This window comes from Micromonospora sp. M71_S20 (assembly GCF_003664255.1).
GTDB lineage: Bacteria > Actinomycetota > Actinomycetes > Mycobacteriales > Micromonosporaceae > Micromonospora.
Map to the genome: position 1 here is coordinate 113,708 of NZ_RCCV01000001.1, position 57,297 is coordinate 171,004.

53 protein-coding genes (1 of these 53 running past the window's edge) are annotated in these 57,297 nt (G+C 73.0%); 20 read left to right on the forward strand and 33 right to left on the reverse strand.

Going from position 1 to position 57,297, the window contains the following annotated elements:
- Both DER29_RS00540 and DER29_RS00545 read left to right on the forward strand, forming a co-directional pair.
- Positions 1-601: the 3' portion of a peptidylprolyl isomerase gene (locus DER29_RS00540; RefSeq protein ID WP_121395319.1), read on the forward strand. Its footprint begins 287 nt before the window's first position; the window shows 601 of its 888 coding nt (coding positions 288-888); its start codon lies beyond the left edge, outside the window; its stop codon occupies positions 599-601.
- Between the two features lie 65 nt (positions 602-666).
- Complete coding sequence (locus DER29_RS00545) at positions 667-1,503, forward strand: peptidylprolyl isomerase (RefSeq protein ID WP_121395321.1); 837 nt, start codon at positions 667-669, stop codon at positions 1,501-1,503.
- Between the two features lie 290 nt (positions 1,504-1,793).
- On the opposite strand, the gene DER29_RS00550 is transcribed toward DER29_RS00545, so the two are convergent.
- The 8 genes from DER29_RS00550 to ruvC all read right to left on the reverse strand — a co-directional run bounded on the left by DER29_RS00550 (position 1,794) and on the right by ruvC (position 11,183).
- Positions 1,794-4,307 carry a bifunctional (p)ppGpp synthetase/guanosine-3',5'-bis(diphosphate) 3'-pyrophosphohydrolase gene (locus DER29_RS00550; RefSeq protein ID WP_121395323.1) on the reverse strand — a complete coding sequence of 838 codons (2,514 nt, stop codon included), beginning with the start codon at positions 4,305-4,307 and terminating at the stop codon, positions 1,794-1,796.
- 170 nt (positions 4,308-4,477) lie between these two features.
- Entirely contained in the window at positions 4,478-5,044 is a 567-nt protein-coding gene (locus DER29_RS00555; protein WP_121395325.1) for an adenine phosphoribosyltransferase, read from the reverse strand.
- A 101-nt stretch (positions 5,045-5,145) separates the two neighbouring features.
- Positions 5,146-6,339 (reverse strand): protein translocase subunit SecF, encoded by a 1,194-nt coding sequence (secF, locus tag DER29_RS00560; RefSeq protein ID WP_121395327.1) that lies wholly within the window; start codon positions 6,337-6,339, stop codon positions 5,146-5,148.
- Between the two features lies 1 nt (position 6,340).
- Positions 6,341-8,248, reverse strand: coding sequence for a protein translocase subunit SecD (gene secD, locus DER29_RS00565; protein WP_199729060.1), 1,908 nt, complete (start codon positions 8,246-8,248; stop codon positions 6,341-6,343).
- A 258-nt stretch (positions 8,249-8,506) separates the two neighbouring features.
- Complete coding sequence (gene yajC / locus DER29_RS00570) at positions 8,507-8,851, reverse strand: preprotein translocase subunit YajC (protein ID WP_172896543.1); 345 nt, start codon at positions 8,849-8,851, stop codon at positions 8,507-8,509.
- Between the two features lie 138 nt (positions 8,852-8,989).
- Positions 8,990-10,060, reverse strand: a complete 1,071-nt coding sequence (ruvB, locus tag DER29_RS00575) for a Holliday junction branch migration DNA helicase RuvB (protein ID WP_121395331.1) — start codon at positions 10,058-10,060, stop codon at positions 8,990-8,992.
- Positions 10,057-10,659, reverse strand: coding sequence for a Holliday junction branch migration protein RuvA (gene ruvA, locus DER29_RS00580; RefSeq protein ID WP_121395333.1), 603 nt, complete (start codon positions 10,657-10,659; stop codon positions 10,057-10,059). Before ruvA ends, ruvB begins: the two co-directional genes overlap by 4 nt.
- Positions 10,656-11,183, reverse strand: a complete 528-nt coding sequence (gene ruvC / locus DER29_RS00585; RefSeq protein WP_121395335.1) for a crossover junction endodeoxyribonuclease RuvC — start codon at positions 11,181-11,183, stop codon at positions 10,656-10,658. Before ruvC ends, ruvA begins: the two co-directional genes overlap by 4 nt.
- A 192-nt stretch (positions 11,184-11,375) precedes the next feature.
- Here ruvC and DER29_RS00590 point away from each other — a divergent pair, with 192 nt between their 5' ends.
- Both DER29_RS00590 and DER29_RS00595 read left to right on the forward strand, forming a co-directional pair.
- A complete protein-coding gene (locus DER29_RS00590; protein ID WP_121395337.1) occupies positions 11,376-12,158 on the forward strand; it encodes a 3-hydroxybutyrate dehydrogenase in 783 nt (260 codons plus the stop codon).
- 14 nt (positions 12,159-12,172) lie between these two features.
- Complete coding sequence (locus DER29_RS00595; protein ID WP_121395339.1) at positions 12,173-14,092, forward strand: helix-turn-helix domain-containing protein; 1,920 nt, start codon at positions 12,173-12,175, stop codon at positions 14,090-14,092.
- Positions 14,093-14,145: 53 nt separating this feature from the next.
- Here DER29_RS00595 and DER29_RS00600 read toward each other — a convergent pair whose 3' ends face one another.
- Both DER29_RS00600 and DER29_RS00605 read right to left on the reverse strand, forming a co-directional pair.
- Positions 14,146-14,754, reverse strand: coding sequence for a TetR/AcrR family transcriptional regulator (locus DER29_RS00600; protein WP_121395341.1), 609 nt, complete (start codon positions 14,752-14,754; stop codon positions 14,146-14,148).
- Positions 14,755-14,765: 11 nt separating this feature from the next.
- Entirely contained in the window at positions 14,766-16,334 is a 1,569-nt protein-coding gene (locus tag DER29_RS00605; RefSeq protein ID WP_121395343.1) for an MFS transporter, read from the reverse strand.
- Positions 16,335-17,457: 1,123 nt separating this feature from the next.
- Here DER29_RS00605 and DER29_RS00610 point away from each other — a divergent pair.
- The 3 genes from DER29_RS00610 to DER29_RS00620 all read left to right on the forward strand — a co-directional run bounded on the left by DER29_RS00610 (position 17,458) and on the right by DER29_RS00620 (position 19,351).
- Positions 17,458-18,054, forward strand: a complete 597-nt coding sequence (locus DER29_RS00610; RefSeq protein ID WP_121395345.1) for a hypothetical protein — start codon at positions 17,458-17,460, stop codon at positions 18,052-18,054.
- Between the two features lie 193 nt (positions 18,055-18,247).
- On the forward strand, positions 18,248-18,610 hold the full coding sequence (locus DER29_RS00615) for an antibiotic biosynthesis monooxygenase (RefSeq protein ID WP_121395347.1): 363 nt from the start codon (positions 18,248-18,250) through the stop codon (positions 18,608-18,610).
- Between the two features lie 108 nt (positions 18,611-18,718).
- Positions 18,719-19,351, forward strand: coding sequence for a DsbA family protein (locus tag DER29_RS00620; RefSeq protein WP_121395349.1), 633 nt, complete (start codon positions 18,719-18,721; stop codon positions 19,349-19,351).
- On the opposite strand, the gene DER29_RS00625 is transcribed toward DER29_RS00620, so the two are convergent.
- Genes DER29_RS00625 through DER29_RS00650 form a run of 6 tightly spaced genes read right to left on the reverse strand, consistent with a single transcriptional unit; the run spans position 19,320 to position 24,672 of the window.
- Positions 19,320-19,991, reverse strand: coding sequence for a transcriptional regulator (locus tag DER29_RS00625; RefSeq protein ID WP_233599597.1), 672 nt, complete (start codon positions 19,989-19,991; stop codon positions 19,320-19,322). The two genes, DER29_RS00620 and DER29_RS00625, sit on opposite strands and share 32 nt — an antisense overlap.
- Before the next feature lie 49 nt (positions 19,992-20,040).
- Positions 20,041-21,057, reverse strand: coding sequence for a branched-chain amino acid ABC transporter permease (locus DER29_RS00630; RefSeq protein ID WP_121395353.1), 1,017 nt, complete (start codon positions 21,055-21,057; stop codon positions 20,041-20,043).
- Entirely contained in the window at positions 21,054-21,935 is an 882-nt protein-coding gene (locus DER29_RS00635; RefSeq protein WP_121395354.1) for a branched-chain amino acid ABC transporter permease, read from the reverse strand. The genes DER29_RS00630 and DER29_RS00635 overlap by 4 nt, the downstream gene beginning before the upstream one ends.
- Positions 21,932-23,191, reverse strand: a complete 1,260-nt coding sequence (locus DER29_RS00640) for an ABC transporter substrate-binding protein (protein WP_121395357.1) — start codon at positions 23,189-23,191, stop codon at positions 21,932-21,934. Before DER29_RS00640 ends, DER29_RS00635 begins: the two co-directional genes overlap by 4 nt.
- 40 nt (positions 23,192-23,231) lie before the next feature.
- Positions 23,232-23,924: an ABC transporter ATP-binding protein gene (locus DER29_RS00645; RefSeq protein ID WP_121395359.1), complete on the reverse strand. Its 693-nt coding sequence runs from the start codon at positions 23,922-23,924 to the stop codon at positions 23,232-23,234.
- Entirely contained in the window at positions 23,911-24,672 is a 762-nt protein-coding gene (locus tag DER29_RS00650; RefSeq protein WP_121395361.1) for an ABC transporter ATP-binding protein, read from the reverse strand. Before DER29_RS00650 ends, DER29_RS00645 begins: the two co-directional genes overlap by 14 nt.
- Positions 24,673-24,981: 309 nt before the next feature.
- Between DER29_RS00650 and DER29_RS00655 the strand changes: the two genes are divergently transcribed.
- On the forward strand, positions 24,982-25,842 hold the full coding sequence (locus DER29_RS00655) for an SPFH domain-containing protein (protein ID WP_121395363.1): 861 nt from the start codon (positions 24,982-24,984) through the stop codon (positions 25,840-25,842).
- Positions 25,843-25,884: 42 nt separating this feature from the next.
- On the opposite strand, the gene DER29_RS00660 is transcribed toward DER29_RS00655, so the two are convergent.
- The 3 genes from DER29_RS00660 to dnaE all read right to left on the reverse strand — a co-directional run bounded on the left by DER29_RS00660 (position 25,885) and on the right by dnaE (position 31,151).
- Positions 25,885-26,922, reverse strand: a complete 1,038-nt coding sequence (locus DER29_RS00660) for an aminotransferase class V-fold PLP-dependent enzyme (RefSeq protein ID WP_121395365.1) — start codon at positions 26,920-26,922, stop codon at positions 25,885-25,887.
- A gap of 72 nt (positions 26,923-26,994) precedes the next feature.
- Positions 26,995-27,426, reverse strand: coding sequence for a hypothetical protein (locus tag DER29_RS00665; protein WP_148709956.1), 432 nt, complete (start codon positions 27,424-27,426; stop codon positions 26,995-26,997).
- Positions 27,427-27,620: 194 nt separating this feature from the next.
- Positions 27,621-31,151 carry a DNA polymerase III subunit alpha gene (gene dnaE, locus DER29_RS00670; protein WP_121395369.1) on the reverse strand — a complete coding sequence of 1,177 codons (3,531 nt, stop codon included), beginning with the start codon at positions 31,149-31,151 and terminating at the stop codon, positions 27,621-27,623.
- Positions 31,152-31,420: 269 nt separating this feature from the next.
- Between dnaE and DER29_RS00675 the strand changes: the two genes are divergently transcribed.
- Together DER29_RS00675 and DER29_RS00680 are read left to right on the forward strand one after the other, a co-directional pair.
- Positions 31,421-31,987, forward strand: coding sequence for an RNA polymerase sigma factor (locus DER29_RS00675; protein ID WP_121398861.1), 567 nt, complete (start codon positions 31,421-31,423; stop codon positions 31,985-31,987).
- Positions 31,984-32,712: a hypothetical protein gene (locus tag DER29_RS00680; RefSeq protein ID WP_148709957.1), complete on the forward strand. Its 729-nt coding sequence runs from the start codon at positions 31,984-31,986 to the stop codon at positions 32,710-32,712. The genes DER29_RS00675 and DER29_RS00680 overlap by 4 nt, the downstream gene beginning before the upstream one ends.
- A gap of 9 nt (positions 32,713-32,721) precedes the next feature.
- Here DER29_RS00680 and DER29_RS00685 read toward each other — a convergent pair whose 3' ends face one another.
- Positions 32,722-34,128 (reverse strand): serine/threonine-protein kinase, encoded by a 1,407-nt coding sequence (locus DER29_RS00685; protein ID WP_121395373.1) that lies wholly within the window; start codon positions 34,126-34,128, stop codon positions 32,722-32,724.
- Between the two features lie 194 nt (positions 34,129-34,322).
- Between DER29_RS00685 and DER29_RS00690 the strand changes: the two genes are divergently transcribed.
- The 7 genes from DER29_RS00690 to DER29_RS00720 all read left to right on the forward strand — a co-directional run bounded on the left by DER29_RS00690 (position 34,323) and on the right by DER29_RS00720 (position 40,551).
- The gene (locus tag DER29_RS00690) at positions 34,323-34,934 is read left to right on the forward strand and encodes a hypothetical protein (protein WP_121395375.1); all 612 of its coding nucleotides are present in this window, start codon (positions 34,323-34,325) and stop codon (positions 34,932-34,934) included.
- Positions 34,935-35,066: 132 nt separating this feature from the next.
- Entirely contained in the window at positions 35,067-35,408 is a 342-nt protein-coding gene (locus tag DER29_RS00695) for a PadR family transcriptional regulator (RefSeq protein ID WP_089001033.1), read from the forward strand.
- The gene (locus DER29_RS00700; RefSeq protein WP_121395376.1) at positions 35,405-36,352 is read left to right on the forward strand and encodes a permease prefix domain 1-containing protein; all 948 of its coding nucleotides are present in this window, start codon (positions 35,405-35,407) and stop codon (positions 36,350-36,352) included. The genes DER29_RS00695 and DER29_RS00700 overlap by 4 nt, the downstream gene beginning before the upstream one ends.
- Positions 36,353-36,512: 160 nt before the next feature.
- The gene (locus tag DER29_RS00705; protein ID WP_121398863.1) at positions 36,513-37,799 is read left to right on the forward strand and encodes a sensor histidine kinase; all 1,287 of its coding nucleotides are present in this window, start codon (positions 36,513-36,515) and stop codon (positions 37,797-37,799) included.
- A gap of 14 nt (positions 37,800-37,813) precedes the next feature.
- Complete coding sequence (locus tag DER29_RS00710) at positions 37,814-38,515, forward strand: response regulator transcription factor (protein WP_121398866.1); 702 nt, start codon at positions 37,814-37,816, stop codon at positions 38,513-38,515.
- A gap of 81 nt (positions 38,516-38,596) precedes the next feature.
- Positions 38,597-39,490 carry an ABC transporter ATP-binding protein gene (locus DER29_RS00715; protein WP_121398868.1) on the forward strand — a complete coding sequence of 298 codons (894 nt, stop codon included), beginning with the start codon at positions 38,597-38,599 and terminating at the stop codon, positions 39,488-39,490.
- Entirely contained in the window at positions 39,487-40,551 is a 1,065-nt protein-coding gene (locus DER29_RS00720; protein WP_121395378.1) for an ABC transporter permease, read from the forward strand. Before DER29_RS00715 ends, DER29_RS00720 begins: the two co-directional genes overlap by 4 nt.
- Before the next feature lie 132 nt (positions 40,552-40,683).
- Here the strand turns inward: DER29_RS00720 and DER29_RS00725 are convergent, their stop codons facing one another.
- The 4 genes from DER29_RS00725 to DER29_RS00740 form a co-directional block, all read right to left on the reverse strand.
- Positions 40,684-41,370 (reverse strand): DUF402 domain-containing protein, encoded by a 687-nt coding sequence (locus DER29_RS00725; protein WP_199729062.1) that lies wholly within the window; start codon positions 41,368-41,370, stop codon positions 40,684-40,686.
- Positions 41,371-41,570: 200 nt separating this feature from the next.
- Positions 41,571-42,320 carry a YebC/PmpR family DNA-binding transcriptional regulator gene (locus tag DER29_RS00730; RefSeq protein WP_121395380.1) on the reverse strand — a complete coding sequence of 250 codons (750 nt, stop codon included), beginning with the start codon at positions 42,318-42,320 and terminating at the stop codon, positions 41,571-41,573.
- A 233-nt stretch (positions 42,321-42,553) separates the two neighbouring features.
- The gene (locus DER29_RS00735) at positions 42,554-42,850 is read right to left on the reverse strand and encodes a hypothetical protein (RefSeq protein ID WP_121395382.1); all 297 of its coding nucleotides are present in this window, start codon (positions 42,848-42,850) and stop codon (positions 42,554-42,556) included.
- 2 nt (positions 42,851-42,852) lie between these two features.
- Positions 42,853-43,512 (reverse strand): NADPH-dependent FMN reductase, encoded by a 660-nt coding sequence (locus DER29_RS00740; protein ID WP_121395384.1) that lies wholly within the window; start codon positions 43,510-43,512, stop codon positions 42,853-42,855.
- Positions 43,513-43,616: 104 nt separating this feature from the next.
- Here DER29_RS00740 and DER29_RS00745 point away from each other — a divergent pair, with 104 nt between their 5' ends.
- Entirely contained in the window at positions 43,617-44,468 is an 852-nt protein-coding gene (locus DER29_RS00745) for a helix-turn-helix transcriptional regulator (protein ID WP_233599598.1), read from the forward strand.
- 41 nt (positions 44,469-44,509) lie between these two features.
- Here DER29_RS00745 and pdxT read toward each other — a convergent pair whose 3' ends face one another.
- From pdxT to pgsA, 6 genes are all read right to left on the reverse strand, one after another.
- Positions 44,510-45,118, reverse strand: a complete 609-nt coding sequence (gene pdxT, locus DER29_RS00750) for a pyridoxal 5'-phosphate synthase glutaminase subunit PdxT (RefSeq protein ID WP_121395388.1) — start codon at positions 45,116-45,118, stop codon at positions 44,510-44,512.
- Between the two features lie 70 nt (positions 45,119-45,188).
- A complete protein-coding gene (gene pdxS / locus DER29_RS00755) occupies positions 45,189-46,106 on the reverse strand; it encodes a pyridoxal 5'-phosphate synthase lyase subunit PdxS (protein ID WP_121395389.1) in 918 nt (305 codons plus the stop codon).
- Positions 46,107-46,439: 333 nt separating this feature from the next.
- Positions 46,440-46,934, reverse strand: coding sequence for a hypothetical protein (locus DER29_RS00760; RefSeq protein ID WP_121395391.1), 495 nt, complete (start codon positions 46,932-46,934; stop codon positions 46,440-46,442).
- A 12-nt stretch (positions 46,935-46,946) separates the two neighbouring features.
- A complete protein-coding gene (locus tag DER29_RS00765) occupies positions 46,947-48,107 on the reverse strand; it encodes a glycosyltransferase family 4 protein (RefSeq protein WP_121395392.1) in 1,161 nt (386 codons plus the stop codon).
- 15 nt (positions 48,108-48,122) lie between these two features.
- Positions 48,123-49,055 (reverse strand): phosphatidylinositol mannoside acyltransferase, encoded by a 933-nt coding sequence (locus tag DER29_RS00770; RefSeq protein ID WP_121395394.1) that lies wholly within the window; start codon positions 49,053-49,055, stop codon positions 48,123-48,125.
- A gap of 43 nt (positions 49,056-49,098) precedes the next feature.
- A complete protein-coding gene (gene pgsA, locus DER29_RS00775; RefSeq protein ID WP_121395396.1) occupies positions 49,099-49,731 on the reverse strand; it encodes a phosphatidylinositol phosphate synthase in 633 nt (210 codons plus the stop codon).
- A gap of 252 nt (positions 49,732-49,983) precedes the next feature.
- Between pgsA and DER29_RS00780 the strand changes: the two genes are divergently transcribed.
- Positions 49,984-52,146, forward strand: coding sequence for an elongation factor G-like protein EF-G2 (locus DER29_RS00780; RefSeq protein WP_121395398.1), 2,163 nt, complete (start codon positions 49,984-49,986; stop codon positions 52,144-52,146).
- Between the two features lie 208 nt (positions 52,147-52,354).
- On the opposite strand, the gene DER29_RS00785 is transcribed toward DER29_RS00780, so the two are convergent.
- The gene (locus tag DER29_RS00785; protein WP_121395400.1) at positions 52,355-53,413 is read right to left on the reverse strand and encodes an aldo/keto reductase; all 1,059 of its coding nucleotides are present in this window, start codon (positions 53,411-53,413) and stop codon (positions 52,355-52,357) included.
- A 171-nt stretch (positions 53,414-53,584) separates the two neighbouring features.
- Positions 53,585-54,097, reverse strand: a complete 513-nt coding sequence (locus tag DER29_RS00790; protein ID WP_199729380.1) for an HIT domain-containing protein — start codon at positions 54,095-54,097, stop codon at positions 53,585-53,587.
- A 223-nt stretch (positions 54,098-54,320) separates the two neighbouring features.
- On the opposite strand from DER29_RS00790, the gene DER29_RS00795 reads away from it, so the two are divergent.
- Positions 54,321-55,058 (forward strand): D-Ala-D-Ala carboxypeptidase family metallohydrolase, encoded by a 738-nt coding sequence (locus DER29_RS00795; RefSeq protein WP_233599599.1) that lies wholly within the window; start codon positions 54,321-54,323, stop codon positions 55,056-55,058.
- Between the two features lie 61 nt (positions 55,059-55,119).
- On the opposite strand, the gene thrS is transcribed toward DER29_RS00795, so the two are convergent.
- A complete protein-coding gene (gene thrS, locus DER29_RS00800; protein WP_121395405.1) occupies positions 55,120-57,120 on the reverse strand; it encodes a threonine--tRNA ligase in 2,001 nt (666 codons plus the stop codon).
- Between the last annotated feature and the right edge of the window lie 177 nt (positions 57,121-57,297).

A 57,297-nucleotide genomic window follows, 5' to 3' on the forward strand; every position in this document is an offset into this window, starting at 1 on the left:
CACCGACGGCGTACGCCCGATGACGGTCACCACCAACCAGGGTGCGCCGATCACCGTCGAGCTGGACCTGGCGGGCGCCCCGTGCGCGGCGGCGAGCATCACCCACCTGGCCAGCCGGTCGTTCTACGACAACACCAAGTGCCACGAGATCACCGCCGAGGGCGCGGTGCGCTGCGGCGACCCGAGCGGCACCGGGCTCGGCGGCCCCACCTACTCGTTCTACGACGAGAACCTCCCCACCGCGCCGTCGCCGTCGGCGAGCCCTGCGGCCGGCCAGCCCGCGACCTACCCGAAGGGCACGGTCGCGATGATCGCCAACCCGCCGGGCGCCAACGGCAGCCAGTTCCTGATGTTCTTCAAGGACTTCACGACGGCCGACCCGAAGTACCCGATCATCGGCCGGGTCACCGGTGGGATCGACGTGGTGGCGAAGATCGGTGCCAAGCCGACCGTGGACAATGGGACGGGGGCCAAGGTCAAGCCCAAGGACGACGACGTGGTCGTGCAGAGCCTGACCGTCGGTGAGCCCGTGGCACAGGGGACCTCGGCGCCGGCGCCGTCCGCTTCGGGCGCTCCGGCGGCCAGCCCGAGCGCCGGCTGACCCGGCCGCCCCACCAATCTCAGCGGCACCGACCGCGCCACCCGACAGCCCAGGAGGATCCAGGCGTGACGTCCACCAGAGAGCGGCAGCGCGCGGCGGCGCGCGCCCGGCTCGAGAAGGAGATGGCCGAGCGCGCGGCCAGGGCCCGCAAGCGCCGGCAGACCCAGGCGATCGTGGGGGCCGCTTCGGTCCTGGTCCTCGTCGTCGCCGGCACGGTCTGGCTCGTCACCACCCTCGGCGACGACGACAAGACCGACACCGCCGGCCCGGCGGCCGGCAACGTGCAGTGCGCCTGGACCGAGGTCCCCACCGACCAGCGGTCCCCGCAGATCAAGGACGTCGGGCTGCCGGCCGTGCAGCAGTCGAACACCGGCACCCAGACGATGACGATCGACACCAACCTGGGCCCGATCACCGCCACGATCGACCGTACTGCGGTGCCCTGCACCGCTGGCAGCTTCACCCACCTGGCGGAGAAGAACTTCTTCGACAACAGCAAGTGCCACCGGCTCGTGACCGAGGGCATCAAGGTGCTCCAGTGCGGCGACCCGAGCGCGACGGGCAAGGGCTGGCGGGAGACCGACGGCACCGGCGGCCCGAGCTACCGGCTCGCCGAGGAGAATCTGCCCACCGACAAGCGGCCCCCCTACCCGGAGGGCGTGATCGCGATGGCCAACTCGGGCCAGCCGGGCAGCACGGGCAGCCAGTTCTTCATCGTCTACGGCGACTCGCCGCTGGACCCGAACTACACCGTCCTGGGCACCATCACTGGCGGCATGGACCTCGTGAAGCAGGTCGCGGCGGCGGGCGACGACAAGGCGTTCGCGAAGCAGGCCGGTGGCGGCCACCCGAAGAAGGAAGTCGTCATCAACAAGCTCACCATGAGCGCCCCCCAGGGCTGACCCACACCCCAGCCGTACGACGAGCGCCCGCCGGCCCCGCCGGCGGGCGCTCCCCTGTCCCCGCCCTCCCCGGCCCGCTCGCGGCGATCATGGGGTTGACGGCGATCTCGATCTACCTGGCTGCCGCCAACCTCATGATCGCCGGGGTGCAGGGGTGACGGGGTCGAGGCGGTGGGTGCAGGGGTGGTGGGGTGCAGGGCCGGGTGGTGGGAGGGTGGCACGGCGGCAGAGCGGGGCGCCCCGGCTCGGTTGGGGCCGGGGCGCGCCGTTGTGCGGAGGATCGGGCGGGGTCAGGCGCCCGAGGTGACGCGGTAGGCGTCGAAGACGCCGTCGACCTTGCGGACCGCCGCCAGCAGGTGGCCCAGGTGCTTCGGGTCCGCCATCTCGAAGCTGAACCGGCTCACCGCCACCCGGTCGCGGGTGGTGGTGACCGTCGCGGAGAGGATGTTCACCCGCTCCTCGGAGAGCACCCGGGTCACGTCGGCGAGCAGCTTGTGCCGGTCCAGCGCCTCGACCTGGATGGCGACCAGGAAGGTCGACGCCGAGGTGAGCTTCCAGCTGACCTCGACCACCCGCTCGGCCTGCGCCCGCAGGTCCTCGGCGTTGGCGCAGTCGTCGCGGTGCACGCTGACCCCGCCGGAGCGGGTGACGAAGCCGAAGACCGAGTCCGGCGGCACCGGCGTGCAGCAGCGCGCCAGCTTGATCCACACGTCGCTGACCCCGCGTACGACCACACCGGGGTCGGCGCTGCTCTGCCGGCTGCGGGGCGGACGGGTGGCGACGGCGGTCTCGGCGATGTCCTCCGCCGCGCCCTCCTCGCCGCCGTACGCGGCCATCAGCTTCTGCACCACCGACTGGGCGGAGACCTGGCTGTCGCCAACCGCCGCGTAGAGCGAGGCCACGTCGGCCAGGTGCAGGTCCCGGGCGATCGCCATCAGCGCGTCGGAAGTGAGCATCCGCTGCAACGGCATGCCCTGCTTGCGCATCGCCTTGACGATCGCGTCCTTGCCGGCCTCGATCGCCTCCTCGCGCCGCTCCTTGTTGAAGTACTGCCGGATCTTCGTACGCGCGCGCGGGCTCTTGACGAAGCCCAGCCAGTCCTGCGTCGGGCCGGCCGTGTCGGACTTCGACGTGAAGATCTCGATCACGTCGCCGTTGGACAGCGTCGACTCCAGCGGCACCAGCTTGCCGTTGACCCGCGCCCCGATGCACTTGTGCCCCACCTCGGTGTGCACCGCGTACGCGAAGTCCACGGGCGTCGAGCCGGTCGGCAGCGGGATGACGTCCCCCTTGGGGGTGAAGACGTACACCTCCTGGCTGGACAGGTCGAAGCGCAGCGCGTCGAGGAACTCGCTCGGGTCGGCCGCCTCCCGCTGCCAGTCCAGCAGCTGGCGCAGCCAGGTCATCTCGTCGATGTGGGCGGGCGGGCCGACGATCTGGGTGCCCTTGTGCTCCTTGTACTTCCAGTGCGCGGCGATGCCGAACTCGGCGGTGCGGTGCATCGCGTACGTGCGGATCTGCATCTCCACCGGCTTGCCGGTGGGCCCGATGACCGTCGTGTGCAACGACTGGTACATGTTGAACTTGGGCATCGCGATGTAGTCCTTGAACCGGCCCGGCACCGGCTGCCAGTTGGCGTGGATCACGCCCAGCGCCGCGTAGCAGTCCCGCACCGTGTCGACCAGGATCCGCACCCCGACCAGGTCGTAGATGTCGTTGAAGTCGCGACCCCGCACGATCATCTTCTGGTAGATCGAGTAGAGGTGCTTCGGCCGCCCCGTGGTCTCCGCCTTGATCTTGGCGGCCTTCAGGTCGGTCTGCACCTTCTGGGTGACCTGGCGCAGCAGCGCCTCGCGCTGCGGCTGGTGCTCCCCGATGAGGCGGTTGATCTCCTCGTAGCGCTTCGGGAAGAGCGTGCCGAAGGCCAGGTCCTCCAGCTCCCACTTGATCGTGTTCATACCCAGCCGGTGGGCCAGCGGGGCCAGGATCTCCAGCGTCTCCTTCGCCTTCTGCTCCTGCTTCGGGCGGGGCAGGAAGGTGAGGGTACGCATGTTGTGCAGCCGGTCGGCCAGCTTGATCACCAGCACCCGCGGGTCCTTGGCCATCGCGACGACCATCTTGCGGATCGTCTCGGCCTTGGCCGCGTCGCCCAGCTTGACCTTGTCGAGCTTGGTCACCCCGTCGACCAGCAGCGCCACCTCGCCGCCGAAGTCGGCCCGCATCTGGTCGAGGGTGTATTCCGTGTCCTCGATGGTGTCGTGCAGGAGCGCCGCGACCAGGGTCGTGGTGTCCATGCCCAGGTTGGCCAGAATCGTGGCGACCGCGAGCGGGTGGGTGATGTAGGGGTCGCCGGACTTGCGGTACTGCCCGGAGTGCCAGCGGGCCGCCGTGTCGAAGGCGCGCTGGAGCAGCCGCGCGTCCGCCTTGGGGTGGGCGTCCCGGTGGGTCGAGATCAGCGGCTCCAGCACCTCGCTTACCTGCGAGGACTGCCATGGCGCGTTGAACCGCGCCAGCCGCGCCCGGACCCTGCGGCCGGTGGGCGCGGTGGAGAGCGCGAACCCGGCGCTCGGCATGTGGTCGCCGACGACGTCGGAGGGGAAGGGAAGCACGACCCCCTCGGTCGCCGCGCCCGCGCCGCCGGCCGTCGCGGCCGGCGTGTCGGGGCGTACGGGCTCGGCAGGGACGGTCACACCGGGGCCCGCCTCCGGGGCCTGCGCGTCACCGTTCCGTGCGGTCACCGAGCCGTCCGCGTCGCCTGTCGGGTACACCGTGCCCTCCACCGGAGGGGCGACATCGTGGGACACCGGCCTCCTCACCGCTCGCCGGGAAGTCACCGACCGTGCGCCGGCCGGCCTGGTCTCGCGCCGCCCGGACGGGTTCCGCCCGGTCAGCAAAGGGCAATGCTACCCGCACGCACGGTGCCCCGCCGCTCCGCCGGACGGTCCGCACCGGGTCCGCCCGACGGTCGGCCGGCTCAAACGGTCAACAGGGCATGCACCGGACGCGGGGCCAGCCGCTCCCGGCCGCCGAGCACGGCGAGCTCCAGCAGTACGGTGAAGCCGGCCACGGTCCCGCCGGCCCGCTCCACCAGGTCCAGCGTCGCCTCGGCGGTGCCGCCGGTGGCCAGCACGTCGTCGACCACCAGCACCCGGTGCCCGGCCGTGAAGGCGTCCTCGTGCACCTCCAGCGTGGCCTCGCCGTACTCCAGGGCGTAGGAGGCCGAGTAGGCCGGACGGGGCAGCTTGCCGGCCTTGCGTACGGGCACGACGCCGACCCCGGTCGCGTACGCGATGGCCGCCGCGACCACGAACCCGCGCGCCTCGATGCCGACGACGACGTCGAACGAGGCCCGCCCGTGGTACGCGACGATCCCGTCGATCACCTCGCGGAACACGTCGCCGTCCGCGAACAGCGGCATCAGGTCCTTGAACATGACGCCGGGCTTCGGGAAATCGGGCACGTCGAGCACCCGGCTGGCGACCAGCGCGGCGGCGTCCGGGCCGCTGTCTCCCCGTACCACGGTGCTGTGGGTCTCCGTCACGGCAGTTCCGCTTCCCTTCACGACGACGGCGTCCTGCATGCTGCTCGCACAGAATGCAGGACGCCGTCGGTTCGGTTCCTACCAGGTCTGCCCGGCCGGGCTCACCGCCGCTTGCCGCCACCCGGCCGGTTGCCACCGCCGCCGGCCGGCCGGCCGCCGCGGGCGCCGGTCGGCCGCTTCCCGGCCGGTCGGGCGCCGACCCGCGGCGCCGCGCCGGCCAGCGCGGCCGACTCCGAGTCGACCGGCTCGCCGTCGGACTCGTCGGTAGGGGGAGCGGCACCCTTCGGGGTGACCTCGCCGCGGGCGATCGCGCCCCGGCGGGCCAGTACCCGCTTGTTGTGCGCCTGGATGCGCGGGTCGTAGTTCTTGAGCACCACCAGCAGCGGGGTGGCCAGCAGGATCGAGGTCAGGAACGCCACCGCCATACCGACGAAGAGCACCAGACCGAGGTCCTTCAGGGTGCCCGCGCCGAGCAGGCCGGCACCGATGAAGAGCAGGCCACCGACCGGCAGCAGCGCGACCACCGAGGTGTTGAGCGACCGCATGAGGCTCTGGTTGATCGCCAGGTTGGCGGCCTCGCCGTACGTCTGGTTGTTGTTGGCGGTGATGCCGCGCGTGTTCTCCTGCACCTTGTCGAAGACCACCACCACGTCGTAGAGCGCGAAGCCCAGGATCGTGAGGAAGCCGATGACCGTCGACGGGGTGACCTCGAAGCCGACCAGCGAGTAGATGCCGGCGGTGAGGATCAGATTCATGATCAGCGAGGAGACGGCCGCGACCGCCATCCGCCACTCGAAGCGCAGGACCAGGTAGATCGTCACCACCAGGATGAAGATGACCAGACCGAGCAGCGCCCGGGAGGTGACCTGGCTGCCCCACGCCTCGCTGACCTGGTTGCCGCTGATGGCGGCGGCGTCGATGCCGAACTCCTCGGCGATCTCGGTCTTGACGGCGTTGGACTGCTCGGTGTCGAGCTGGGTGGTGCGCACCTCGTAGAAGTCGCCGCCGGTCCCGCCGACCTTCTGGGTGGTGACCACCTTGGCGTCGTCGCCGGCCGTGGTCAGGGCGTCCTTGACCTTCAGCTCGGTCTGCTCCAGCGTGCCGACGCTGGCCGGGATCTGGAACGAGTTGCCGCCGGCGAACTCGATGCCGAGGCTGAAGCCGCGCAGCCCGAAGCTGAGCAGCGACAGCAGGATCAGCGCGAGCGCGACGCCGAACCAGAGCTTGCGCCGGCCGATGATGTCGAGGCCGGCCTCGCCGCGGTAGAGGCGGCTCGCGAGACCACTCTTTGCCATCTCAGGCCTCCTTGACGCGCGGGTTGCGGGGCTTGGCCGGCTCGGCCGTCCGCGGCGGGAGCGCCCGGCCGAGACCGCTGACCCGCGGGGACAGGAACGCGGAGGTGCGGGCGAACATCGTCATGATCGGGTGCCGGAAGAGGAAGACCACGACCAGGTCCAGCACCGTGGCCAGGCCGAGGGCGAAGGCGAAGCCCTTCACCGTGCCGACCGAGACCACGTAGAGCACCACCGCCGACATCAGCGTGATGGCGTTGGCCGAGATGATCGTGCGGCGGGCCCGGATCCAGGCGCGCGGCACCGCGCTGCGCGGGCTGCGCCCCTCGCGGATCTCGTCCTTGAGCCGCTCGAAGTAGATGACGAACGAGTCCGCCGCCACACCTAGTGACACGATCATGCCGGCGATGCCGGCGAGGGTGAGGGTGAAGCCGATCTGCCGGCCGAGCACCACCAGCGCGCCGAAGACCAGCAGCGCCGACAGGACCAGGCTCAGGAAGATCACCGAGCCGAGCAGGCGGTAGTAGAAGAACGAGTAGATGATGACCAGCAGCATGCCGATGCCCGCCGCGAGGAGACCGGCCCGCAGGTGGCTGGCGCCCAGGGTGGCGGTGACGTTCTGCTGCTCCTGCGCCTCGAAGGTCACCGGCAGTGCGCCGTAGCGCAGCTGGCCGGCCAGGGCGCTGGCGTCCTTCTGGGTGAAGTTGCCGGTGATCTGCGAGTTGCCCGTCAGCACGCCCTGGATCTCGGGCGAGGAGACGATCTCGTTGTCGAGCACGACGGCGACGCGGCACTTGCCGTCCTGGCCGAGGGCGGTGGCGTCGCAGGCCTGGCCCTCGTTGTTGAACGCCTCGCGGGTCAGGTTGGTCCACTTCGTCTGGCCGTCGCCGGTGAAGTCGAGGCTCACCACCCACTGGCTGGTCTGGTCCAGCACCGCGCTGGCGCCCTTGACGTCGGTGCCCAGCACCTTCGCCTGGTCGAGCAGGTACTTCGCGGCACCGTCCTCGCAGGCGACCGCCTGCTGGTCGGGGGTGGAGATCGACGCCGGCGGGCGCTTGTCGAGCTGGGCGCAGCTGATCTGCGGCACGTTGAACTGCATCGTCGCCGGCAGCACCGCGACCTCGCGCGGGTCCAGGGCGGCGAACGGCTTGAGCTTCTCGGCAAGCGACGGGTCGGCGGCCAGGTCGGCCGGGGCCTGCAGGCCGCTCGCGGCGGCCCAGGCGGCGGCGCCGACCTTCTGCTCGACGGCCTTGCGCTGCTCCTCGACGCTCTGCGGCACGGGCTCGCCGCTGGCGCTCGGCGTCGGGGTGGCGGCGCCGGCCGAGGGGGTGGCGGTCGGGGCCGGGGCCATGCCGCCCTGACCGCCGCTCGGCGACGCGGTCGCCTTCGGCGCGGCGCTACCCGTGGGGGCGGCACTGCCCGAGGGCTTCGCGCTGCCCGACGGGGCCGGGGCCGCGCTGCCCGAGGGGGCCGGGGTGGCGGCGGGCGGCGGGGCGGCGGCCGCGCCGCTGCCGTCGGCGGCCTTGAGCACCTTGCGGAAGCGCAGCTCGGCGGCGTCGCCCACCTCGGTCAGGTCGCGGTTCTCGCCGGGCAGGGAGATCACGATGTTGCGGTTACCCTCGGTGACCACCTCTGCCTCGGCGACGCCGAAGGCGTTGACCCGGCTCTCGATGATCTGGCGGGCCTCTTCGAGGTTCTCCGCCGTCGGGGCCTGGCCGCCGATGCTGTTGGTCGCCTCCAGCGTCAGCCGGGTGCCGCCGACGAGGTCCAGGCCGAGCTTGGGCTCGAGCCTGTCCTTCAAGCCGCCGCTGGCGCCGCCCGCGAAGAACACCAAAAGATAGAGGACGACGAAGATGAGCCCGAGCACGGCCAGTTGCCGTCCGGGCCGCATCTGTCCCTGAGGTGGTGCCACGGCTGTCCTGTCTCCCTGTACGGTCGCGCCGCTGCTGCGGCGGGTGTCGGCCGGTCCGGCCGGCGGTTCCGACGGGCCGGCGTCGGAGGCCGGCATCCGGCTCCGAGGCTCGGCGCGGGGGCGCCGAGCGGAACGGGACGAGCCGACTTCCGGCGTCGGGCCCAACTATCCAGTTTTCACGTCGCCTCCGCTGCCCCGTCGGGAGAAGTCGTCACCGGAGTCCGGCGACCACCACCCCGCGCGGGGCGGGAGCGACCGTCACTCCTTGACGACGTCCGCGTCCTCGGTGACCGGCTCGTCGGCCGGGCGCTCGGCCTGGCTGACGACCCGGGCGATGGCCGGGCGGGCGTAGCGGGTCTGCACACCGGGCGCGACCTCGAGCAGGACGGTGTCGTCGTCCACGCCGGTGACCGTGCCGTAGAGCCCACCGATGGTGACCACCTCGTCGCCGGGGGCGAGGGCGGACTGCATGGACTCCGCCTCACGGCGGCGCTTCTGCTGGGGGCGGATCATCATGAAGTACATGACGCCGAAGAGCAGAGCGATCATGAGGATCGGCGTCAGGCTGCCGGCACCCCCGCCGCCCTCTGCTGCGTAAAGCACGGTGAAAGACCTTCCCATTGGCCCCCGTCCCGGCGCGGGCGCGCCGGAGCGGAAGCGGATTCTCACGTCCTGTACAGACCGGCGCGAGTCTAATCCCTGCACCTGGGAACGCCGAATGCGGCACAGATCACGTTCACATCACGGCTGATCGGCATCCGTCGAGAACAGATCGGGCACCGCAGGAGCATTCGTGCCGAATGTACCATTCGGGGGCGTGCGACCCAGATGCCGCCAGGCGGCCTCCGTGGCGACCCGGCCGCGCGGCGTACGGGCCAGCAGGCCGGCCCGGACCAGGAACGGCTCGCAGACCTCCTCCACCGTGTCCGGCTGCTCGCCCACCGCCACGGCCAGCGTGGACAGCCCGACCGGCCCGCCCCGGAAGGAGTCGACCAGCGCGGTCAGCACCGCCCGGTCCAGCCGGTCCAGGCCCAGCGCGTCGACGTCGTACACCGTGAGGGCGGCCCGGGCGGTCTCCAGGGTGACCACCCCGTCGGCCCGGACCTCGGCGAAGTCGCGGACCCGGCGCAGCAGCCGGTTGGCGATCCGGGGCGTGCCCCGGGAGCGGCCGGCGACCTCGGCGGCGCCGTCGTCGGTGATCGGCACCCCGAGGATGCGCGCCGAGCGGCGCAGCAGCACCTCCAGGTCGGCCGGCGAGTAGAAGTCGAGGTGCGCGACGAAACCGAACCGGTCGCGCATCGGCCCGGTGAGCAGGCCGGAGCGGGTGGTCGCGCCGACCAGGGTGAACGGCTCGACGTCCAGCGGGATCGCCGTCGCGCCCGGGCCCTTGCCGACGATCACGTCGACCCGGAAGTCCTCCATCGCGCTGTAGAGCAGCTCCTCGGCCGGCTTGGCGATCCGGTGGATCTCGTCGATGAAGAGCACGTCGCCCTCGGCGAGGCTGGTCAGGATCGCCGCCAGGTCGCCCGAGCGCTCGATCGCCGGGCCGCTGGTCACCCGGATGCCCGAGCCCAGCTCGGCGGCGACGATGTTGGCCAGGGTCGTCTTACCCAAGCCAGGGGGCCCCGAGAGGAGGATGTGGTCGGGCGGGGAGCCGCGCCGCATCGCGCCCTGGAGCAGCAGGTCGAGCTGGTCGCGGACCCGGTGCTGGGCGATGAACTCCTCCAGCCGCTTCGGCCGGACGGTGGCCTCCGCGTCCAGGTCGGCGTCGTGCACGTAGGCGGAGACCAACCCGCCGTCGGGCCCCGTCACCGGGTGCGACCAAGCAGCCGGATGGCGTGCTTGAGCAGGACCGGCACCGGCGGGACGGCACCGTCGATCGTCTCCGCCACCGCGGCCACCGCCTGGTCGGCCTGACCGGCCGTCCAGCCGAGCCCGACCAGCGCCTGCCGGACCTGCTCGGGCCAGGCCCCGCCGGTGACCCCGGCCGCGCCGTCGGCGCCGACCGGCACCGGGCCGACGCGGTCGCGCAGCTCGAGGACCAGGCGCTCCGCGCCCTTCTTGCCGATGCCGGGCACCCGGGTCAGCGCGGCGGTGTCGGCGTTGGCGATCGCCTTGCGCACCGCGTCGGGGGTGTGCACGGCGAGCACGGCCTGGGCCAGCCGGGGGCCGACGCCGCTGGCGGTCTGGAGCAGCTCGAACAGCTGCTTGGCGTCGTCGTCGGCGAAGCCGTAGAGGGTGAGCGAGTCCTCCCGGACGACCAAACTGGTGGCCAGCCGGGCGGGCTGGCCGATCCGCAGGTCGGCGAGGGTGCCCGGGGCGCACTGCACCGCCAGGCCCACCCCGCCGACCTCCACCACGGCGTGGTCCGGACCGGTCGCGGTCACCACCCCGCGCACGCTGGCGATCATCTGGCTCCTCCTCGTCGTACCCGGTCGGCCGCAACGGCCAGCTTGGAGCGCGTCCCGCCCCGCCACACGTGACAGATGGCCAGGGCCAGGGCGTCGGCGGCGTCGGCCGGTCGCGGCGGCTCGGCCAGCCGCAGCAGCCGGGTGACCATGGCGGTCATCTGCGCCTTGTCGGCCTGGCCGGAACCGGTCACGGCCGCCTTCACCTCGCTGGGCGTGTAGGTCTGCACGGGCAACCCGGCGCGGGCGCCGGCGAGCACGGCGATCCCGCTGGCCTGGGCGGTGCCCATCACGGTGCGGACGTTGTGCTGGCTGAAGACCCGCTCGACGGCGACGCTGTCCGGCCGGTGCTCGGCGACCAGGTCGGTGAGCGAGCGGTCCAGGTGCAGCAGGCGCAGCGCCAGATCGTCGCCCGGATCGGTGTGGACGACGTAGTAGGCGATCAGCGTGCAGGGCCGCCCCGGCACGCCCTCGACCACGCCGACCCCGCACCGGGTCAGCCCCGGGTCGACGCCCAGCACCCGCACGCCGCCTCCTCCCCCAGCCGCCAGCAGTACGTGTGTTCGACACCCTACCGAGCCGGGCGACACCCCGCCGCCGGGGACACGCCGGGCGCGCCGACACGCGGCCGGGGCGCGCGGCGGCCACACACTCCGGCCGTCGAGTATGTGTCGCCGGCCCATGTGCGCCCGGACACACAGCTCGTAACTTCATGCGCCATGACGGCAGAACCCGTGGCGGTCCCCCACGTCGTACACGTCGACCTCGCTGGTCGTACCGCCCTGGTGACCGGGGGCGGCAGCGGCATCGGCCGGGCCTGCGCCCTGCGGCTGGGCGCCGCCGGCGCCAAGGTCCTGGTGGTGGACCGCAACATCGAGGCGGCCAAGGCGGTGGCGGTGGAGGCCGGCGGGCGGGCCGAGGGCGTGGACCTGGCCGACCCGGACGCGGTGGACCGGCTCGACGCCGACGTGGACATCGTGGTGAACAACGCGGGCCTGCAACACGTGGCACCGGTGCAGGAGTTCTCCCCGGAACGCTTCGCCCACCTGCACCGGGTGATGGTGGAGGCGCCGTTCCTGATCATCCGCCGGGCGCTGCCGCACATGTACGCCAAGGGCTGGGGGCGGATCGTGAACATCTCCTCGGTGCACGGGCTGCGCGCCTCGCCGTACAAGTCGGCGTACGTCTCCGCCAAGCACGCGCTGGAGGGGCTGTCGAAGGTGGTCGCGCTGGAGGGCGCCCCGCACGGCGTCACCGCCAACTGCATCAACCCGGCGTACGTGCGGACGGCGCTGGTGGAGAGCCAGATCGCCGACCAGGCCGCCAGCCACGGCATCCCGGAGAGCGAGGTGGTCGAGAAGATCATGTTGGCGCGGGCGGCGATCAAGCGGCTGATCGAGCCGGAGGAGGTGTCCGAACTCGTGGCCTACCTCTGCTCCCCGCCGGCGGCGTTCATCACGGGCGCGTCCATCGCGCTCGACGGGGGCTGGACGGCGAACTAGTGGCAAGCCGCACAATGTCGGTCATGTCGTCACCGGTGGAGTTCCTGGAGCTGCTCGCCCGCGAGGCCGCCGCGGTGGAGTTCGAGGGGCCGCTCGTCGCCGCGCGCGCCGCCGGGCTGCCGCCCGCGCGGCTCGCCGAGCTGGAGCAGGCCAAGACGGTGGCGCTGCGGGTGCGCGCGCTGCTGGAACGCCGCCGCCGCCGGGAGGTCGAGCTCTCCGGGCTGTACGACACGGTGAGCGACCTGGCCGGGCTGCGCGACCTGGACGACGTGCTGCGCGCGATCGTGCACCGGGCACGCAACCTGCTCGGCGCGGACGTGGCCTACATGACCCTCGACGACGAGGAGCGCGGCGACACGTACATGCGGGTCACCGACGGTTCGGTCTCCGCCCGCTTCCAGCAGCTGCGGCTGCCGATGGGCGCCGGCCTCGGCGGCCTGGTGGCCCAGTCTGGCGCCCCGTACGTCACCGCGAACTACCCGGAGGACGACCGCTTCCACCACACCGGCGAGATCGACGCCGGCGTGGGCGAGGAGGGCCTGGTGGCCATCCTCGGGGTGCCGCTGCGGCTCGGCTCGACCTCGATCGGGGTGCTCTACGCGGCCAACCGCTCGGCCCGGCCGTTCGTGCGGGAGGAGGTGGCGCTGCTGGTCTCCCTCGCCGCGCACGCGGCGGTGGCGATCGACACCGCGCGGCTGCTCGCCGAGACGCGGGCCGCGCTGGAGGAGCTGTCGTTCGCGAACACCACCATCCGGGCGCACAGCAGCTCCGTGGAGCGGGCCGCGGCGGCACACGACCGGATGACGGCGCTGGTGCTGCGCGGCGGCGGCGTGGAGGACGTCGCCGCGGCGGTCACCGACGTGCTCGGCGGCGCGCTGCTCGCGCTCGACGCGGAGGGCCGGCTGCTGGCCCGGGTCGGCGAGATCGAGGAGCCCGACCGGGCGGACATGGTGGAGGCGGTGGCCGCGTCGCGCACGGAGGGCCGCAGCGTGCGCCGGGGCCGGCTCTGGTACGCCGCCGTGGTGGCCGGGGCGGAGAACATGGGCGCGCTGGTGCTGCGCCCCGACGACGAGCTGGTCGACGCCGACCAGCGGATCCTGGAGCGGGCGTCGCTGGTGACGGCGCTGCTGCTGCTGTTCCGGCGTACCGTCGCCGAGGCGGAGGGGCGGGTCCGGGGCGAGCTGCTCGACGACCTGATCGCCCGGCCGCTGCGGGACACCGACGCGCTGCGCAGCCGGGCCCGCCGGCTCGGCGTGGACCTGGACGCCCCGCACGTGCTCGTGGCGGTCGGCGACGACGCCATCGCCGCCACCGGCTCGGCCCGACAGCGGGTGCTCTCCTGGGCCACCACGTACGCCTCGACCCGGGGCGGTCTGGCGGCGGCCCGCGACGGTCGGGTGGTGCTGATGCTGCCGGGCCGGGACGCGGGCGGCAGCGCCCGGGCGGTGGCCCGGGACCTTTCGCGGGTGACCGGCCGGCCGGTGACCGCCGGGTCGAGCGGCCCGTCGACGGGGCCGGCGTCGCTGGCCGCGACGTTCGCCGAGGCGGAGCGGTGCCTGACCGCGCTGGGTGCGCTGGGCCGCTCGGGGCAGGGGGCGAGCACGGCCGAGCTGGGCTTCGTGGGGCTGCTGCTGGGCGCCGTCGGCGACGGGGGCGACAAGGACGTGAACCGGTTCCTGACCGCCACCGTCGGGCCGGTCGTCGACTACGACGCCCGGCGGGGCACCGCGCTGGTCAAGACCCTGGAGGCGTACTTCGGGGTGGGCGGCAGCCTGGCCCGGGCCGCCGAGCAGCTGCACGTGCACGTCAACACGGTCACCCAGCGGCTGGAACGGGTCGGGCAGCTGCTCGGCGCCGACTGGCAGAAGCCGGAGCGGGCGCTGGAGGTGCAGCTGGCCCTGCGCCTGCACCGCCTGCGTACGCCGGCCGCCTGAGCCGCAGTTCGATTACCCGCCGCCTGGCCGCCGGCCCCCGCCCGGCGGGGCGGTCAGCGGGCGCGGATGCCGTCCAGGACGCCGTCGACGATGCGCTGCGGCAGCGTCGTCTCGTCGAGGTCGGGGTGCCAGCGCATGACGCGCTGCACCAGCATCGGGCCGGTCAGCATCGCCATGACCACCTCGACGTCGAGATCCGCGCGCAGCTCGCCGGAGCGCATCCCGCGCCGCAGCACCTCGCGCATCATCTCCCGCCGGGGCTCGATGATGTTCTGGTAGAGCTGGTACTGCTCGGGGCTGCGGTTGACCTCCGGCACCAGGCAGGGCATGATCCGCGCCGCCCGCGGGTCGATGTGGTGACCGACCGCGCCGACCAGCAGGATCAGGTCGTCGCGGACCGAGTGGCCGGCGGGCTCGGGCGGGGTCCCCTTGAGCGTACGCAGGGCGTCGCGCAGCAGCGCGTCCTTGCCGGACCAGCGGCGGTAGATGGTGGCCTTGCCGACGCCGGCGCGGGCGGCGATCGCCTCGATCGAGATCGCCTCGATGGTGCTGCCGTCGGCGAGCAGGTCGAGGGCGGCCTCGACGATCGCCTCGTCCGCGCGGACGCTCCTCGGCCGCCCGGGCGGCCGAGGAGCGTCGGCGGTGGAAGTCATGTCGGACATTGTTCCCGAAGCTAGGCGGTCCCGGCCAACTCGGGTTCCCCCACCGGCGCCGGCTTCCCCGCCGGGGCGGCGGGGCGGCCGGGCATCCACCGCAGCACCACGACGATGCCGAGCGCGGCGATCGCGGCGGCGAGGCCCGCCGCCCAGTGCATCGCGGCCAGGAAGGCGTCGTCGGCGACCGCGATCAGCTGCGGCGCCGCCGGCCCGAGCTGACCCGCCGCGGCGTACGCGCCGGAGATGGACTCGCCGGCCGCCTCGCGCGCCCCGGCGGGCAGGTCCCGCAGGGCGGGGTCGACGTCGGCACGGTAGACCGCGGAGAGCACCGACCCGAGCACCGCCACGCCGAGCGCGCCGGCCACCTGCCGGACCGTGTTGCTGACCGCCGAGCCGACGCCGGCCTTCTCCCGGGGCAGCGCGGACATGATGGACTCCGTGGCCGGGGGCATGATGTTGGCCATCCCGGTGCCCTGGAGGAAGAAGACGACCAGCACCACCCAGATCGGGGTGGCCGCGTCGACGAAGGCGAACGCGCCGAGCGCGACCACGGTCAGCGCCAGCCCGACCGTCGCGACCGCCCGGCCGCCGTAGCGGCGGACCATCGCCGCGCTGCTCGGGGCGAAGATGAGCTGGGCCGCGGCGAAGGGCAGGTAGAGCAGGCCGGTCTCCAGCGGGCTGAAGCCGCGCACCAGTTGCAGGTAGAACGAGCTGAAGAACATCACGCCCATCGCGGCGAAGAAGACCAGCCCGACGATGGCCACCGGAGCGGCGAAGCGGGGCACCCGGAACAGCCGCACGTCCAGCGACGGGTGGTCGCTGCGCCGCTCGTACGCGACGAACCAGGCCAGCACCGCCAGGCCGCCGAGGATCGCGGCCCAGACCAGCGGACGGCCGAAGCCGTGCTCGCCGCCGTCGATGATGCCGTACGTCAACGCGACGAGCCCGACCACCGACAGCAGTACGCCGCCGACGTCGACGCGGCCCGGATCCGGGTCCCGCGACTCGGGCACGAGCAGCGCCACCAGCACCACGCCGAGCGCCACCACCGGCACGTTGATCAGGAAGACCGAGCCCCACCAGTAGTGCTCCAGCAGCGCGCCGCCGAGGATCGGGCCGATCGCCACCGCCAGGCCGACCGCGCTGGCCCAGACGCCGATCGCCCGGCCCCGCTCCCGGGGGTCGAAGACGTTGGAGATGATCGAGAGCGTGACCGGCATGATGGCCGCGCCACCCACCCCCATCAGCGCGCGGGCCGCGACGAGCTGCGCCGGGCTCTGCGCGTACGCCGACAGCAGCGACGCCAGCCCGAAGAGCACCAGGCCGATCAGCAGGAAGCGCTTCCGCCCGGCGCGGTCACCGAGCACGCCGAAGGTGAACAGCAGGCCGGCGAAGACCAGCGTGTAGGAGTTGATCGACCACTCCAGCTCGCCCTGACTCGCGCCGAGGCCCTGCACCGGGTCGGCGAGCGTCCGCAGCGCGACGTTGAGGATCGTGTTGTCCAGGACGACCACGAGCAGGCTGATCACCAGCACCCCGAGGATCGCCCACCTCCTCGGGTGTCCCGTGTTCTCGTGCGGTGGCATCTTCGCGTTCTCCCCCCCGGCCCCGTTTCGATACGGGTCAGACTCGTAATTCAGGGTGTCAGCGTAGGCGGGTGATTATCGATACGGAACCGGTTCGTATCTTATGTGGCGGCGGTCACTCCTGTCCTCTTCCCGGGTGCGGTTCGTGGACCTGCGCGCTCGTGGGGTGGCTGCGCGCTCGTGGGGTGCTGCGCACGTTGGGGTGGCTGGCTGCCCACGCGTGGAGTGGTTGCGGCGCGTCGGGGTGGGGGCGGTGCGTCGGGGTGGGGGCGGTGCGTCGTGCCCGGCTCCGGGCGGTCAGGCTTGATCCCTGCGCCGGGCACGGCGGGCCACACCCGTCGGCGCCCGCCCTCGCGTCCGCCCGCTGCGGGCCCTGGTGCGGCGCGGCCTGAGCGAGGGTGGCTCGACGTGCCCGCCCTTCGCCGTGCCGATCATGCAGTTGTGGTGGGCGTCGTGCCCAGGATTGCGCCTTATATGGGGCGCCACAATGATCGACGCCCGCCTGCCTCGGGTGCTCGGGTGCTCCGGCTGCTCGGGAGATCTTGGTAGGTAAGGGCCCTTTGAGGGGCGTTTACCTACCAAGATCTGGGAGGTGCGGGCGGATCCGGTGCGCCGCTTGTCCGGTTTCGGGGTTGTCGTTCGGTGGGGCGTCGGTGGTCGATCGCCTGGGATGGCGCAATGAGGCGGCTGTCCGGTTCGGGGGTGTGATCGGGGGCATCGTGGGGGCGGAATCGTGGCCGGGGCGGGGTCGTTACACCCTGCGTACGACCGAGCAAGGCAAGGCCGCGCCGCCCGATGGGATGGTGTGCCGGGGCCCGGAATGATGGCGGGCCGGCGGTCGTTACACATGGTCCGGCCGGCGTGAGGGCATCCCCCGCCGCGCGCAGCCGGCGTGAGGGCATCCCCTGCCCCGCGAAACAGCCCGGCCCTTCCGGCCAGCACAGGTCGGACACATGCGGGCCGACGCGGCTGATCTGATCTTTCCTCCGGTGCGACGCCGGAGATCCCCCTCCAGTTCGTGCTGGAGTTTCCCTCTTGAAGTTCATGAGCGCCGGACGGTGCTTGCATCCGCGTAGCCGATCCCTCTCGGTGCGGGTGCCAACCTCCGAATGGAGCATCTTCGATGAACACGATCATTCGTAACAGCGTGCTCGGTATCGCCGGTCTGGCGTTCGCCGGTGGTGTGGCCGCCGGCCCGATGACCGACACCACCCACACCAGCGCCCCGAGCGTGGACACCACCGCCGTCGCCGTCGCCGTGCGCGCCGACAAGCCGGACATGGGCACGCTGGTGCCGCATGGTGTGCAGGGTGCGCAGTCGCGTATCGACCTGTCCGACGAGCAGGTCGCCAACGTCAAGGCCATCATCGCCGCGACGAAGAAGGCCGGCATGAACGAGCGCGCCGCCGTGGTCTCCATCGCGACCGCGCTGCAGGAGTCGAAGCTGGAGAACCTGGGTCACCTGGGTGACCGCAACGACCACGACTCGCAGGGCCTGTTCCAGCAGCGCCCCTCCAGCGGGTGGGGCACCGTCGAGCAGATCACCGACCCGGAGTACTCGACGACGGCGTTCCTGAAGGGCCTCAAGCAGGTCGACGGGTGGCAGGACATGCCCCTGACGAAGGCGGCGCAGACGGTGCAGGTGTCGGCGTACCCCGACCACTACGCCCAGTGGGAGCAGCAGGCCGCCGACCTCGTCGCCGAACACTGGAACAGCTGACCCGGACACGGACACGACTGACACAGACTTTCCACCACAAGGGGGATCGCCGGCCGGCACCCGAACCCGGGGTGCCGGCCAGCGGCACATCCACCGTCGTCATTGCGCGAAGGGCTTGACTTCAAGTTCGGATCAGGTTCGAGGATCTCAGTCGGGATCCACGGCCTCTGACAAGTCCGACACGGGAGCACGCATGAGCGCTGACACCAGCTTCTACTCGATCATCGACTACACGGTCGACGGGCCCGACACGCAGCGGGAACTGGTGGCCGCCTTCGCGGACGTCCAGGAGCGGTGGGTCCGCTTCTATCCCGGCTACCGGTCGGCCCGGTTCCACGTCAGCACCGACGGAACCCGCGTCTACAACATCGTGCGCTGGGCGAGCAGGGCGGACTACGACAACTTCGTGGCGACCTCCGACACCGAGGGCCGGGCGGCAGCCATCGCCGAGGCGCTGGACGGCCTGTCCGGCAGGGCCGAACCCCGGATGAGCGGCATCCCCACCTACACCGTCGTCCGCGAGATCGGGCCCGGCCCGCAGAAGGCCGACGCCTGACCTCCCCGCCGCCGAGGGACCACCCGACCGGCCTCGGCACCGCAGGAAACGGATCCGACTCGCCCGAGCCGGCAGCGACCGCAGGTCGTGCCGCACGCGGAGGAACCCATGAAGATCGAGATGTACGCGGACGTGCTGTGCCCCTGGTGCTACATCGGCAAGAGGCGCCTCGCCACCGCCCTGACCGGCGCCCCGGACCGGCACCGGACACAGGTCGTCTGGCGCAGCTACGAGCTCGCCCCGCACGAGGGCAGGACCCCCGGCCGGACGGCGGCCGAGGCCATGGCGGACTGGTGGGCGGATGCCGCGCCCGCCAGGATCGCCCGCATCCGCACCCTCGGCGCGGCCGAGGGCCTGGAACTCAACCTGCACCTCGCGCGACCGGTGAACACGTTCGACGCCCACCGACTGGGTCACCTGGCCGCCGACCGCGGCCTCGCCGACGAGATGATGGAACGGCTGCTGCGCGGCTACCACACCGAGGGACTCGACATCGCCGCCCCGGACACCTTGGAACGGTTGGGAGTCGAGGCCGGGCTGGACGTCACCGACGTCCGCACCCTGCTGGCCCGTGACGCCTACGCGGACCGCGTCCGGGCCGACGAGCGCCGCGCCGTGGAGTGCGGCGTCACCGGCGTCCCCTCGCTGGTGATCGACGGTCGGCCCCCGATCTCCGGGGTCCAGGCCCCCGAACGGCTCCGCCGCCTGCTCAGCGGCCCTCCGGCCGTACCCGTGGAATAGAACCGCAGGCGGCGACGGCGGCGGGCAGCGTGGCCAGCCGGGTCGCCGGCGCGCCGAGCGGCTCGATCCAGCCCGGGCCGGCGCCGTACACCCGGATCGCCGGGAGGTCGCGGGCGAAGCGCACCAGGCGGTACGCGCGCCCGGTGACCGGCGTCTGCGCCCAGACCACGACGACGCCCGGGCGGACGCGACGGGCGGCACTGCCCAGTGCCGTCCACGGCAGGGCCGGCCCGAGCAGCAGGCTGCCCCGCGTGCGCTCGCGCAGCGCGGCGGCCAGCGCGTGCAGGCCGAGGCAGTGCGTCTCCTGCTCGGCGCCGGCCAGCAGCACGCCGCCGGTGGGCAGCGGACGGCCCGGTACGCGCCGGAACACGTCGAGGCCGACGCGGAGGCCCTCGGCGAGGGCGTGCTCGACGGCGACCTCGATGGCGGTGTGCCCGGGCAGCGCGGCCAGCATCGGCACGCAGACCTGTTCCCACAGCGCCGCCGCGCCCCACTCGTCGGCCACCTCGACGACGAGCGCGGCGACCCGGTTGGCGTCGAGGTCCTCGGCGGCCAGCGAGAGCTGCTTGCGCGCGGTCTCGACGGCCCCGACCGGCATGGGATCTGTCAGCACCAGACGTACCCCCGGGTAGACGTTCACTACCCGGGGGTACGTCGGGAGGGCCGCGGATGGATGCGCCCGGGTGCGACTACCGCCGGCGGGACGCCGCCCAGCGCGTCGCCAGGGCCGCGGCGCTGCCCCAGATGCCGCGCCGGAACACCAGCACGACGAGGACGAAGATCCCGCCGGTGACCAGGCCGATCGCCTCGAACCCGGAGAACGACAGCCAGTCCTCCAGGCGGACCAGGATGCCCGCGCCGAGCACCCCGCCCCAGAGCGTGCCGATGCCGCCGAGCACCACCACGATGACCGCCTTGCCGGAGGTGGTCCAGTGCAGCACGTCGAGGGAGACGAAGCGGTGGCCGACGGCGAACAGCCCGCCGCCGAGCCCGGCGATGAAGCCCGACAGCACGAACGCGGTCAGCTTGTAGCGGTGCACCGGGTAGCCGAGCGCGCGGGCGCGGGCCGGGTTGTCGCGGATGCCGACGAGCACCCGCCCGAAGGGCGAGTGCACGATCCGCCAGGCGGCGGCCAGCCCGAGCAGCACGATCGGCAGGATCGCGTAGTAGAAGTAGTAGTCGTCGGTCAGGTCCAGCCCGAACAGCTCGCGGGGCACCCCCTGCAGGCCGTTCTCGCCGCGGGTGACCGAGCGCCACTCGTTGGCCACGTAGTAGACCATCTGCGCGAACGCCAGGGTGACCATGGCGAAGTAGATGCCCGTCCGCTTCACCGCCAGGTAGCCGATCGGCACCGCGAGCACGGCCGCCGCGAGCGCCCCGGCCAGCACCGCTGCCGGGAACGGCAGGCCGAGGTGGATGGCCGTCAACCCGGTGACGTACGCGGAGGCGCCCCAGAACGCCGCGTGCCCGAAGGACATCAACCCGGTGAAGCCGAGCAGCAGGTCCACGGCGACGGCGAAGAGCGCCCAGCAGAGGATGTCCACCGCCACCGCCGGGTAGAGCCCGTTGGGCAGCCAGAACGCCACCAGCAGGCCGACGGCGAGCAGCGCGTACCGGACCCAGCCGGGGGCCCGGGTCACGGCGACCAGCCCGGACCTCGGCGCCGGGCGACCGGCGTCGGTCTCGGTGTCGACGGTGCTCGTCATGCCGGTGCCTCCTCACGGCCGAACAGCCCGGCCGGGCGCCAGAGCAGCACGACGGCCATCACGATGAAGACGATCGTCTGCGACACGATCGGGAAGTCGGACAGGTACGCCTCGCCCCACGCCTGCACGAGGCCGATGCCGAAGCCGGCGGCGACGGAGCCGAAGATCGAGCCCAGCCCGCCGATCACCACCACCGCGAAGACCACGATGATCAGGTCGGCGCCCATCAGCGGGTTCACGGCCCGCATCGGCGCGGCCAGCACCCCGGCGAGCCCGGCGAGGCCGATGCCGAAGCCGAAGACCGGGGTGACCCAGCGTCCGACGTCGATGCCGAACGCCCGGGTCAGCTCGGGCCGCTCGGTCGACGCCCGGACCACCATGCCGATCCGGGTGCGGGTGAGCACCCACCAGACGCCGACGCAGACGGCGACCGCGAAGCCGAGGATGAAGACCCGGTAGGTGGGGAAGTCGAAAAGCCCGAAGTCGACCGACCCGCTGAGCGCGGACGGGGTCTCGTACGGGCTGGACTGCACGCCGTAGCGGAGCTTCACCAGGTCCTGGAGGATGAGCGTCAGGCCGAAGGTGAGCAGGAAGTTGTAGAGCGGGTCGAGCCGGGTGAGGCGGTGGATGAAGGCCCGCTCCAGTGCCATGCCCACCAGGGCCAGTCCCACCGGCATGATCACCAACGCCGCCCAGAACGGCACGCCCGCCTCGGTGAGCAGCACGTACGCGCCGAAGGCGCCCAGCATGTAGAACGCGCCGTGGGCGAAGTTGACCACCCGCAGCATGCCGAAGATGACCGCGAGCCCGAGGGCGAGCAGGGCGTAGAACGCCCCGCTCACCAGCCCGTTGAACGTGTTCTGCAGGAAGCCCGTCACAGCTTGCATTCCGAGGACGGGGCGGCGAACGCCTCGGCCGCCGGGATGGTCTTGAGCACCTTGACGTAGTCCCACGGCTCGGTGACCTCGGACTGCGGCTTCACCTGGGCCAGGTACGCGTCGTGCACGACCCGGTGGTCCTCGGCGCGGATCTTGCCGTTGCGCAGGAAGACGTCCTCGACGGTCTTGCCCTCCAGCGCGTCGACGATGGTGTCGGCGTCGTCGGTGCCGGCGGCCTGCGCGGCCTCCAGGTACTGGGTGGCGGCGGAGTAGTTGGCCGCGTGCGCGAAGGACGGTCGGGTGCCGGTCTCCTTCTGGAAGCGGTCGGCGAACTCCCGGTTCTTCGCGTCGAAGTTCCAGTACCAGGCGTCGGTGTACGTGGTGCCGGCGAGCGCGGCCGGGGTCAGCGAGTGGATGTCGGTGATGAACATCAGGCCGACCGCCAGCCCGACGCCCTTCTCCCGCAGCTTGAACTCGTTGTACTGCTTGACCACGTTGACCAGCTCGGCGCCGGCCTGCATGGTGCCGAGCACCTGCGGCTTCGGGTTGAGCGTCGGCGCCTTCAGCAGGAAGGTGGAGAAGTCGCCGGTGGTGTTCGGGAACGGCGCCCCGTCCTTGCCGACGACCTGCCCGCCGGCGGCGGTGATGGCGGTGGAGAAGCTCTTCTCCATGTCCTGGCCGAAGGCGTAGTTCGGGTAGAGGATGTACCAGTTCTTGCCGACCTGCTCGGTGGTGACCTTGCCCGTTCCGTTGGCCAGCATGTACGTGTCGTACGCGTAGTGGAACGTGTACCTGTTGCAGCTCTTGCCGGTCAGATCGGTGGTCGCGGCGCCGATGTTGAAGTAGAGCTTCTTCTTCTCCTTCGCCACGTCGGCCACCCGCAGCGCCGCCGACGAGGTGGGCACGTCGAGGATCAGGTCGACGCCCTGGCGGTCGTACATCTCCTGGGCCTTGGTGTTGGCGATGTCGGGCTTGTTCTGGTGGTCGGCGGTCTCCACGGTGATGTCCTTCGTCACCGCCTTGTCGCCGTGCTTCGCCTTGAAGTCGGCGATGGCCATCTCGACGGCCTTGACCGAGTTCTTGCCGGACAGCTCGGAGTACGCACCGGACTGGTCGTTCAGCACGCCCAGCACGATCTTGCCGCCGGTCAGCTTCTGGTCCCCGCCCGACTGCGGACCACCGCCGCCGCAGCCCGCGACCAGCACCATCGCCGCCGCCGAAGCGGCGGCCACACCCACCGTCCTACGCATGCCCATCCCTCCACCCCGCGCGCCGCGCGGGTCGTCGAACCGGAATTCAGATGCCGAGGTACGACAGCAGCTCCCGCTCCCGGGAGCGCACCTCGGAGTTGTCCATCGCCTCCACGACGCGTCCCTCGGCCAGCAGGTAGTGCCGGTCGGCGACGCCGGTGGCGAAGTGCAGGTTCTGTTCGACCAGCAGCACGGTCACCCCGTGCCGCTTGGCCTCGCGCAGGAGGTCGCCGACCTGCTGCACGAGCAGCGGCGAGAGCCCCTCGGTCGGTTCGTCGCAGAGCAGCAGCCGGGCGCCCATCCGCAGCACCCGGGCCAGCGCGAGCATCTGCTGCTCGCCGCCGGAGAGCATGGTGGCGGCCGAGTCCCGCCGCTGGTGCAGGGCGGGGAACGCCTCGTACACGCGCTCCAGCGACCACGGGTCGGGCCCGACGGTCGGCGGCAGGGTGAGGTTCTCCGTCACGCTCAGCGTGGCGTAGCTGCCCCGGTCGTCGGGGACCCAGCCGAGCCCCAACCGCGCCCGCCGGTACGCGGCCAGCTTTCCGACGTCCCGCCCGTCCAGCTCGATCCTGCCGCGCTGGCCGGTGTGCAGGCCCATCACGCAGCGCAGCAGGGTGGACTTGCCGGCGCCGTTGCGCCCGACGAGGGTGACCACCTCGCCGGCGGCGACGTCCAGGCTGACCTCCCGCAGCACCTGCGCCTCGCCGTACCAGGCGGACAGGTTCTCAATGCGCAGCATCAGCGGCTCCCAGGTAGGCGGTGATCACGCGCTCGTCGGCGCGCACCTGCTCGTACGGGCCCTCGACGAGGACCTTGCCGGCCTGCAGGACGGTGACGGTGTCGGCGAGCCGCCCGACGACGCTCATGTTGTGCTCGACCAGCACCACCGTCCGGCCCCGCCGGACCCGCGCGACCAGCTCGACGGTGCGGTCGACGTCCTCCAGGCCCATCCCGGCGGTCGGCTCGTCGAGCAGCAGCACCTTCGGGTCCAGGGCGAGGGCGATGGCCAGCTCCAGCGCCCGCTTGCGCCCGTACGCCAGCGCCTCGGCGGGGGCCTCGGACAGCTCAGCCAGCCCGACCATGTCGAGCAGTTCGCCGGCCCGGTCGGTGTAGCGGCGCATCAGCTTCGCCGAGCGCCAGAACCGCCAGCCCAGTCCGCTCGGGCTCTGCAACGCCAACTCGACGTGCTCCCGCGCGGAGAGCTGTGGGAAGAGGCTGGTGATCTGGAACGACCGGGCCACGCCGAGCCGGGCGACCCGCTCGGGGGGCAGCCCGGTCACGTCGCGGCCGTCAAGCTCGATGCGCCCACCGCTGGGCCGCAGGAATCCGGTGAGCAGGTTGAACAGGGTGGTCTTCCCGGCGCCGTTGGGGCCGACGAGCGCGTGGACGCTGTCCGCCGCGATGTCGAGGTCGACCCCGTCGACCGCCCGGAAACCCCGGAAGTCACGGGTCAGCCCGCGGGCCGACAGGAGCGCTTGCCCGGCCATCGCCTACTCCTTCGTAGGTCCGGCGACGGCCTGATCGGTGACCGGGGTCACATGGCCGTCGTGTGCTGGAAACCTACGGCGACGCCGGGATGTCGAACTATGTCGATGGCAGCCACATTCCGGGACGCCGGACCGTGCGGGAACTCCACCCCGCCGCCCGGCGACCCCGCCCGCCGGCATCGACAATGGTGACTGCCGGGTCGTTCCGTACCACGCCCATGTGGGCGCGCCACGCCGCGCCCCACCTGCGCTCCGCCTTGACGGATGCCCCTAGGGTGATGGCCCCCTGCCCCGAAAGGTGCCGAGCGAATGCCCTTCGGCTTCACTGTTGCGATCATCTTCGCCGTCGGCCTGGCGATCTCCGGCCTGCTCGCCCTCGCCGCTCCGAACAGGTCGGCCAAGCGGACCGCCACCCTGGCGGCGCTCGCCTGCCTCGTCGGGACGGTCGTGTTCACCGTCGGCTCCAGCGCCCACTCCGTGCCGATCCGCTCGGTCGGCATCGTCACCAGCTTCGGCAAGCCGACGGGCAAGGTCACCGGCTCCGGCCTGAAGTGGGTCGCCCCCTGGCAGAAGGTGGGCGAGTGGGACGCGGGCCGGCAGAAGTACGACCACATCGGCGGCGACCACTGCGTCCGGGTCCGCACCGGCACGCTCGCCGACGCCTGCGTCGAGGTGCTCGTCGAGTGGCAGGTCAAGCCGGAGAACGCGCCGAAGCAGTTCATGGACTACAAGGGCGACTTCGACAGCTTCCGGGGTCAGCGGGTGGGCGTGCAGCTCGACAGCGCCGTCAACGACGCCTTCGCCACGTACAACCCGCTGGAGAAGATCGACTCGAACACCGGCAGCCTGAACGTGGACCTGAAGCCCTTCGCCGAGAGCATCAAGACCAGCGCGGAGTCGCGGCTCGCCAGCGACGTCGACATCCTGTCGGTCACGATCACCCGGGTCAACCACGACGACAAGACCGAAGGCAACATCAAGGCATTCCAGGACAAGCTCGCCCAGACCCGCAACCTGGAGCAGGACCGCAAGAACGCCGCCATCCAGAAGCAGATCACCGAGACCAACGCGAAGGTCGACAAGGTGTCGCGGTGCCTGGAGATCGCCGAACGCAACGGCAGCAACCCCGGCCTCTGCATCAACCCCGGGATCATCACCGGCGCCAAGTGACGGCCGGCCGGCGTCGACCCCGCCCCCGGCCGCGCCTCGGCGTCAGCCGGTGAGCGCGTCCAGGGCGAGGTCGACGTCGTCCTCGGTGGAGTAGATGTGGAAGGACGCCCGCACCCGGCCGGCCCGGACCGCCGCCCGGACGCCGGCCCGCTCCAGCCGCTCCGCCGCGCCGGGCACCTCCACCGCGACGATCGCGCTCTCCCCCGGCGGCCGGCCCAGCCCGGCGAGGAACCGGTTGGCCAGGGCGACGTCGTGCGCCTGCACGGCCGGCACGCCGATCTCGGCAACCAGTTCCAGTGCGGGTGCGGTGCCGACCCAGCTGAACCAGGCCGGCGAGATGTCGAAGCGGCGGGCGTCGGCGGCCAGGCGCAGCGGCAGGCCGTAGTAGGAGGCGTGCGGGTCGTCCCCCGCGTACCAGCCGGCGGCGTCGGGGCGCAGCCGCTCCCGCAGCGCGGGCGCCAGGTAGGCGAACGCGGAGCCGCGCGGGGCCATCAGCCACTTGTACGCCCCGACCGCCACCACGTCGGCGAGGCTCCCGTCGAAGGGCAGCCAGCCGCACGCCTGGGTGGCGTCGACCGCGACGAGCGCGCCGTGCGCCCGGGCCGCCGCGACCACCTCGGCGTACGGGGCGACCGCGCCGTCGGCCGACTGCACCAGACTGAACGCGACCAGGTCGGTGTCGGCGTCGATCGCGTCGACGAGCCCGGCCAGCGGCACGGTGCGCACCCGCACGCCCCGCTCGACCTGCACCAGCCACGGGAAGAGGTTGGAGGTGAACTCGACCTCCGGCACCACGACGGTCGCGCCGGCGGGCAGGGCGGCGGCGACCGGGGCCAGCAACTGCGAGACCGTGCTGCCGACCGCGACGTCGGCGACCGGCACCCCGACCAGACCGGCGAAGGCGGTTCGCGACCGCTCGGTGGCCCGGCCCCAGCCCTCCCACGACGTGCGCCCGGCCCGCCAGTCGGCCAACGCCTCCTGCACCGCGTCCCACGTCGGCTCGGGCGGGAGCCCGTAGCTGGCGGTGTTCAGCCAACCCGGCTGCGGCTGCCACAACTTCTGCGCCTGTGTGATGTCCACCCCGCCGACGCTAGCCACCCGCGCCGGATACCGGGATGGCCAATCCCGCGCTCGCGGCCCCGGGTGGGGCGCTCAGGCCGCCGCCCGCAGGGCGTGCAGACCTCGTCGCACCTCGTCGAGTCCCCGGTCGAGATCCCAGGAGGCGATCTCGTGCAGCGGATGGCGCTCGCCGAGCAGTCGGACCACCTCCAGGCCGACCAGGTAGCCGCAGCGGCGCGGCAGGTCGCCCCGGTGGGCGCTGTCGCGCATGAGGAACCAGGCGGCGTACCGGTCGAGGTCGGTGGCGTCCACGTCGGCGGCGATCCGGTCCAGGATCTCCGGCCAGCGGCGCCGGCAGTCGGCGAGCCACCGCCGGTGCGTGGCACCCATCCAGAGGTACTCGTCGTCCGGTCGTCGCGGGTCCAGCTCGGCCGTCACCCGGGTGGCCAGCCCTTCCACGAGTAGCGCGTTGGCGACCCCGTGCTCCGGCCAGTCCCGGATGTGGGCCAGCCGGTCGTGCACCACGTGCGCCACCTCGTGCTGGACCAGCAGCCCGTCGTGCTCCGGCTCGCCGAGCCGCTCCGTACGCCGAGAAGTCCGGCACCAGGTCGCGGACCCGCAGCGGGCTCGCGGCGGCCTCCCCGGCGGGCACGGTCATGCCCGCGATCATGCCGCATCCGCCGCAGGCCTGCCCGGCTGCCGAGCCAGGCCCGGCGGCGTCAGCTGACGTTGGCGGGGCCGAGGACGCTCTTCAGGTCGCCCATCAGCGCGGTGGTGGCCGCCACCCGGAACGGCCCCAGCCGCAGGGTGGTGGTCCGGCCGCCGTTGAGCAGCTTGACGTGCACCTCGGTGTCGCCCGGATGCAGGACCAGGGTCTCCTTGAGTCGCTCCACCAGCGGCGGGGTGCACCGGTGCACCGGGATGGTCAGGGTGACCGGCTTGTTCGCCGGGTTGCTGCTGACGTCCGGCATGGACATGTCCATCGCCATGATCCGGGGGGTGTCGTCGCGCCGGTCCACCCGGCCCTTGACCACCACGATGGCGTCCTCGGCGATGTACTGCCCGATCACCTCGTAGGTGTTGGGGAAGAAGAGGGTCTCCACGCCGCCGGCGAGGTCCTCCAGGGTGGCCGACGCCCAGGCCCGGCCCTGCTTGGTGACCCGCCGCTGCACCCCGGAGAGGATGCCGGCGAGGGTGACCACGGCCCCGTCCGGGACGGTGCCCTCCTCCGACAGGGAGGCGATGGTGCAGTCGGCCGCCGCGCCGAGCACGTGCTCCAGGCCGAAGAGCGGGTGGTCGGAGACGTAGAGGCCGAGCATCTCGCGTTCGAAGGCGAGCTTGTCGCGCTTGTCCCACTCCCCGTCGCCGATCACGGGCATCACCGTGGTGCTGTTGGTCTCCGCGTCGCCGAAGCCGGCGCCGAAGAGGTCGTACTGGCCGACGGCCTCCTTGCGCTTGACGTCGGCGTACGCGTCGATCGCCTCGGCGTGCACCGTGAGCAGCGCCTTGCGGGAGTGCCCGAGCGAGTCGAACGCCCCGGCCTTGATCAGCGATTCGATGGTCTTCTTGTTGCAGACCACGGCGTCGACCTTCGACAGGAAGTCGTAGAAGTCGGCGTACTCGCCCTTCTCGTCCCGGCAGCGCATGATCGCGGCGACGACGTTGGCGCCGACGTTGCGCACCGCGCCGAGGCCGAAGCGGATCTCCTTGCCGACCGGGGTGAAGGGCCCCGCGGAGGTGTTCACGTCCGGCGGCAGCACCTGGATGCGCATCCGGCGGCACTCCGACAGGTAGAGCGCCATCTTGTCCTTGTCGTCGCCGACGGAGGTGAGCAGCGCCGCCATGTACTCGGCCGGGTAGTGCGCCTTCAGGTACGCGGTCCAGTACGACACCAGCCCGTACGCCGCCGAGTGCGCCTTGTTGAAGGCGTAGCCGGCGAACGGGACCAGCACGTCCCAGACCTTCTGGATCGCCTCGTCGGAGTAGCCGCGCTCCCGGCACCCGTCGCGGAAGGGGATGAACTCCTTGTCGAGGATCTCCTTCTTCTTCTTGCCCATCGCCCGGCGCAGCAGGTCGGCCTGGCCGAGGGTGTAGCCGGCGAGGATCTGCGCGGCGCGCTGCACCTGCTCCTGGTAGACGATCAGGCCGTAGGTGGGCGCGAGGATCTCCCGCAGCGGCTCCTCCAGCTCCGGGTGGATCGGGGTGATCTCCTGGAGGCCGTTCTTGCGCAGCGCGTAGTTGGTGTGCGAGTCCACGCCCATCGGACCGGGGCGGTACAGCGCGAGGACGGCGGAGATGTCCTCGAAGTTGTCCGGCTTCATCATCCGCAGCAGGGAGCGCATCGGCCCACCGTCGAGCTGGAACACGCCCAGGGTGTCACCCCGGGCCAGCAGCTCGTACGCGGGCTTGTCGTCCAGCGGCAACGCCAGCAGGTCCAGCTCCTTGCCGTGGTTGAGCTGGATGTTCTTCACCGCGTCGTCGATGATCGTCAGGTTGCGCAGGCCGAGGAAGTCCATCTTCAACAGCCCGAGCGACTCGCACGTCGGGTAGTCGAACTGGGTGATGATGACCCCGTCGGAGTCCCGGCGCATCAGCGGGATGTGGTCGATGATCGGCTCGGCGGACATGATGACGCCGGCGGCGTGCACGCCGGTCTGCCGGATCAGCCCCTCGATGCCCCGGGCGGTGTCGATGACCTTCTTGACGTCCGACTCGGCCTCGTACATGCCCCGGAGCTCGCCCGCCTCGGCGTAGCGGGGGTGCTTGGGGTCGAAGATCCCCTCCAGGGGGATGTCCTTGCCCATCACGGCCGGCGGCATCGCCTTGGTGATCCGGTCGCCGACCGCGTACGGGTAGCCGAGCACCCGGGCCGAGTCCTTGATCGCGGCCTTCGCCTTGATGGTGCCGAAGGTGGCGATCTGGGCGACCTTGTCCTCGCCCCACTTGTCGGTGACGTACTTGATGACCTCGCCGCGCCGACGCTCGTCGAAGTCGATGTCGACATCCGGCATCGAGACGCGCTCGGGGTTGAGGAAGCGCTCGAAGATCAGCCCGTGCTGGATCGGGTCGAGGTCGGTGATACCCAGCGCGTACGCCACGAGCGAGCCGGCGGCCGAACCACGGCCGGGGCCCACCGCGATGCCCTGGTTCTTGGCCCACTGGATGAAGTCGGCGACCACGAGGAAGTACGACGGGAAGCCCATCTGGGTGATGACGCCCAGCTCGTACTCGGCCTGCCGGACGTGCCCCTCGGGGATGCCGCCGGGGTAGCGCCGGGCCAGCCCGGCGAAGGTCTCCTTGCGGAACCAGGACTCCTCGGTCTCCCCCTCCGGGACGGGGAAGCGGGGCATCAGGTTGTGGAACTCGAACATCCCGGTGGGGTCGACCTTCTCGGCCACCAGCAGGGTGTTGCGGCAGCCCTCCAGCCAGAGGTCGGAGTTGTCGACGGCGCGCATCTCGTCGGCGGACTTGATGTAGTAGCCGCTGCCGTCGAACCGGAACCGGTTGGGGTCGGCGACGTTCGCCGCCGTCTGCACGCAGAGCAGCACGTCGTGCGCCTCGGCCTGGGACTCGTGCGTGTAGTGCGAGTCGTTGGTGACGACCGGCGGGATGTCCAGCTTGCGGGAGATGTCGTGCAGCTCCTGCCGGACCCGGCGCTCGATGCTGATGCCGTGGTCCATGACCTCCAGGAAGTAGTTCTCCTTGCCGAAGATCTCCTGGTAGCGCGCCGCGGCCTTGAGCGCCTCGTCGTACTGGCCCAGGCGCAGCCGGGTCTGCACCTCGCCCGAGGGGCAGCCGGTGGTGGCCATCAACCCGTCGGAGTTCGCGGCGAGCAGCTCCGCGTCCATCCGCGGCCACTTGACGAAGAACCCCTCGGTGTACGACCGGCTGGTGAGCTTGAAGAGGTTGTGCAGGCCGGTCTTGTTCTTCGCCCAGATGGTCATGTGGGTGTAGCCGCCGCTGCCGGAGACGTCGTCGCTCTTCTGCTCCGGCCGGCCCCAGCGCACCCGCTGCTTGTGGAACCGCGACTCGGGCGCCACGTACGCCTCGATGCCGAGGATCGGGGTGACGCCGGCGGCCATCGCCTGCTTGTAGAAGTCGTTCGCGCCGTGCATGTTGCCGTGGTCGGTCATCGCCACCGCCGGCATGCCCTGCCGCTTGACCTCGGCGAAGAGGTCCTTCAGCCGGGCCGCCCCGTCGAGCATCGAGTACTCCGTGTGCACGTGCAGATGCGCGAACGAATCGCCCATGCGTGGCGCCCCCCGGGTCGGATCATGGGATGGTCGAGCTCGGACGGCCTACCCTATCGCCGCCGCGAAACGCGGCTCCAGACGCCGCGCGGACAGGGTCGGGCCGGGTGGCGGGGATCTCTCCGACCGCCCCGCCGCACGCCGGCCGCCGGCACTCGCCGGGGTCCCACGACGGCTTCCGGCAGTCGGTTCCCGGACTCGGGGCGCCCCGTCCGGCGGCGGCGGCCGTAGCCTGGGCGGACGGTATCCGGCGAGCATTGGACGACCTGATGCCCCTCCTCCCGGACGGTGTCGAGGACCTGGTCGAGTCGGCGGCGCGCGGCGATCCCGCGGCGCTCGACGCGCTGCTGGTCGCGGTCCGCCCCGAGGTGCTGCGTCTCTGCGCCCGCCTGCTGCCCCACCGCGAGGACGCCGAGGAGGCGTGCCAGGACGCGCTGCTCGCGCTGGCCCGGGGCATCGGCCGGTTCGAGCGCCGGTCGTCGTTCCACACCTGGCTGTACCGGCTGACGGCCAACCGGGCCCGCTCCACGTACCGGGTGCTGCGGCGGCGCTGGCTGGTGGAGGCCGGCGGCGTGCCGCTGCCGGAACCGGTGGACCCGCGCCGGACGAGCGTGGTCGCCGGCACCCGGCTGGACCTGCTCGACGCGCTCGACGCGCTGCGCCCCGAACTCGCCGAGGCGGTGACCCTGCGCGACGTCCTCGGGCTCGGCTACCGGGAGATCGCCGGCCTGCTCGGCCTGCCCGAGGGCACCGTCAAGTCGCGGATCCACGAGGCCCGCCGGCAGCTGCGGCACCGGCTGTCCGGGGAGCCCGCCGCCGGCGAGGGGCGGCGGTGACCGCGCCGGGCCGCCGGCGGATAGCGGCGGTGACCGCGCCGGGCCACCGGCGGAGGGCGGCGGTGGCCGGGGCGGGCGAGCCGGCGGAGGGCGCCGGCGGGGGCGACGTCCGCCGGGGCACGTCGCGCGGCTCCGGCGGCTCACGGTTCGCCGCGCCGCGGCTCACCAGGATCGCGGTGGTCGCCATGATCGTGGCCGTGCCGGTCGCGGGGTGCGGCGGCGGGGACACGCCCGTCTCGCCGCTGCCGGTGCAGGCGCCGGCCTCCCGCTCCCCCGGCCCGGCCTCGCCCTCCCCGTCGGCCCTGCCGTCGTCGGCCCTTCCGCCGTCGCCGAGCACGCCGGATCGTCCGCCGGGCCCGCCGGCCGTCGTCCCCCCGGCCCGGCGGCCCCCGCCGGCTGCGCCCCCGACGACCGCCGCCGGGCGTACGCCGGGCGCGACGCGGTCGCCGAGCGGGCCGCCCGGCACCTGCTTCGGGGCGGTGCGTCACGACGTGGTGCTGGCCGAGACCGAACTGGCGCTGCTCCCCTCGCTCTGCTTCGCCACCGGCGGCGTGCTGCGGATCATCGGCATCGGGCCGGGCGAGGTGACCGTGGACCGGGAGGACCTGGTCTCCCGCAGCTACGAGGCCGGGGTGGTCGACATCCGGTTCGTCCGCCCCGGCACCGTGGACGTGCTGATCCCGCAGGGCGGCACCACGCACACGGTCACCGTGGTGGTGCGGTGACCGGCGGGCTCACCGCACCCGCACGCCGGCCAGCAGGGTGTCGACGAAGTCGGCCCGGCTGCCGGCCGGGGGCGTCACCTGGACGTAGATCAGGGCGGCGCGGCCGGGTGCGAGCCCGGCGGCCTCGACGATCTCGGGCCGCCCCTCGTCGCAGGTGAACCGGGCCACCACCCAGTCGACGCCGGCTTGGCGGGTGCGGCGCACCGGCGCGGCGGCGCACGCCGCGTGCGGGCGCTCGGCGACGAATCCCGCCGGGGTGGTCCGGGCGGCGAGGCCGGCCGACAGTCCGACGAAGGCACCCGGCACGGTCGGGTCGGCCGCCCACCGGTGCGGGTCGGGCGACACCACCAGGGCCGGTTCGAGCCGGCCGTCGTCGCCGTACCGGCCGGCCCAGCCCGTGCCGGCGGCCCGCCAGCCGGGCGGCAGCCGCACCGCCATCGGCCCGCTCGTCCAGCTCGCGGTGTCCCGCCCGCCCGTCGCGCCGTCCCCGGCCGTGGACCCGGCCCCGGCGAGGGCCAGCACGCCCAGTGCCAGCACGCCGAGCCGCCGGGCGACCGGCCGAGCCCGTGCGCGCACCCGCCGGGGCGGCGCTTTGACCGGGCCGGCGGGCGGGCCGGGCGCGGTGACCGCGTGGCGCAGGGCGGCACGGAAGGCGGCGGCGTCCGGGTACCGGTCGGCGGGTCGGTGCGCGGTGGCCCGACGCAGGACCGCGGCCACCCCGGCCGGAACGCCCCGGCGCGTCCCGGTCGCCGCGTCGACGTCAGCGTCGCGATCGGCAGCAACGGCGTCGGCGACCGGGCCGAGCAGCCGCAGGCCGAGCCGGCCCAGGCCGTACACGTCGGCGCGGGTGTCGACGACGGCGAGCGGGTCGTCCTGCTCCGGGGCCATGTAGCCGGGGGTGCCGGCCCGGGCGGTGAGACCGGAGGCGGCGGCGAGGGCCTTGGCCAGCCCGAGATCGGCGATCAGCACCCGCTCGCCGTCCGGGCCGGAGCGGAACAGGACGTTGCCCGGGGTCAGGTCGCGGTGCACCACGCCGTGGCGGTGCAGGACGGCGACCCCGGCGGCGATCTCGGTCAGCAGGGCCAGGGCGGCGGTCGGCGGCATCGGGCCGGCCGCCAGCCGGTCGTGCAGGCTGCCGCCGTCGGCCCAGTCCATGACCGAGTACGGCCGGCCGTCGGCCAGTTCGCCGGCGGCGTGGACGCGGATCAGCCGCACGTCGTCGAGCCGGCGCAGCAGGCGGGCCTCGTCGAGGAACCGCTCCCGTACCCGCAGGTCGTGGTGCCAGTTCTCGGCCAGCACCTTGATCGCCACCCGGGAGTCGAGCACCGGGTCGTGGCCGAGCCAGACCGTCGCGAACGACCCCGTGCCCAGCAGCCGCTCGATCCGGTAGGGCCCGATCCGCTCCGGACTGGTCACCGCACCACCCCCGACACCGGCACCGCCGGCCGCCGTTCCGCCTCGACAGTAGACGGCTCGTCGGTGCGGCGGCAGCCCTCGGCGGCGCGCCCGGGCCGGCCCGCAGCGCGTCGGTCGGGAACCCGACGAACCGATCCGGTCGGCGGGGAGACCAAGAGGACAAGGACATCCGCACCACCGAGGAGGAGATCCCCGTGCACCGTCTCTCGTACACCCTCGTCACCGCCCTGCTGACCACGGCCGGGCTCGTGCCGATCGCCCTGGCGGCCCCGGCCGCCGCCGCGCCCCGGCCGGCCGTCGCCGCCGGGCACCCGACCGACCACCCCCACGCCGAACCCGGCCTCGCCATCACCGGGCGGGACGAGGTCGAGGTCATCAGCGTCCGGGGCGCCGGGCCGTTCCGGATCGGGGCCGACCTGGCACGCCTGTCGGCGGCCGGCCTCATCGACTGGGTGGCTCCCGACTGCGACGGCACGGTCCACACCGGCGTCACCGGGGCCTGGGCGGGGAAGATCCTGCTGACCTTCCTCGACGGGCGGCTGGTGGGGGTGGGCACCGCCACCGCGCCGCCGCGCACCCCCGCCGGCGCGTCGGTGGGCATGTCCTTCGCCGCCCTGGAGGAGATCTACGGCCCGCGGGGCTCGATGATCCGCAACGACGCGGGCGACGCCTCGGCGTACCTGGTGCGCGTCGGTTCCCGGGTGGAGCTGTTCACCGGTCACCCGATCCGGCCGGGGGTCGGCTACCTCCAGGTCGGCCCGGCGTCCGTCGTCGAGCGCGGCTTCCGGGAGGGCCGGTCCTGCTGAGCGACCGACGCACGCGGCGGCGGACCCTCGGTGGGGTCCGCCGCCGTCCGTTTCGCCCGAACACACTGATGTTGGCGGGCGCAATGATGTATCGCTGGACGATAGTGTGTGCCACACAGTATGGTGTGACACATGGTGAGCGATGAGATCCTGCGAACGCACCTCCAGGAGTTGCGTCGGGGCACCGTGGTGGTGGCGAGCCTCGTCGCGCTGCGCCGTCCCGACTACGGCTACGCGTTGCTGCAACGCCTCTCCGACCACGGCTTTCCGGTCGACGCCAACACGCTCTACCCGCTGCTGCGGCGGCTGGAGGAACAGGGGCTGCTGACCAGCGAGTGGAACACCGAGGAGAGCCGGCCACGCAAGTTCTACCGGACCAGCGAGGAGGGCGAGTCGGTGCTGGGCCGGCTCCTCACCGACCTCGCCACAGTGCAGACCTCCCTGACCGGGCTGATCGAAGGAGCCGACCGATGAACACCCTGACCGACCGATACCTCGCCGCGACCCTGCGCTCGGTGCCGGTCGCGCGCCGCCAGGAGATCGCCACCGAGCTGCGCGCCTCGATCGAGGACATGGTCGAGGGCCGCACGGCCGGCGGGCAGGACGCCGCCGCCGCCGAGCGGGAGGTGCTCACGGAGCTGGGCGACCCGGACAAGCTCGCCGCCCGCTACGCCGACCGCCGGTTGCAGCTGATCGGCCCGGCCTACTACCTGGCCTGGTCACGGCTGATGAAGCTGCTGCTCAGCTTCATCCCGGCGATGGCCGGCGTGCTGGTCGGCCTGCTGAAGGTCGCCGACGGCGGCGACGCGGGTGAGGGGATCGGCGCCGGCATCTCCGCCGCCATCCAGGTGGCGGTCCAGATCGCCTTCTGGGTGACCGTGGTCTTCGCGGTGCTGGAGCGCACCAAGACCCCCCTGCACCTGCCCGAGTGGAACGTCGACCAGCTCCCGGAGGACACGACCGGCCGGCAGATCACCCTGACCGACATCGCCGCCTCGGTCACCTTCCTGGCACTGATCATCATCTACCTCCCGATGCAGCACTTCCGCTCGTTCGTTCCCACCGACGGTGAGAACCTGCCGATCCTCGACCCGGCGCTGTGGAGCTTCTGGCTGCCGTTCCTGATCGCGGTGCTGGTCGCCACCATCGGCCTGGAGATCGCCAAGTACCGGGCCGGGCGCTGGACCTGGCCGCTGGTCGCGGTGAACGCGGTGCTCGACCTGGCGTTCGCGGTGCCGGTGGTCTGGCTGATGTCGACCGACCGGCTGCTCAACCCCGAGTTCGTGGCCCGCTTCGAGTGGCTCGGCGAGGGCGACAACCTGAACCTGGTCGCGACCGCCGTGATCGCCGGCACGGTGCTGGTGACGCTCTGGGACATCCTCGACAGCGCCGTCAAGACGTACCGCAACCGCACCTGATCCCACCACGACCACGGCCCGGCGCGCCCCCGCGTGCCGGGCCGTGGCGCGTGCCGACGCCGGCCACCAGCCGGGGCGCGGCGCACCGGCGGTCGCCCCGGCGAGGAAGCCGGCCGGGTGCCGGACCGGCGGCGGCCGGCGGGATGAGATCCTGACCTGGATGAACAGCGACACCGACGAGGGCTGGCGGCGCCCGGGGCCCACCCCGGAGCAGCGCCGGCTGGACGTCTACACCGGGTTGGCCGCCACCGTTCTGGCGCTGTTCAGCCTGACCCTGACCCGCAGCGCCGGCGCGTTCCTGCTCGGCCCGCCGCCGTCCGGCCCGGAGCAGATCTTCTGGACCGTCGCGGTGACCCTGCCGCTGATCTGGCGACGCCGGTTCCCCGCCGCCGTCACGCTGGTGGTCTCGGTCGCGTTCATCGCCGCGCAGGCCCGCTCCGCCCCGGAGACGCAGCTCGCCTCGTGGGCGCTGTTCGCCGCCCTCTACACGCTGGGCGCGTGGGGCCGGGACCGGCGGCTGTCCCGACGGCTGCGGATCGGCGTCATCGCCACCATGTTCCTGTGGCTCGGGATCTACTACGCGACCACCTACACCAACATCCCCGCCGACGCGTTCGCCCGCGCGGTCGGGCCCGTGCCCCCGTTGCTCGCGGCGATGGTGAACGGGGTGCTGGTCAACGGCCTCTACTTCGGGTTCGCGTACTTCTTCGGGGAGACCGCGTGGCTGGCCGCCCGGCGTCAGCACGAGGTGCAGGCGCGGGCCGAGGAGCTGCGCCGTTCGCAGGCCGAGATCCGCGAGCACGCGGTGGTGGGCGAGCGGGTCCGCATCGCCCGCGAGCTGCACGACGTGGTCGCCCACCACGTGTCGGTGATGGGGGTGCAGGCGGCCGCCGCCCGCCGGGTGTTCGACAAGGACCCGGTCAAGGCCCGCACGGCGCTGAGCGCGATCGAGGAGACCGCCCGCACGGCCGTCGACGAGCTGCGCCGGATGCTCGGCCTGCTCCGCGCCCGCGACGGCGGCCCGGACCGCCCCGACCAGCCGGGGCCCGCCGGGATAGACCGGATCACGGCCGTGGTCGAGCGCGCCCGCGAGGCCGGGCTGCGGGCCACCATGGGGGTGTACGGGGACCCGACGCCGCTGCCGGAGTCGGTCTCGCAGGCCGCGTACCGGGTGGCCCAGGAGGCCGTGACGAACGCGCTCAAGCACGCCGAGGGCGCGACCGCGCTCGACGTGCGGATCCGCTACCTGGCACACGAGGTGGAGGTCGACGTGACCGATGACGGACGGGCCACCCGCCCGCCGAACGCCGACGGGCTCGGCCTGGTCGGGATGCGCGAGCGGGTCGCCACCCACGGCGGCGCGCTGGAGGTCGGCCCGCGCGCCGGCGGCGGCTGGCGGGTACGGGCCCGGTTCCCGCTGCCGCTGCCGGTGGGGCGGCCCGCGTGAGCGCCGGGGACGAGGTGCCCGGGACCGACCGTCCGGTCCGGGTGCTGCTCGCCGACGACCAGCACCTGGTCCGCACCGGCTTCCGGGTCATCCTGGAGGTGGAGGACGACATCGAGGTCGTCGGGGAGGCCGCCGACGGGGAGCGCGCCGCCAGCATGACCCGGGCGCTGCGTCCGGACGTCGTGCTGATGGACGTGGAGATGCCCGGGGTCGACGGGCTGGAGGCCACCCGGCGGATCACCGCCGAGGAGGACGGGCCGGGCGGGCCGGCCGTACTGATCCTCACCACGTTCGACCGGGACGACTACCTGTTCGCCGCGCTGCGCGCCGGGGCCAGCGGCTTCCTGCTCAAGAACGGCACCCCGGAGGCCCTGATCGAGGCGATCCGGGTGCTCGCCCGGGGCGACGGTCTGCTCGCCCCGGAACTCACCCGGCGGGTGATCGCCACCTTCGCCCGCCCCGGCGAGCCCGTCACCCCGGGCGGCCCGAGGACGGCTCCCGAGGCGGCACTGCGGGATCTCACCCCCCGCGAGCGGGAGGTCCTGGTCCTGGTCGCCGGCGGCGCCAGCAACGCCGAGATCGCCGCCGAGCTGCACCTGGGCGAGGCGACGGTGAAGACGCACGTCAGCCGGGTGCTCGCCAAGCTGGGCCTGCGCGACCGGGTGCAGGCGGTGGTCTTCGCGTACGAGCACGGGGTCGTGCGCCCCGGCGGCTGACCCGGCTCCGCCACGAGGGGGACGTCCCGCTCGATCTCGGGACGGACGGCGGGCGGCGGCCGACGATCTAGCGTGGACGCCGTGACCAATGTGCTCCGCCTCGACGGCGTCGACCGCAGCTTCGGCGACCGGCGGGTGCTCCAGAACGTGTCCTTCGACGTGGCCGCCGGCCGGATGACCGGCTTCGTGGGCGGCAACGGCGCCGGCAAGACCACCACCATGCGGATCATCCTCGGGGTGCTCGCCCCGGACGCCGGCGAGATCACCTGGCAGGGAGCACCGCTGAGCCGGCAGGCCCGCCGGCGCTTCGGCTACATGCCGGAGGAACGCGGCCTCTACCCGAAGATGAGCGTCCGGGACCAGGTGGCCTACCTGGGTCGGCTGCACGGGATGAGCGCCGCCGCCGCGCGCCGCAACACGGACGCGCTGCTGGAGCGGGTCGGGCTCGCCGAGCGCGGCGACGACCTGCTGGAGACGCTGTCGCTGGGCAACCAGCAGCGCGCGCAGATCGCCGCCGCCCTGGTGCACGACCCCGAGGTGCTGGTGCTCGACGAGCCCTTCTCCGGGCTCGACCCGTTGGCCGTGGACACGGTCGTGGCGGTCCTGCGGGAGCGGGCCGCCGCGGGCGCGCCGGTGCTCTTCTCCAGCCACCAGCTGGACGTCGTCGAGCGGCTCTGCGACGACCTGGTGATCATCGGGGGCGGCCTGATCCGGGCCGCCGGCAGCCGGGAGGAGCTGCGCGCGACGTACACCGTGCCCCGGTACGAGCTGGTGGTGGAGACCGACGCCGGCTGGCTGCGGGACCAGCCGGGGGTGACCCTCGTCGACCTGGACGGCGCGCGCGCCGTGTTCGACCTCGCGCCCGGCACGGACGAGCAGCCGGTGCTGCACGCGGCGCTGGCGCGCGGCCCCGTCCGCGCGTTCCGCCCGGTCAGCCCCTCCCTCACCGAGATCTTCCGAGAGGTCGCCCAGTGAACACCATGCAGGCCACCCGGCTGGTCGCCGCCCGTGAGATCCGGGTCAAGCTGCGCGACCGCACCTTCCTGTTCAGCACGCTGTTCTTCCTGCTGATCGCCGCCGCCGCGACCATCCTGCCGCCGCTGCTCTCCGGCGGCCCGTCGAGCGTGGCGGTGACCGCGGCGGCGGCCGGCCCGCTGCGCGAGGCCGGGCTCCAGGTGCGTACGGTCGCCGACGACCGCGCCGCCGAGCAGGTCGTACGCGACGGCGACGTCGACGCTGCGGTGGTCTCCGGACCGGCGGTGCTCGCCATGGACGAGGCCCCCGACGACGTGGTGGCGGCGCTGAGCACGCAGCCCGCGGTCCGGCTGCTGGACCCCGACGCGGTGGACCCGGTGGTGGCCTTCCTGGTGCCGTTCGCCTTCGCGTTCATCTTCTTCGTCACCTCGCAGACCTTCGGCGTGCAGATCGCGCAGAGCATCGTCGAGGAGAAGCAGACGAGGATCGTGGAGATCCTGGTGGCCGCAGTGCCGGTACGGGCGTTGCTGGCCGGCAAGATGATCGCCGGCACGGTGCTGGCCCTCGGGCAGATCGCGCTGGTCGCCCTCGTCGCCCTGGTCGGGGTGCAGTTCGGCGACAGCGGCGGGCTGCTCTCGCTGCTGGCCCCGGCGATCGGTTGGTTCCTGCCGTTCTTCCTGCTCGGCTTCGTGCTGGTCGCGGCCATGTGGGCGGCGGCCGGCGCACTGGTGAACCGCCAGGAGGACATCGCGGGCGTGTCGACGCCGGTGCAGCTCGCGGTCATGCTGCCGTTCTTCGCGGTGATCTTCCTGAACGACAACGCGACGGCCATGCGGGTGCTGTCCTACCTGCCGTTCTCCGCGCCGACGGCGATGCCGTTGCGGCTGTTCACCGGGGACGCGGCCGGCTGGGAGCCGCTGGTGTCCCTGGCCCTGCTGCTGGTCGCGGCCGCCGGGTTCGTGGCCGCCGGGGCCCGGGTGTACGAGGGCTCGCTGCTGCGCACCAACGGCCGCACCTCGGTGCGGACGGCGTGGCGGTCGCGGGAGAAGACGCTGGGCTGAGCGCCGGCGCCGGCGGGCCACCGGCCCGCCGGCGCCGGCGTGGCACGTGCGGGTCGACGGCGGATGCCGCGTCGCCGCCGGTCGACGGCGGACGCCGCCGGCGCGACGCGTCAGGCGCCGGGCGACGCGCGGTCAGCGGGAGGGTGGGACCGTGTCCCAGCGGGACGGCGGGACGGTGTCCCAGCCGGACGGCAGGGCCGGCACCGGCCAGGCCGGGTCCGGGCGCCAGGCCGACCAGGCCTCGTCCCACCAGCGCTCCCCCGCGTCGAGCAGGGCGGCGATCCGGTCGCCCTCGGCCCGGATCGCGTCGGCCATCCCCGGGTAGCGCCCCTCGTCGAGGCGCTGGGCGAACAGCTCCACGTCCTTCCAGACGTAGCGGCCGTCGCCGGCACCCCACCAGAGGTCCAGCTCGTGGTCGAGGGTGTCCACCCCGATCGGCGTACGCCGCAACGGCTCCTGGAGGTTGAAGTACCAGCCGGCGAAGGCACGCTCCGGGCCGACCCAGAAGACGTCCACGGAGTGCGCCTCACCCGGGCGGTGCAGCATGAGCTTGCCGTGCCCGCTCCACGCCCGGTGCCCGGCGGCCTGCCACGGGTGCCGCCCGCACGGGAAGCCGCCGGCCTCGGGGAAGCCGAACTCCGCGCCCGGAGGCAGGTAGAGCACGAGCAGGTCGGGCGAGTCCTCGACGCAGATCGTCGGGCAGCCGAACCACACCTCGCCGCGCAGGATCTCGCGCCGGACCACGACGTCGCCCGGCGCGAACCGGCCACCGTCGCCCGCCCGACCACCGCTTCGCCCCGCCTCGCCCGGAAGATCCACTCCCGCAGCCTAGTCAGCGCGGGGCGGCACACCCCCGAGCACGAAGCCCGCGCGTCCGGCGAAATCGGTCGCATGTCGGACAGAACGCGCCGGTTCGGGGGCGACGCGCGGGCCACCGCCTCCCGCCGTCGGCCCCCGGTCGGTGCTGGGAGTCGACGGCGGTCGCGGCGGTGCCGGCCCGCGCACCGGGGACGTCGGGATCAGCCGACGGCCTCCATCACCTCGTCGCTGACGTCGAAGTTCGCGTAGACGTTCTGCACGTCGTCGCAGTCCTCCAGGACGTCGATCAGCTTGAAGATCTTGCGGGCGCCCTCCTCGTCGAGGGGGACGTTGACGCTCGGGATCAGCGACGACTCGGCCGACTCGTACTCGATGCCGGCGTCCTGAAGCGCGGTGCGGACGGCGATCAGGTCGGTCGGCTCGCAGACCACCTCGAACGCCTCACCCAGGTCGTTGACCTCCTCGGCGCCGGCGTCGAGGACCGCCATCATGACGTCGTCCTCGGTCGTCGCGCCCTTGGGGACGATCACCACGCCCTTGCGGGAGAACATGTACGACACCGAGCCCGCGTCGGCGAGCGAGCCGCCGTTACGGGTCAGCGCGGTGCGCACCTCGGTCGCCGCCCGGTTGCGGTTGTCGGTCAGGCACTCGATCAGCATCGCCACGCCGTTCGGGCCGTAGCCCTCGTACATGATGGTCTGCCAGTCGGCGCCGCCGGCCTCCAGGCCCGAGCCGCGCTTGACGGCGCGGTCGATGTTGTCGTTGGGGACCGAGTTCTTCTTCGCCTTCTGGATGGCGTCGTAGAGCGTCGGGTTGCCGGCCGGGTCACCGCCGCCGGTGCGCGCGGCGACCTCGACGTTCTTGATCAGCTTGGCGAACATCTTGCCGCGCTTGGCGTCGATGACCGCCTTCTTGTGCTTGGTCGTCGCCCACTTTGAGTGGCCGGACATCTGCTACCTCCGTTGCTACCCGCCGTCTGCATCGACCGACCGCGCACGCCCCGCCCCCGCCGGCGCACGCGGTGGTGCCGGTCAGCCCTGCGGGAAAGCCGTGACGGGCAGCTGGCCCCGCCGAATCTCGGCAATCCTACCGACGCCCGGCGGGTCGCTGTCACCGCGCCGCGCGCCGCCGTCCCGCCCCGCCCGCCCGCAACGGGACGGACGGGACGAAATCGCGGCTGCGGTCAGGACCCGAAGCCGTACGAGCCCAGCACCCTGAACCCGGAGGTGGACCGCTGTTCGCACCGGTCCTCCAGGCCGGGCCGGTAGCGGCGGAACGACTCCAGCTCTGGCAACGGGCCCGGCAGCTCGGGCGCCACGGCGATGTCCACGAAGCTCCGCTCGTCGTCCAGTTGGAGCGTCACGAACCGCAGCCCGGCCGGCTGGGTCCGGGCCACCTCCTCGTGGACGGCCCCGAGCAGGCGCAGGTGCTCCGACAGGTGCCCGGCCCGGACCCGGTAGCTGATGATGATCGTCTCCATGCTCACCCCATCCGCTCCGCGCCGGCGTCGGCCGCCACCGGGTCACCGGGGCGCGGCTCGCGCGCCTGGGCGACGATCTCCGTCAGCATCGCCGACAAGGCTTCCGCCCGCTCGGTCGCCGGCGCGATCCGCCCCGGTGCCGTCGGATCGCCCGGATCCGCCTCGGAGAAGTCGAAGTCGGTGAAGACGGTCAGCGAGACCGCCGTGGGCACGACCGTCGCCCGCACCTCGGTCAGGACCTGCCGTAGGTGCTCGCCGGCCAGAGTGCCGCCCCGCACGCCGTAGCTGAGTATTCCCGCCGGCTTGCCGTTCCACTCGGCGTGGAGGTAGTCGACGGCGTTCTTCAGCGCGGCCGGCACGGAGTGGTTGTACTCCGGCGTGACGAACACGAACGCGTCACAGGCCCCCACCAGCGCGGACCAGCGGCGGGTGTGCGGGTTGCGGTAGTCGCCGAACATCGCCGGCACCGGCTCGTCGAGCAGCGGCAACTGCTGCTCCGCCAGGTCCAGCACCGTCACGGTCGCCGCACCGGAGCGCACCGCGTCGTGCCCCGTCGCGACCTGCGTCGCCCACCCCGCGACCGCCGGGCAGCGCCGGCCGGGACGGGTGCTTCCCACGATCAGGCCGATCCGGACCGGCCCTGCTGTCTGTGCGTTCTCCATGCCGACGAGCCTGCGACCGGTCCGGCGGCGCGGGGAGACCGCCGCAAGGGTGGCCCCGACAGGGCCACCCTCTGTCGACGGAACACTGCCAGGATGGCCGGGTGATGGACGGGGAGTTGGGCGCGTTCCTGCGTAGCCGCCGGGAAGCCGTGCAGCCGGCCCAGGTCGGCCTCGCCGCAGGATCCCGGCGGCGCACGCCCGGGCTGCGTCGAGCCGAGCTGGCGACGCTCGCACAGGTCAGCGTCGAATACCTGACCCGCCTGGAACAGGGCCGCGACACCCATCCGTCGCCCGAGATCCTCGCCGCACTCGCCGACGCCCTGTTGCTGGACGACGCCGACCGCGAGCATCTGCGGCAGTTGGCGGCGGCGAACCACGGCCGGAGCCTGTGCCCGGGTGAGCGGCAGACGGTCTCCCGCACGGTTCGGCCGACCGTCGGCGCGGTGCTCGACGCGCTGCGGGACTCCCCCGCATACGTGCTGAACCGGCTCGGCGACCTGCTGGCCTGGAACGATCCGTACGACCGGCTGGCCCGCCCGCTGGGCCTGTTCGACGGCGACCGCCCCAACCTGGTGTGGTTCGTGCTGGCCGACGAGCGCGCCCGCGACCACTTCCCCGACTGGGCAAAGCTGGCCGACCAACAGGTCGCCGAGCTGCACCGGCTGCGCCAGGGTGACCCGGCCGTCGACGACTTCGCCGAACGGCTCGCCCGTACGGTCGGCGCGCCCTTCACCGGGCGGTGGCAGCGGCGACCGGTGGCCGCGCCGGTCACCGGTGTGCGAGGGCTGCGGCACCCGGAGGTGGGGCTGCTGCGCCTGACCTACGAAACGCTGGAGTTCGCCGACAGCGACCACCAGCGTCTCGTCGTCCACCTTCCCGCCGACGCGGCCACCGCGGCCGGGTTGGACCGGCTACGGGGCCGCCTGCCCGGGCACCTGCGCTCGGTGGCCGGCTGAGGCGACGGGCCCTCCCGGGCGGAGGACCCTGTCGCCGCCAGTCAGCGGGACGCCCGGACCATCGCCACGAAGTACGCGTGCACCCGCGCGTCGCCGGTCAGCTCCGGGTGGAACGAGGTGGCCAGCAGGTTGCCCTGCCGCACCGCCACGATCCGGCCGGCCGCCGGGCCCTCGGTCACCGTGCCGAGCACCTCGACGCCGTCGCCGACCCGCTCGACCCACGGCGCCCGGATGAACACCGCGTGGAACGGCCCGCCCTCGACGCCGGTGATCCCCACCGACGCCTCGAACGAGTCGACCTGCCGGCCGAACGCGTTGCGCCGCACGGTCATCTCGATGCCGGCGAAGCCGCGCTGGTCGGGGCGGCCGTCGAGGACGTCGCTGGCCAGCATGATCATGCCGGCGCAGGAGCCGTAGACCGGCATGCCGTCGGCGATGCGCTTGTCGATCGGCTCGCGCAGCTCGAAGATGTCGGCGAGCTTGCTGATCGTGGTGGACTCGCCACCGGGGATGACCAGCCCGTCCACCGCGTCCAGCTCCTGCGCACGGCGTACCGGGCGGGCGTCCGCGCCGGCCGCCGCCAGCGCGGCGACGTGCTCGCGGACGTCCCCCTGGAGGGCGAGCACACCGATCACGGGTGCGTCGCTCATGTCACCGTTCCTCTCGTCGACCTGCCGCGGTGGCCCCTCCACCAACCGAGGCGTGCGGAGGGGCGCTTCCTCACCAGCCGCGCTCGGCCAAGCGGTGCGGCTGCGGGATCTCGTCGACGTTGATGCCGACCATCGCCTCGCCCAGGCCCCGGGAGACCTTGGCCAGCACGTCCGGGTCGTCGTGGAAGGTGGTGGCCTTGACGATCGCGGCGGCCCGCTGCGCGGGGTTGCCGGACTTGAAGATGCCGGAGCCGACGAAGACACCCTCGGCGCCGAGCTGCATCATCATCGCGGCGTCGGCCGGGGTGGCGATCCCACCGGCGGTGAAGAGCACCACCGGCAGCTTGCCGCTCTCGGCGACCTCCTTGACCAGCTCGTACGGCGCCTGGAGCTCCTTGGCGGCCACGAACAGCTCGTCGGTCGGCAGCGAGCTCAGCCGGCGGATCTCCTGGCGGATCTTGCGCATGTGGGTCGTGGCGTTGGAGACGTCACCGGTGCCGGCCTCGCCCTTGGAGCGGATCATGGCCGCGCCCTCGGTGATCCGGCGCAGGGCCTCGCCGAGGTTGGTCGCCCCGCAGACGAAGGGCACGGTGAAGGCCCACTTGTCGATGTGGTTCGCGAAGTCGGCCGGGGTCAGCACCTCGGACTCGTCGACGTAGTCGACGCCGAGCGACTGGAGAATCTGGGCCTCCACGAAGTGACCGATCCGGGCCTTGGCCATGACCGGGATGGAGACGGCGTTGATGATGCCGTCGATCATGTCGGGGTCGCTCATCCGGGACACCCCGCCCTGGGCACGGATGTCGGCGGGCACCCGCTCGAGCGCCATCACCGCGACGGCGCCGGCGTCCTCGGCGATCTTGGCCTGCTCGGCGTTGACCACGTCCATGATCACGCCGCCCTTGAGCATCTCGGCCATGCCGCGCTTGACGCGGGCGGTGCCGGTGACGGGGCTGGCGCTAGCGTTCTGGGCACTGGTTTCGGGCACGGGTCATCGCTCCTCGAACGTGCTCGGGGGGTGGCTGCGGAAATGCTACGACGGCTCCAACGCCGATCCGACAGCCAATCAGACCCACGGTGGCCTGCACTGTGGCAGCCATCACCGGCCCCGCGTGCTTCCTCCCCGCGCGCCCCGGTGCTCCCGGAATGCGGAGTCCGTCCCTCCCCCGCCCGCGCTGCTCCCCGCCGCGAAGCCCGTCCCACGTGCGCGCCCCGTCCGGTGATCAGGACGCCACGGACCCCTCAGCGGCCGGATGACGTCCATGGGGTCCTGATCACGACGTCGGGGCTGCGACGCCCGCGCGGCACGGGGACGCGGGGGTCAGGTGGCGGGGACGTCAGCCGGGACGGCGAGGGTGGGATCGTCGATGTCGAAGTAGGTCGGCCAGGGGCGGCGGCGCCCCATCCGCAACAGGCGCACCAGCGGGCGGCCCCGCGCCGCGCGGGCGTCGCGGACCAGGTCGGTGTGCACCTGGCGGGCCAGCGCGAGCCGCCGGCTGGCGCCGATCACCGCCTCGCAGTCCGGATCCGCCGGGTCCAGCTCCACCGCCCGCAGCTGGCGGGTGAGGTCGTTCTCGGCGGCCTCCCGCTCGTCCGGCTCGGCGTCCAGCGCGATCCGCGCCGCCGCGTACAGCTCGACGCCGTAGCGGCGCTCGGCCAGGACCGCGGCGGCCGCCGCCCGGCGCAGCAGGTGGGCCTCCAGGGCGCGGGCCGCCAGCTCCGCCCGGGCGTGCAGCCGCCCGACCCGCCCGGCGGTCCAGACGAGGTACGCCACGACCAGCCCGACGACCAGGGCCGCGAGCACCACCCACCACATGCGCGACATCGTCTAGTCCAGCCCCACCCATTCGGTGTCCATGACCCGCCCGTCGGTGGCCTCGATCGCCGCCGCGTACACCTCCAGCACCCGCCGGGCGACCACGGGCCAGTCGAAGGTTGCCACCACCTGGTCACCGCAGGCGGTCAGCGCGGCCCGGGCGCCGGGATCGTCGAGCAGGTCGGCGAGGGCGGTACGCAGCGCGGCCGGGTCCCCGGTCGGGAACAGCCGGCCGGCCCGGCCGCCGTCGAGCACGCGGCGGAACGCGTCGAGGTCGCTGGCGACGACGGTCGTGCCCGCCGCGAGCGCCTCGGTGAGGATCATGCCGAAGGACTCGCCGCCGGTGTTCGGCGCCACGTAGAGGTGCACGCTGCGCAACATCCGCGCCTTGTCCTCCTCGGAGACCAGCCCGAGGAAGGTCACCCGGTCGCGCAGGTCGGCCGGGAACCGCCCGAACAGGTCGTCCGCGTCGCCGGGCCCGGCGACCAGCAGCCGCAGGCCGGGCCGCTGCCGGGCCAGCTCCACGAAGGCGTCCCGCAGGATCGGGAAGCCCTTGCGGGCCTCGGTGAACCGGCCGAGGAACCCGATCGCGCCGTCGCGGCCCGGCGGGCACTCCCCCGGCCAGCCCGGCAGGGGCAGCGCGTGACTGAACTTCGCGACGGCCACCCCGTTCGGGATCTCCACCGCCCCGCCGTCCATGTGCTCGACCTGCACCTTGCGCGCCAAAGCGCTGACGGCGATCCGGGCGGTGATCCGCTCCAGCACGATCTGGAGCACGCCCTGCGCGGCGGCCAGCGCCCGCGACCGGGTCATCGCGGTGTGGAAGGTGGCCACCACCGGGCCACGGGCGGAGAGCACCGCCAGCAGCGACAGGCTCAGGGTCAGCGGCTCGTGCACGTGCAGCACGTCGAACTCGCCCCGGATGATCCAGCGCCGCACCCGCGCCGTGGAGACCGGGCCGAAGGCGATCCGGGCCACCGAGCCGTTGTACGGCAGGGGCAGGGCCCGTCCCGCCGGCACCACGTACGGCGGGAGTGGGGAGTCCTCGTCGGCCGGGGCGAGCACGCTCACCTCGTGCCCGAGCCCGATCAGCGCCTCGGCGAGGTCCATGACGTGGTTCTGCACCCCACCGGGCACGTCGAAGGAGTACGGACACACGATGCCGATGCGCACGTGCAAACGCCTCCCTTACGCCTGTCCGGCGGCCGGGGAGGGCAGGGCCGCGTCGCCGCCCGTGCCGTGCTGGTCCAGCCACATCCGCTGCAACATGTGCCAGTCTTCCGGATGCCGGGCGACGCCCGCCGCCAGACCGTCGGCGATCCGCTGGGTCAGCGACCGGACCCGCTGGTCGAGCGGGCCCTCCTCCGGGCCGGGCAGCGGCAGCGGTCCCTCGATCGAGGCGCACGCCGCGTCCGGTTCGTACCACATCGAGGCGACGTAGAGCGGCGCTCCGGTGCGCAGCGCGAGCAGGGCCGGGCCGGGGGGCATCCGGGTGCGGTGGCCGAAGAACTCGACCTCCACGCCCCGCGCGGAGAGATCGCGGTCGGCCAGCAGGGGCACCACCGTGCCGGCCCGGACCCGGTCGACCAGCACGTCGAAGGCGTTCCGCTCGCCGCCGTGGGTGGGCAGGATCTCCATGCCCAGGCTCCGGCGGAAGGCGAGGAAGCGCTGGTAGACGCCCTCGGGCCGGAGCCGCTCCGCGACCGTGGTGATCGGCCAGCCGGTCGCCGCGACCCAGGCGCCGGCGGCGTCCCAGTTGCCGGCGTGCGGCAGCGCCACCACCGCGCCCCGGCCGGCCGCCACGTCGGCGGCGAGCTTCTCCTCGCCGTCGAGCCGGAAGCCGGCCAGGATCTCCGTCCGGCTGAGCGCGGGCAGCCGGAACGCCTCCATCCAGTACCGGGCGTACGAGCGCAGGCCGCGGCGGACCAGCTCGTCGAGCTCGGCCTCCGGCAGGTCGGGGCCGACCACCCGGCGCAGGTTCGCGCGCAGTCGGGTCGTACCTCCACCGCCGCGACGGTGGGCGCGGTCGGCGCCCGCCCGGAACGCCGCCGCCGCGACGGACCGGGGCAGCGCGCGGATCACGCGCCACCCGGCCACGTAGCCGAGCTCGGTGAGGTTCACCGGCGCCGGCCCCCCGCCCGCGGCAGACCCGCGGGTGTCGCGCTCACCCCTGCCCGCCCGGGGTGTGCACCCGCTGGGCCTGGCGGTAGACGTGCGCCATCCGCTGGCCCACGGTGAAGATCGACACGGCGGCGAGCAGCCAGAGCGCGATCTCCAGCGCGGGCTTGACGTTGAAGCCGGTGAGCAGCCCGCCGACGCCGACGATGAGCAGCCGCTCGGTGCGCTCGGCGATGCCCACGTTGCAGGTCATCCCGAGGCCCTCGGCGCGGGCCTTGACGTAGGAGACCAGCCCACCGGCGGCCAGGCAGAGCAGCGCGGCGGCGACGCCGGAGTACTGGTGCTGCGTGGCCAGCCAGTACGCCACCGCGCCGAAGACGGCGCTGTCGGCGACCCGGTCCATGCTCGAATCGAGGAACGCCCCGAACTTCGTGGCGCCCCCGCTCATCCGGGCCATCGTCCCGTCGAGCAGGTCGGTGAGCGCGAAGAAGGTGACTATCAGGGCCCCGGCGACCAGATGACCGCGGGCACCGAAGCCGAGCGCACCGACGAGCACCCCGAGGGTGCCCGCCACGGTGACCGCGTTGGGAGTTACGCCCGCTCGGAGCAGGCGGCGTGCGACCGGCTCGACGACGCGGGTCATCCCCGCGCGGGCCGACACTTGGAAGATCTTCGCCATGGCCGTCCCACGATAACGGTCCGCGTAGCAGCAGCGGTACGGCCGGTCAGGCGACCCGCGGGGACGGAGCCTTGTGCCGACCCCGGATCGGGTGTGAGATCGGGGCAGGGAAGTGAGCCAGCTCACCCGCCCGCCCGTTGATTACCCGCAATCCGGCACCGCACCGGAGGATGTCGCCGCGGAACCCGACCGGGCCGCTTCCCCGTCGCGCGCGGCGGTCGTCACCAACCACGGCTGAGGGAGGTGCGCCCCATGGCGCAGAAGAGTCAGGAGAAGGGGGCCGCCGGCGGCGCGCCGGCGGTGACCGAGCCCGGCAGGATCCGCAACGTGGTGCTCGTCGGGCACTCCGGAGCGGGCAAGACGACGCTGGTCGAGGCGCTGCTCGCGGCGAGCGGCACGATCGGCCGGGCCGGCGACGTCGCCGACGGCACGACCGTCTGCGACCACGACCCGGCAGCCGTACGCCAGCAGCGCTCGGTGAACCTGGCCTGCGCCCCGCTGCTGCACGACGGGATCAAGGTCAACCTGCTCGACACCCCCGGCTACGCCGACTTCGTCGGCGAGTTGCGGGCGGGGCTGCGGGCCGCCGACGCGGCGCTGTTCGTGGTCTCCGCCGTCGACGGGATGGACGCCGCCACCGCCGCCCTCTGGGAGGAGTGCGCGGCGGTCGACATGCCCCGGGCGGTCGCCGTGGCCCGGCTGGACCACCCGCGCGCCGACTTCGACGAGGCCGTGGCGCTGTGCCAGCGGGTCTTCGGCGACAACGTGCTCCCGCTCTACCTGCCGATGCTCGGCGACGACGGGATCTCCACCGTCGGCCTGCTCGGCCTGATCACCCGCCGGGTCTTCGACTACACCGCCGGCCTGCCGGCCGAGGTGCGCGAGCCGGACCCGGAGCACCTGCCCGCCATCGTCGAGTCCCGCAACGAGCTGATCGAGGGGATCATCGCCGAGAGCGAGGACGAGTCCCTCATGGACCGCTACCTCTCCGGCGAGGAGATCGGCACCGACGTGCTCGTCGACGACCTGGAGAAGGCGGTCGCCCGCGGCCACTTCTACCCGGTGGTGCCGGTCTGCGCCGAGACCGGCGTGGGGCTGGACGCGCTGCTGGAGGTGCTCACCGCCGGCTTCCCCTCGCCGCTGGAGCACGAGCTGCCGGCGGTCGCCGGGGTGGACGGCTCCCCACGGCCACCGCTGACCTGCGACCCGGACGGCCCGCTGGTCGCCGAGGTGGTCAAGACGACCGTCGACCGGCACGTCGGCCGGGTCTCCCTGGTCCGGGTCTTCTCCGGCACCCTGCGCCCCGAGCAGACCGTGCACGTCTCCGGGCACGGGATGGCCGAGCGCGGCCACCCCGACCACGACGCCGACGAGCGGGTCGGCCACATCTACACGCCGCTGGGCGCGAGCCTGCGCGAGGTGGGCGTCTGCGTGGCCGGCGACATCTGCGCGATCACCAAGTCGGGCAGCGCGGAGACCGGCGACACCGTCTCCGCCAAGGACGACCCGCTGCTGATCGCCCCCTGGGAGATGCCCGAGCCGCTGCTGCCGGTGGCCGTCGCGGCCCGCAGCCGCGCCGACGAGGACGCCCTCGCGCGCAACCTGGCCCGCCTGATCGCCGGCGACCCGACCATGCGGCTGGAGCGCAACCCGGAGACCCACCAACTGGTGCTCTGGTGCATGGGCGAGGCGCACGCCGACGTGGTGCTGGAGCGCCTGCGCGCCGGCGGGGTGGAGCTGGACACCGAGCCCGTCCGGGTCGCGCTGCGCGAGACGCTCACCGTCCCGGCGAGGGGGCACGGCCGGCACGTCAAGCAGTCCGGCGGCCACGGCCAGTACGCCGTCTGCGACATCGAGGTCGAGCCGCTGCCGCCCGGCGCCGGATTCGAGTTCGTCGACCGGGTGGTCGGCGGGGCGGTGCCGCACAACTACGTCCCCTCCGTCGAGAAGGGCGTACGCGCCCAGATGGAGCGCGGCCTGGTCGCCGGCCACCCGGTGGTGGACCTGCGGGTGACCCTCGTCGACGGCAAGGCGCACAGCGTCGACTCCTCCGACGCGGCCTTCCAGACCGCCGGGGCGCTGGCGCTGCGCGACGCCGCCGAGAAGGGCCAGCCGGCGCTGCTGGAGCCGGTCGACGAGGTGGTGGTCCGGGTGCCCGACTCCTCCGTGGGCGCGGTGCTGGGCGACCTGTCCGGCCGGCGGGGCCGGGTCCTCGGCACCGAGGCCGACCCCGAGGCCGAGGGGCGCACCGTGGTCCGCGCCGAGGTACCCGCCACGGAGCTGCTCCGCTACGCGGTCGAGCTGCGCTCCATGACGTCGGGCACCGGCACGTTCCGCCGCCACTTCGTCCGCTACGACCCGATGCCCACCCACCTGGCCGACCAGCTCCGCAAGGAACACCCCACCCACCCCTAGCCCTCTCCCCCACCACCCCGCTCCTACCGCCCCGCGAGGCTGCGACCCGCCGGATCGCGAGGTCGCCGGCCCCGCGGTCGCCGCCCGCGCGGTCGATCATGCAGTTGTGGTCCCCGCGAAAGGTGCGATCCCGGACACGGCGCCCACCACGACTGCATGATCGACCCCTCCGGGACGGGCAGGCCGGGAGGGGTGCTCCGGGGGTTGGTCAGGGGCGGGCGGTGGGGAGCATCGGGCTCGGCCAGTAGGGGCGGTCGGCGTCGCGCAGGGCGGCCGACCGCAGCGCGGCCAACTGGCGCTCCACCTCGGCGAACTGGTCGGCGGGCAGCGGGCCCCGGTGCAGGGCGCCGGCGTTCTCCTCCACCTGGGCCACGGTGCGGCAGCCGGGAATCGGGACCGTACGGTCGCTGCGCGCCCAGAGCCACCCGAGCGCGCCCTGGGCGAGGGTACGCCCGTCGGCGGTCAACGCCGCCCGTACGGCGGTGACGCGGCGCAGCCACTCCGGCGCCGGCCGGCCGCCCCGGAACCACTCCAACCAACCGGGGGCGACCCCGCGTACGTCGTCGCGCGGCAGCGTGGAGCCGGCCGTGTACTTGCCGGAGAGCAGCCCCATCCCCAGCGGTCCCCGGTTGACGCTGGCCAGGTCGTGCTTGTCGCAGACGGCGAGCAGCTCGGGGGCGTCCCGGAGCACCGACAGCGTGTGCTGCACGGCGGTGGCGTGCCGGGCGTCCCGCCCGAACGCGGCGGCCCGGTCGGGGCGGTCGGTGCTCCAGCCGTACGCCCGGATCAGCCCCTCGGCGACCAGGTCCTCCAGGGTGCCCACGAGCGCCTCGGCGCGCGGCACCGGCAGGTCCGCCAGGTGCAGCTGGTAGAGGTCGATCCGGTCGGTGCCCAGCCGGCGCAGCGAGTGTGCGACGGCCTGCCGCAGGTACGCCGGGGAGGGGTCCTCGCCGGTGGCCTGGCGGGTGGCCTCGTCGAAGGTGTAGCCCCACTTGGTGGCGATCACGGCCTCGTCGCGCCGGCCGGCGAGCGCCCGGCCGAGCACCCGCTCCCCGTGCCCGGCCCCGTAGGTGTCGGCGGTGTCGAAGAGCGTCACCCCGAGGTCGAGCGCGTGCCGGATCGCGCGGACCGACTCGTCGTCGTCGACGGCGCCCCAGCCCAGCGGCTGGCTGCCCTCGGCCCAGGGGCCGCCGATCGCCCAGCACCCCATGCCGAGGGCGCTGACCTCGATGCCGCTGCGGCCCAACGTCCGCGTCGTCACTGCCATCGCCAGATCGTGCCACCTCGCGCCCGACCTGGGGCAGAAAGTTCACCGACGACACGACCACGCGCAGCCGCCGACCGCCCCGGACGCGGGGAAGGGCCTGGCAGACGCAGCCGCCCGGAAAGGGCCCGCGCGGACGAGCCGAACGGCCGCCGGGAAGGACGGGCGGATCGGTCAGGTCGGCCAGGCCCGGGTGAACAGGTCGCGGGTGTCGGTGAGCAGTTGCGGCAGGACCTTCGTCTGCCCGATCACGGGCATGAAGTTGGCGTCCCCGCCCCAGCGGGGCACCACGTGCTGGTGCAGGTGCGCGGCGATCCCCGCGCCGGCCACGCCGCCCTGGTTCATGCCCAGGTTGAACCCGTGCGCGTTGCTCACCTTGCGTACGACCCGCATGGCGGTCTGGGTGAACGCCGCAAGCTCGGTGGTCTCGGCCAGGTCCAGCTCGGTGTAGTCGGCCACGTGCCGGTAGGGGCAGACCAGCAGGTGCCCGGGGTTGTAGGGATAGAGGTTGAGCACCGCGAACACGTGCTCGCCCCGGGCCACCACCAGGCTCTCCTCCGGCGCCAGCCCAGGGGCCCGGCAGAACGGGCAGCCGGCGGGCCGCTCGTAGCCGCCCTCGGGCCGGTCCTCCCCGGAGATGTAGGTCATCCGGTGCGGAGTCCAGAGCCGCTCCAGGCCGTCGGCCATGCCGCTGTCCATGTGCCGTTCCACCCCAGTCACGCCACCGATCCTACGTTCCCGGCGGCGGGCGCCCCGGACGCCGTACGCCGGTCCGCGCCCGACCCCGACGGCCCCCGGGGCCCGGGTCGCGTTCAGGGGGACGGATAGGGGGTGAAAGTTCTTGACGAACTGATGAACATGAATGAAGATTCCATCCACATACATCACCCCCCGTCGATGGGAGCCCATCGTGAGAACCGCATTCCGCCGCTTTGGCCGGGCGCTTGCCGCTTGCGCGCTCGCCGCCTCCACCGCCCTCGTGGGCGTGGTTGCGACCAGCAGCCCCGCGCAGGCGGACGGCTGTTACACATGGGGACGCGTCCTCTCCCAGGGCGCCACCGGCGAGGATGTCCGGCAGCTGCAGATCCGGCTCGCCGGCTACCCCGGATACAACGCCCAACTCGCCCTCGACGGCTCGTTCGGCCCGGCCACCCGGTCCGCGGTGATCCGCTTCCAGCAGGCGTACGGCCTGGCCGCGGACGGCATCGCCGGGCCGGCGACCCAGAACCAGCTCTACGCCCTGCAGGACAACGACTGCACCCCGGTCAACTTCACCTACGCCGAGCTGAACCGGTGCAACAGCACCTGGTCCGGCGGCGCGGTCTCCGCGAGCACCGCCCGCTTCAACGCGCTGGTGTCGATGTGGAAGCTCCAGGCCATGCGGAAGGCCCTCGGCAGCGTGTCGATCAACATCAGCAGCGGCTTCCGCAGCTACTCGTGCAACAGCGCGGTCGGCGGCGCCTCCAACAGCCGGCACCTCTACGGCGACGGCGTCGACCTGGTCGGGTCGCCCTCGTTCTGCCGGCTGGCCCAGCAGGCCCGCTACCACGGCTTCGGCAACATCCTCGGCCCCGGCTACCCGGGTCACAACGACCACACCCACGTCGGTGCGGTCGGTGGCTGGTCCGCGCCGAGCTGCGGGATCTGACGACCTGACGACCTGACGACGAAGGCCCCCTCGGTGCGGGGGGCCTTCGGTGCGTGGCGGGTCAGGCGGCGGACGGGCCGACGTTGGTCCGGGAGCCGACCACGTCGAGCACGTGGGCCACGGCGTCGGCGACCGGCACGCCGTTGCGCTGCGAGCCGTCCCGGTAGCGGAACGAGACGGTGCCGGCGGCCACGTCGTCGTCGCCGGCGATCACCATGAACGGGATCTTCTGCTGCTGGGCGGTGCGGATCTTCTTCTGCATCCGGTCGTCGCCCGCGTCGACCTGGGCGCGGACGCCCTCGGCGCGCAGCGCGGCGACGAAGCCGTGCAGGTAGTCGGTGTGGTCCTCGCGGATCGGGATGCCGACCACCTGCACCGGCGCCAGCCACGCCGGGAACGCGCCCGCGTAGTGCTCGGTGAGCACCCCGAAGAAGCGCTCGATCGAGCCGAAGAGCGCCCGGTGGATCATCACCGGCCGCTGCCGGGTGCCGTCGGCGGCCTGGAACTCCAGCCCGAAGCGCTCCGGCAGGTTGAAGTCGACCTGGATGGTGGACATCTGCCAGGTCCGGCCGATGGCGTCCTTGGCCTGCACCGAGATCTTCGGGCCGTAGAAGGCCGCGCCACCGGGGTCGGGCACGAGGTCCAGCCCGGACTCCTCGGCGGCGGAGCGCAGGGCCTCGGTGGCCCGCTCCCAGTTCTCGTCGGTGCCGACCGACTTCTCCGGGTTGCGGGTGGACAGCTCCAGGTAGAAGTCGTCCAGGCCGTAGTCGCGCAGCAGATCCAGCACGAACGACAGCAGCGACTTGAGTTCGCCCGCCATCTGCTCCTGCGTGCAGTAGATGTGCGCGTCGTCCTGGGTCATGCCGCGTACCCGGGTCAGGCCGTGCACCACGCCGGACTTCTCGAACCGGTAGACCGACCCGAACTCGAACAGCCGCAGCGGCAGCTCGCGGTAGGACCGCCCCCGGGACCGGAAGATCAGGTTGTGGAAGGGGCAGTTCATCGGCTTGAGGTAGTAGTTCGCCCCCTCCATCTCCATGGGCGGGTACATGCCGTCGGCGTACCACTGGAGGTGCCCGGAGGTCTCGAAGAGCTGCGCCTTGGTGATGTGTGGGGTGTTGACGAACTCGTAGCCCGCCTCCTCGTGCCGGCGGCGCGAGTAGTTCTCCAGCTCCCGGCGGATGATGCCGCCCTTGGGGTGGAAGACCGCCAGGCCGGAGCCGATCTCGTCGGGGAAGCTGAACAGGTCCAGGTCCGCGCCGAGCTTGCGGTGGTCGCGCCGCGCGGCCTCCTCCAGCAGCTTCAGGTACGCCTTCAGCTCGTCCCGGGTCGGCCAGGCGGTGCCGTAGACCCGCTGGAGCTGCGGGTTCTTCTCCGACCCCCGCCAGTACGCGGCGGCCGAGCGCATCAGCTTGAACGCACCGATCAGCCGGGTGTTCGGCAGGTGCGGGCCCCGGCACAGGTCCGACCAGCAGACCTTGTCCTCGTTGGCGGCGAGGTTGTCGTAGATGGTCAGCTCGCCGCCGCCCACCTCCATCACCTCGGAGGTGTCCAGCCCCTCGCCCTTGACGTCGATGAGCTCCAGCTTGAACGGCTCGGCGGCCAGCTCGGCCTTCGCCTCGTCGAGACTGCCGAAGCGCCGGCGGCGGAACCGCTGGCCGGACTTGACGATCTCCTGCATCCGCTTCTCGAGCTTGCCGAGGTCGTCCGGCTGGAACGGCTTGTCGACGGCGAAGTCGTAGTAGAAGCCGTTCTCGATGGGCGGGCCGATGCCGAGCTTGGCCTCCGGGAAGACGTCCTGCACGGCCTGGGCGAGCACGTGCGCGCAGGAGTGCCGCAGCACGTTGAGCCCGTCCGGCGAGTCGAGGCTGACCGGCTCGACCTCGGTGTCGGCCTGCGGGGCCCAGTCCAGGTCGCGCAGCTGGCCCTGCGGGTCGCGGACCACCACGATCGCCTTCGGGCCGGACGCGGGCAGACCGGCCGCGGCCACCGCGTCGGCCGCCGTGGTCCCGGCGGCGACGACGACGGGGTCGGCCACGGCGGGGGTACGGGGTGCGGACACGGTGACTCCTCCAGCAGACGGCACGGATGACGCCGAACGTTCGGCTCCTGCGATGCTATCGGTCGCCCCCGCCGGCACGGTCGCCGACGCCACCGCCCCCGGGTCCGTGCCCGGGGCGCCGCCCCGCCGGCGCCCCGGGAGTGGCCGACCGCGTCGGCGGTTTGGCCGGCGTCGTGA

Coding starts and splice junctions, on each gene's coding strand:
- DER29_RS00600 (WP_121395341.1), bottom strand. CDS start 14,754: ATGTCCGACATGACTTCCACCGCCGACGCTCCTCGGCCGCCCGGGCGG.
- DER29_RS00695 (WP_089001033.1), top strand. CDS start 35,067: ATGGTGAGCGATGAGATCCTGCGAACGCACCTCCAGGAGTTGCGTCGG.
- DER29_RS00610 (WP_121395345.1), top strand. CDS start 17,458: ATGAACACGATCATTCGTAACAGCGTGCTCGGTATCGCCGGTCTGGCG.
- DER29_RS00675 (WP_121398861.1), top strand. CDS start 31,421: ATGCCCCTCCTCCCGGACGGTGTCGAGGACCTGGTCGAGTCGGCGGCG.
- DER29_RS00700 (WP_121395376.1), top strand. CDS start 35,405: ATGAACACCCTGACCGACCGATACCTCGCCGCGACCCTGCGCTCGGTG.
- DER29_RS00655 (WP_121395363.1), top strand. CDS start 24,982: ATGCCCTTCGGCTTCACTGTTGCGATCATCTTCGCCGTCGGCCTGGCG.
- DER29_RS00620 (WP_121395349.1), top strand. CDS start 18,719: ATGAAGATCGAGATGTACGCGGACGTGCTGTGCCCCTGGTGCTACATC.
- DER29_RS00640 (WP_121395357.1), bottom strand. CDS start 23,191: ATGGGCATGCGTAGGACGGTGGGTGTGGCCGCCGCTTCGGCGGCGGCG.
- DER29_RS00595 (WP_121395339.1), top strand. CDS start 12,173: ATGTCGGTCATGTCGTCACCGGTGGAGTTCCTGGAGCTGCTCGCCCGC.
- pgsA (WP_121395396.1), bottom strand. CDS start 49,731: ATGGCGAAGATCTTCCAAGTGTCGGCCCGCGCGGGGATGACCCGCGTC.
- DER29_RS00705 (WP_121398863.1), top strand. CDS start 36,513: ATGAACAGCGACACCGACGAGGGCTGGCGGCGCCCGGGGCCCACCCCG.
- DER29_RS00760 (WP_121395391.1), bottom strand. CDS start 46,934: ATGTGGTGGGTGGTGCTCGCGGCCCTGGTCGTCGGGCTGGTCGTGGCG.
- DER29_RS00605 (WP_121395343.1), bottom strand. CDS start 16,334: ATGCCACCGCACGAGAACACGGGACACCCGAGGAGGTGGGCGATCCTC.
- DER29_RS00740 (WP_121395384.1), bottom strand. CDS start 43,512: ATGGAGAACGCACAGACAGCAGGGCCGGTCCGGATCGGCCTGATCGTG.
- DER29_RS00630 (WP_121395353.1), bottom strand. CDS start 21,057: ATGACGAGCACCGTCGACACCGAGACCGACGCCGGTCGCCCGGCGCCG.
- DER29_RS00730 (WP_121395380.1), bottom strand. CDS start 42,320: ATGTCCGGCCACTCAAAGTGGGCGACGACCAAGCACAAGAAGGCGGTC.
- DER29_RS00735 (WP_121395382.1), bottom strand. CDS start 42,850: ATGGAGACGATCATCATCAGCTACCGGGTCCGGGCCGGGCACCTGTCG.
- DER29_RS00650 (WP_121395361.1), bottom strand. CDS start 24,672: ATGGCCGGGCAAGCGCTCCTGTCGGCCCGCGGGCTGACCCGTGACTTC.
- ruvA (WP_121395333.1), bottom strand. CDS start 10,659: ATGATCGCCAGCGTGCGCGGGGTGGTGACCGCGACCGGTCCGGACCAC.
- DER29_RS00645 (WP_121395359.1), bottom strand. CDS start 23,924: ATGCTGCGCATTGAGAACCTGTCCGCCTGGTACGGCGAGGCGCAGGTG.
- DER29_RS00590 (WP_121395337.1), top strand. CDS start 11,376: ATGACGGCAGAACCCGTGGCGGTCCCCCACGTCGTACACGTCGACCTC.
- dnaE (WP_121395369.1), bottom strand. CDS start 31,151: ATGGGCGATTCGTTCGCGCATCTGCACGTGCACACGGAGTACTCGATG.
- pdxT (WP_121395388.1), bottom strand. CDS start 45,118: ATGAGCGACGCACCCGTGATCGGTGTGCTCGCCCTCCAGGGGGACGTC.
- DER29_RS00790 (WP_199729380.1), bottom strand. CDS start 54,097: ATGGCCGACGGCCTGGAGCGGCTCTGGACTCCGCACCGGATGACCTAC.
- DER29_RS00780 (WP_121395398.1), top strand. CDS start 49,984: ATGGCGCAGAAGAGTCAGGAGAAGGGGGCCGCCGGCGGCGCGCCGGCG.
- secF (WP_121395327.1), bottom strand. CDS start 6,339: ATGGCAAAGAGTGGTCTCGCGAGCCGCCTCTACCGCGGCGAGGCCGGC.
- DER29_RS00785 (WP_121395400.1), bottom strand. CDS start 53,413: ATGGCAGTGACGACGCGGACGTTGGGCCGCAGCGGCATCGAGGTCAGC.
- DER29_RS00745 (WP_233599598.1), top strand. CDS start 43,617: ATGGACGGGGAGTTGGGCGCGTTCCTGCGTAGCCGCCGGGAAGCCGTG.
- DER29_RS00615 (WP_121395347.1), top strand. CDS start 18,248: ATGAGCGCTGACACCAGCTTCTACTCGATCATCGACTACACGGTCGAC.